The 57,671-nt window shown below is 61.2% G+C and carries 42 protein-coding genes (1 of these 42 running past the window's edge); 20 read left to right on the forward strand and 22 right to left on the reverse strand.

The window, feature by feature from the left end; all coding sequences use genetic code 11:
- The 5 genes from ACT8X9_RS00560 to ACT8X9_RS00580 form a co-directional block, all read right to left on the reverse strand.
- The coding region (locus tag ACT8X9_RS00560) for a hypothetical protein (RefSeq protein WP_444267770.1) at positions 1-790 on the reverse strand (790 nt) is incomplete at its 3' end.
- Between the two features lie 4 nt (positions 791-794).
- Complete coding sequence (locus tag ACT8X9_RS00565; RefSeq protein ID WP_444267771.1) at positions 795-2,087, reverse strand: restriction endonuclease subunit S; 1,293 nt, start codon at positions 2,085-2,087, stop codon at positions 795-797.
- A 2-nt stretch (positions 2,088-2,089) separates the two neighbouring features.
- Entirely contained in the window at positions 2,090-3,847 is a 1,758-nt protein-coding gene (locus tag ACT8X9_RS00570; RefSeq protein ID WP_112090143.1) for a type I restriction-modification system subunit M, read from the reverse strand.
- Between the two features lie 188 nt (positions 3,848-4,035).
- A complete protein-coding gene (gene rlmD / locus ACT8X9_RS00575; protein WP_444267772.1) occupies positions 4,036-5,685 on the reverse strand; it encodes a 23S rRNA (uracil(1939)-C(5))-methyltransferase RlmD in 1,650 nt (549 codons plus the stop codon).
- 14 nt (positions 5,686-5,699) lie between these two features.
- Positions 5,700-6,563: an AraC family transcriptional regulator gene (locus ACT8X9_RS00580; RefSeq protein WP_249234479.1), complete on the reverse strand. Its 864-nt coding sequence runs from the start codon at positions 6,561-6,563 to the stop codon at positions 5,700-5,702.
- Positions 6,564-6,765: 202 nt separating this feature from the next.
- Between ACT8X9_RS00580 and ACT8X9_RS00585 the strand changes: the two genes are divergently transcribed.
- Complete coding sequence (locus ACT8X9_RS00585; protein ID WP_444267773.1) at positions 6,766-8,058, forward strand: galactokinase; 1,293 nt, start codon at positions 6,766-6,768, stop codon at positions 8,056-8,058.
- A 70-nt stretch (positions 8,059-8,128) separates the two neighbouring features.
- On the opposite strand, the gene ACT8X9_RS00590 is transcribed toward ACT8X9_RS00585, so the two are convergent.
- The 8 genes from ACT8X9_RS00590 to ACT8X9_RS00625 all read right to left on the reverse strand — a co-directional run bounded on the left by ACT8X9_RS00590 (position 8,129) and on the right by ACT8X9_RS00625 (position 18,604).
- Positions 8,129-8,458, reverse strand: coding sequence for a hypothetical protein (locus tag ACT8X9_RS00590; RefSeq protein ID WP_412589746.1), 330 nt, complete (start codon positions 8,456-8,458; stop codon positions 8,129-8,131).
- 44 nt (positions 8,459-8,502) lie between these two features.
- The gene (locus ACT8X9_RS00595) at positions 8,503-8,958 is read right to left on the reverse strand and encodes a hypothetical protein (RefSeq protein ID WP_249234482.1); all 456 of its coding nucleotides are present in this window, start codon (positions 8,956-8,958) and stop codon (positions 8,503-8,505) included.
- A 323-nt stretch (positions 8,959-9,281) separates the two neighbouring features.
- The gene (malQ, locus tag ACT8X9_RS00600; RefSeq protein ID WP_444267774.1) at positions 9,282-10,757 is read right to left on the reverse strand and encodes a 4-alpha-glucanotransferase; all 1,476 of its coding nucleotides are present in this window, start codon (positions 10,755-10,757) and stop codon (positions 9,282-9,284) included.
- 18 nt (positions 10,758-10,775) lie between these two features.
- The gene (locus tag ACT8X9_RS00605) at positions 10,776-11,618 is read right to left on the reverse strand and encodes a carbohydrate ABC transporter permease (protein ID WP_249234484.1); all 843 of its coding nucleotides are present in this window, start codon (positions 11,616-11,618) and stop codon (positions 10,776-10,778) included.
- A complete protein-coding gene (locus tag ACT8X9_RS00610) occupies positions 11,618-12,469 on the reverse strand; it encodes a carbohydrate ABC transporter permease (RefSeq protein ID WP_444267775.1) in 852 nt (283 codons plus the stop codon). Before ACT8X9_RS00610 ends, ACT8X9_RS00605 begins: the two co-directional genes overlap by 1 nt.
- 83 nt (positions 12,470-12,552) lie before the next feature.
- Positions 12,553-13,890, reverse strand: a complete 1,338-nt coding sequence (locus ACT8X9_RS00615) for an ABC transporter substrate-binding protein (protein WP_444267776.1) — start codon at positions 13,888-13,890, stop codon at positions 12,553-12,555.
- A 67-nt stretch (positions 13,891-13,957) separates the two neighbouring features.
- The gene (locus ACT8X9_RS00620; RefSeq protein ID WP_249234486.1) at positions 13,958-14,965 is read right to left on the reverse strand and encodes a LacI family DNA-binding transcriptional regulator; all 1,008 of its coding nucleotides are present in this window, start codon (positions 14,963-14,965) and stop codon (positions 13,958-13,960) included.
- 399 nt (positions 14,966-15,364) lie between these two features.
- Entirely contained in the window at positions 15,365-18,604 is a 3,240-nt protein-coding gene (locus tag ACT8X9_RS00625; RefSeq protein ID WP_444267777.1) for an ABC transporter ATP-binding protein/permease, read from the reverse strand.
- Positions 18,605-19,027: 423 nt separating this feature from the next.
- Here ACT8X9_RS00625 and ACT8X9_RS00630 point away from each other — a divergent pair, with 423 nt between their 5' ends.
- The 5 genes from ACT8X9_RS00630 to ACT8X9_RS00650 all read left to right on the forward strand — a co-directional run bounded on the left by ACT8X9_RS00630 (position 19,028) and on the right by ACT8X9_RS00650 (position 25,502).
- The gene (locus ACT8X9_RS00630; protein ID WP_444267778.1) at positions 19,028-19,345 is read left to right on the forward strand and encodes a hypothetical protein; all 318 of its coding nucleotides are present in this window, start codon (positions 19,028-19,030) and stop codon (positions 19,343-19,345) included.
- Positions 19,335-20,069 carry a hypothetical protein gene (locus tag ACT8X9_RS00635; RefSeq protein WP_227620064.1) on the forward strand — a complete coding sequence of 245 codons (735 nt, stop codon included), beginning with the start codon at positions 19,335-19,337 and terminating at the stop codon, positions 20,067-20,069. The genes ACT8X9_RS00630 and ACT8X9_RS00635 overlap by 11 nt, the downstream gene beginning before the upstream one ends.
- A gap of 79 nt (positions 20,070-20,148) precedes the next feature.
- Positions 20,149-20,886: a sensor histidine kinase gene (locus ACT8X9_RS00640; protein WP_444267779.1), complete on the forward strand. Its 738-nt coding sequence runs from the start codon at positions 20,149-20,151 to the stop codon at positions 20,884-20,886.
- Positions 20,887-21,243: 357 nt separating this feature from the next.
- Positions 21,244-24,171 (forward strand): acyl-CoA dehydratase activase, encoded by a 2,928-nt coding sequence (locus ACT8X9_RS00645; protein ID WP_444267780.1) that lies wholly within the window; start codon positions 21,244-21,246, stop codon positions 24,169-24,171.
- 17 nt (positions 24,172-24,188) lie between these two features.
- Positions 24,189-25,502: a 2-hydroxyglutaryl-CoA dehydratase gene (locus ACT8X9_RS00650; protein ID WP_444267781.1), complete on the forward strand. Its 1,314-nt coding sequence runs from the start codon at positions 24,189-24,191 to the stop codon at positions 25,500-25,502.
- Positions 25,503-25,582: 80 nt separating this feature from the next.
- On the opposite strand, the gene ACT8X9_RS00655 is transcribed toward ACT8X9_RS00650, so the two are convergent.
- Both ACT8X9_RS00655 and ACT8X9_RS00660 read right to left on the reverse strand, forming a co-directional pair.
- A complete protein-coding gene (locus ACT8X9_RS00655; RefSeq protein ID WP_444267782.1) occupies positions 25,583-27,073 on the reverse strand; it encodes a DUF1846 domain-containing protein in 1,491 nt (496 codons plus the stop codon).
- Positions 27,074-27,186: 113 nt separating this feature from the next.
- Positions 27,187-27,900, reverse strand: a complete 714-nt coding sequence (locus tag ACT8X9_RS00660; RefSeq protein WP_444267783.1) for a YoaK family protein — start codon at positions 27,898-27,900, stop codon at positions 27,187-27,189.
- Positions 27,901-28,222: 322 nt separating this feature from the next.
- On the opposite strand from ACT8X9_RS00660, the gene ACT8X9_RS00665 reads away from it, so the two are divergent.
- Positions 28,223-29,050, forward strand: a complete 828-nt coding sequence (locus ACT8X9_RS00665) for a TrmH family RNA methyltransferase (RefSeq protein WP_444267784.1) — start codon at positions 28,223-28,225, stop codon at positions 29,048-29,050.
- A 71-nt stretch (positions 29,051-29,121) separates the two neighbouring features.
- On the opposite strand, the gene ACT8X9_RS00670 is transcribed toward ACT8X9_RS00665, so the two are convergent.
- The 4 genes from ACT8X9_RS00670 to htpG all read right to left on the reverse strand — a co-directional run bounded on the left by ACT8X9_RS00670 (position 29,122) and on the right by htpG (position 35,078).
- A complete protein-coding gene (locus ACT8X9_RS00670) occupies positions 29,122-29,889 on the reverse strand; it encodes a copper homeostasis protein CutC (RefSeq protein WP_412589765.1) in 768 nt (255 codons plus the stop codon).
- A gap of 65 nt (positions 29,890-29,954) precedes the next feature.
- Entirely contained in the window at positions 29,955-31,454 is a 1,500-nt protein-coding gene (gene galT, locus ACT8X9_RS00675; RefSeq protein WP_444267785.1) for a UDP-glucose--hexose-1-phosphate uridylyltransferase, read from the reverse strand.
- Positions 31,451-32,737, reverse strand: a complete 1,287-nt coding sequence (locus ACT8X9_RS00680; RefSeq protein ID WP_444267786.1) for a galactokinase — start codon at positions 32,735-32,737, stop codon at positions 31,451-31,453. Before ACT8X9_RS00680 ends, galT begins: the two co-directional genes overlap by 4 nt.
- A gap of 412 nt (positions 32,738-33,149) precedes the next feature.
- Positions 33,150-35,078, reverse strand: a complete 1,929-nt coding sequence (gene htpG, locus ACT8X9_RS00685) for a molecular chaperone HtpG (protein ID WP_444267787.1) — start codon at positions 35,076-35,078, stop codon at positions 33,150-33,152.
- Positions 35,079-35,317: 239 nt separating this feature from the next.
- Here htpG and ACT8X9_RS00690 point away from each other — a divergent pair, with 239 nt between their 5' ends.
- The 3 genes from ACT8X9_RS00690 to ACT8X9_RS00700 all read left to right on the forward strand — a co-directional run bounded on the left by ACT8X9_RS00690 (position 35,318) and on the right by ACT8X9_RS00700 (position 37,307).
- Entirely contained in the window at positions 35,318-36,097 is a 780-nt protein-coding gene (locus ACT8X9_RS00690) for an alpha/beta hydrolase (RefSeq protein WP_444267788.1), read from the forward strand.
- 101 nt (positions 36,098-36,198) lie between these two features.
- Positions 36,199-36,624, forward strand: coding sequence for a hypothetical protein (locus ACT8X9_RS00695; RefSeq protein WP_249234497.1), 426 nt, complete (start codon positions 36,199-36,201; stop codon positions 36,622-36,624).
- Positions 36,625-36,791: 167 nt separating this feature from the next.
- Positions 36,792-37,307, forward strand: coding sequence for an HD domain-containing protein (locus tag ACT8X9_RS00700; RefSeq protein ID WP_227620052.1), 516 nt, complete (start codon positions 36,792-36,794; stop codon positions 37,305-37,307).
- Between the two features lie 56 nt (positions 37,308-37,363).
- Here the strand turns inward: ACT8X9_RS00700 and ACT8X9_RS00705 are convergent, their stop codons facing one another.
- Positions 37,364-37,882, reverse strand: a complete 519-nt coding sequence (locus ACT8X9_RS00705; RefSeq protein WP_227620051.1) for a GNAT family N-acetyltransferase — start codon at positions 37,880-37,882, stop codon at positions 37,364-37,366.
- 100 nt (positions 37,883-37,982) lie between these two features.
- On the reverse strand, positions 37,983-38,780 hold the full coding sequence (locus tag ACT8X9_RS00710) for a histidinol-phosphatase (protein WP_444267789.1): 798 nt from the start codon (positions 38,778-38,780) through the stop codon (positions 37,983-37,985).
- A 149-nt stretch (positions 38,781-38,929) separates the two neighbouring features.
- Between ACT8X9_RS00710 and ACT8X9_RS00715 the strand changes: the two genes are divergently transcribed.
- From ACT8X9_RS00715 to ACT8X9_RS00730, 4 genes are all read left to right on the forward strand, one after another.
- The gene (locus ACT8X9_RS00715) at positions 38,930-39,988 is read left to right on the forward strand and encodes an alpha/beta hydrolase (RefSeq protein ID WP_444267790.1); all 1,059 of its coding nucleotides are present in this window, start codon (positions 38,930-38,932) and stop codon (positions 39,986-39,988) included.
- An 18-nt stretch (positions 39,989-40,006) separates the two neighbouring features.
- Positions 40,007-41,491 (forward strand): transglutaminase-like domain-containing protein, encoded by a 1,485-nt coding sequence (locus tag ACT8X9_RS00720; protein ID WP_444267791.1) that lies wholly within the window; start codon positions 40,007-40,009, stop codon positions 41,489-41,491.
- Complete coding sequence (gene rmuC / locus ACT8X9_RS00725; protein ID WP_444267792.1) at positions 41,492-42,844, forward strand: DNA recombination protein RmuC; 1,353 nt, start codon at positions 41,492-41,494, stop codon at positions 42,842-42,844.
- 298 nt (positions 42,845-43,142) lie between these two features.
- A complete protein-coding gene (locus ACT8X9_RS00730) occupies positions 43,143-44,324 on the forward strand; it encodes an FprA family A-type flavoprotein (protein WP_444267793.1) in 1,182 nt (393 codons plus the stop codon).
- Between the two features lie 364 nt (positions 44,325-44,688).
- On the opposite strand, the gene ACT8X9_RS00735 is transcribed toward ACT8X9_RS00730, so the two are convergent.
- Positions 44,689-45,882, reverse strand: a complete 1,194-nt coding sequence (locus ACT8X9_RS00735; protein ID WP_444267794.1) for an MFS transporter — start codon at positions 45,880-45,882, stop codon at positions 44,689-44,691.
- Between the two features lie 865 nt (positions 45,883-46,747).
- Here ACT8X9_RS00735 and pheS point away from each other — a divergent pair.
- The 6 genes from pheS to rpoB all read left to right on the forward strand — a co-directional run.
- The gene (gene pheS / locus ACT8X9_RS00740) at positions 46,748-47,770 is read left to right on the forward strand and encodes a phenylalanine--tRNA ligase subunit alpha (protein WP_444267795.1); all 1,023 of its coding nucleotides are present in this window, start codon (positions 46,748-46,750) and stop codon (positions 47,768-47,770) included.
- 18 nt (positions 47,771-47,788) lie between these two features.
- Positions 47,789-50,200: a phenylalanine--tRNA ligase subunit beta gene (gene pheT / locus ACT8X9_RS00745; RefSeq protein WP_444267796.1), complete on the forward strand. Its 2,412-nt coding sequence runs from the start codon at positions 47,789-47,791 to the stop codon at positions 50,198-50,200.
- Between the two features lie 108 nt (positions 50,201-50,308).
- Positions 50,309-50,929, forward strand: coding sequence for an IMPACT family protein (locus ACT8X9_RS00750; RefSeq protein ID WP_227620042.1), 621 nt, complete (start codon positions 50,309-50,311; stop codon positions 50,927-50,929).
- A 298-nt stretch (positions 50,930-51,227) separates the two neighbouring features.
- Positions 51,228-53,006: a DNA primase gene (dnaG, locus tag ACT8X9_RS00755; RefSeq protein ID WP_444267797.1), complete on the forward strand. Its 1,779-nt coding sequence runs from the start codon at positions 51,228-51,230 to the stop codon at positions 53,004-53,006.
- A 36-nt stretch (positions 53,007-53,042) separates the two neighbouring features.
- A complete protein-coding gene (gene rpoD / locus ACT8X9_RS00760; RefSeq protein ID WP_444267798.1) occupies positions 53,043-54,122 on the forward strand; it encodes an RNA polymerase sigma factor RpoD in 1,080 nt (359 codons plus the stop codon).
- 389 nt (positions 54,123-54,511) lie between these two features.
- Positions 54,512-57,671 carry the 5' portion of a DNA-directed RNA polymerase subunit beta gene (gene rpoB, locus ACT8X9_RS00765; protein ID WP_227620039.1) on the forward strand. 668 nt of this gene lie beyond the right edge of the window, so only the first 3,160 of its 3,828 coding nucleotides appear in the window; the start codon lies at positions 54,512-54,514; its stop codon lies beyond the right edge, outside the window.

Below are 57,671 nucleotides of genomic sequence, written 5' to 3' on the forward strand. Positions count from 1 at the left end.
TACCTAGGTCATCATAACAAATTGAATCTACAGGTCGCTTTTGAGATGGAGCAAAATTATTCCGAATGATAACTTGTTCATCATTATAAAAATCTTCAATTGGCCCATCTGGAGTATCTAGCATATAACGCTTTTGAAGATTGATTGAATTAAATTCGACATTATCTCTATAAGACATGAATTTGACGAGAGAACGAGCAGTTTCGATGTTTTTGAAAACATCTTCCAGCGAAAGAGGTTTTTCAAAAATGAAACGCATATAGGCGGTGTTTTGACTGGCTGTAAGTTCTTTCGGATTTACATTATGAGCAGTATACCAACCGATGTCTACTTCAATATTTCCGTAGGGTGTGCCTATTGAATCGCTTAGCATATAGTCATCATCTTTGACGGTATAGCCTCCAGGAATATAAGTTACTGAAATGTTGCGATAGGAAAATAAATTATTTAATACTCCACCGCGAAATTCGATACTATCAAAGGAGTCCCAATTACAATCAGTTCGATTAGAACATTGAACGAGATATGCGGATGTTTGCAGCTCAAAAACTGATGTGAGTGAAGAAGTATTAGTATCGCCGACAAAAATAGCGATACTTTGTCCATCATGTGTCAATCCGTGAATAAACTGATTGTCAGTCTTTAGAGAAAAGGTATCTTGTGGATAGTAAGTATCTTCTCGTTTGATAAAATTGTTCATGATATAAAAGTTGAAATCATTACAATAAAATGAAGCAGAGCCGTTTTCACAATCTAGGATTCCGCTTCTTGGAGATTCACTATCTTTCATAAGTTTACACCTCCCGTTTCCCCGTTACAACCTCATAAATCAAACTTTTCTTATAGCTTTCCAGTTCTTTTACCAGCTGCTCTTTCTTTGCAATCAACCCGTCAATCTCAACGCACTTGGCGTCAAGATAGTCGGCGATTTCTTTTTGTTCTGCGCAAGATGGAACGGCAACAATAATATCCGAAACGGCACTAATGCTTGTATGTGTTAACGCTGAACCAATTTTTGTTAAAGTAAATTGTGTCTTGCCAACATCAGAATTCAAAGAGTAGCAGATGAAACGAGAATCACAGCTAATCGAAGGGGTGGCAATAACCATGGAAACTACATTTGCACCATCAAATTCTGCCGGAACAACGCAGGAAGTACCAATGCTTCCATCACGAACTATTAGAATGTCATCTGTATGGACTTGTGATTTTGAAAGAATACGATTGCTGGATTCATTGATATAGACCATGTTATCTGAAGAGATAAGGTATTCTTTTACGTTTATGCCGCGTAAAAATGGAACAGTTCCGTTTTCGTCAAAATATTCAGAAGGACGTATAACGACACCAACATTGATACGCGAAGAAATCGACTTGATTTTTTGAATAACCCACTCTTTCGGAATCTCCCCAATCCACTCAACCCCGCTATCCTTCATCTCACGCTCACCACGTATGCCTTTGGTAACAGCCTGCGTAATAACAGTCTGCTTGAGCTTTTTGTATTCCTCAATGCTGGAGCGAATTTTAGAAAGCATGATGTCAATATGGGAACATTTTGAATCCAAATATGCGGAGATTTTATTCTGTTCTTTTTCGCTGGGCAATAACAGCGGTTGATTTTTGAACTCTTTGTAGCCCAATGTTTTGCGAATGCCGGCACCCATGTTATGAAAAGCCATTTTGGTTTCATAACCTTTGAAAAGGTAAGTTGCATACTGAGGGGAAATCTTTTTTCTATCTGGAAAAATTGCAAGATAGGCTGAAGTTATTACGCCCTTCTCCTTAACCAAAGCAACACGCAGAGACTTGAAATCATAGTTGAGGTTCAAGCCGTTAATCATAACAGTATCGGGCAAGACGACAGTGTAATTGGTAATGGTATCTGCGACGTAATCATCCATGCTTGCATTGAAATTGGTTTTACTAATAATATTACCGGATTTGAACTGCAAGGCGTTTTGCTCTTGACCATCAGTGTTCTTTGTCCTGACTTCATCAAAACATGAGCGAACAGGAACGATTTCCCACTCCTCCGGAATCTCCCCAATCCATTCAATGCCGCTGTCTTTCATTTTCCGTGCCATGGTCAGCCCTCCTTATGGAACAGCTCTGCCAGCCCGGCGGAGATATCCTGTTCCAGTGCGGTGATGCGTGCCACGATATCCTCCACGGCTTCCGGTGCCTGATACTCGTAGAAATAGCGGGTCATGGGGATCTCGTAGCCCACCTTGGTCTTGCTGTGGTCGATCCATGCGTCGGGGGCGTAGGGCAGAACTTCCCGGGCAAAGTAGGCGTCAATATCCTGCACCAGCGGCACGTTTTCGGTGTCCCGCAGGCTGGTGTCCGGCACGGGTTTGCCGCGTTTCAGGATGACGTTGCCCGCCTCGTCCCGCTGGGGACGCTCCACCACGATCTTGTTGTAGCCGAACTCCACACTCTCGAACACCTTGCTCTCGCAGTAGATGCCGTTTTTGTCGCCGTACACCTTGCCGTTGGCAAACTCGCCGTAGGCGGTGACGATCAGCTCCCGGCAGGCATCGGTGATGTCGTTGCGCTTGGTGCCGATGCTCTTGCGGCGTGGCTCAAAGCAGTGGCTGGCGTCAATAAGCTGCACCTTGCCCGCACGGTGGGCGGGCTTATCCTTGCTGAGCACCCAGATGTAGGTGGAGATGCCGGTATTCATGAACATATCGGTGGAAAGCTGGATGATGCAGTCCAGCCAGTCGTTTTCCAGAATATACTGCCGGATGTTGCTGGGCCCGCTGCCGGCGTCGCCGCTGAACAGGGGAGAGCCGTTCTGGATAATGGCCATCTTGCCTTTGTTTGCCAGCTTGGCAAGGCCGTTCAGCACAAAAAGCTGCTGACCATCGCTGATCTTGGGCAGACCGGGCGCAAAACGCCCCATCTCGCCCCGGGCTGCTTCGGCTTCCACCGCCTTCTGCTCCCGCTTCCAGTCAATGCCGAAGGGCGGGTTGGAGATGATGTATTGGAAGGTGAACCCGGGGAACTGATCTTCCGACAGAGTATCACCGAACCGCATATTGTTGGGGTCGCCGCCCCGGATCATCATGTCCGCCTTGGCGATGGCAAAGGTGGAGGGGTTGAACTCCTGCCCGAAGCAGGTCACCTCAATGTCGCTGTTCAGCTCGTGGATGCGCTCCTCCATGCAGCTCAGCATCTGGCTGGTTCCCATGGCCATATCGTAAACGGTCATGCTGCTGGTATCGAGATCGGCTTCAGACAGCAGCAGGTCGGTCATCAGGTAGATGATATCCCGGCTGGTGAAGTGGGCTCCGGCTTCCTCGCCAAAGCTCTCGGAGAACCGCCGCACCAGGTCCTCGAAGATGTAGCCGCAATCCACGGCGCTGATCTTGTCCGGGCCAAGATAGCCCTTCTCAGAGCCGAACTCCTTGATAACGAGGTAGAGGGTGTTGCTTTCCACCATCCGCTTGATGATGTTGTCAAAGTCGAACTTTGCCAGCACATCCTGTGCGTTGGCAGAGAAACCGGACAGGTAATCCCGGAAGTTGGACTCAATGTTGTCCGGGTCTGCCAGCAGGGTCTCGAAGGTGAACCGGCTGGTGTTATAGAACTGGTAACCGGAGGCCTTCTGCAAAAAGCCGTCGATGACCTGCAGCTTTTTCACCTTCTCGTAGGTGTCCAGCACTGCCTGATGGGTGGGCAGCAGGCAGTCGTGGAATCGCTTCACCACGGTCATGGGCAGAATGACCAGACCGTACTCGTGGGGCTTGAACGGCCCCCGCAGCATATCAGCCACGTTCCAGATCATGGCGGCTTTTTCGGCAATGTTGGCACCTACGGCGGTGATCTTATCGTTTGGCATACGTTGCTCCTTGTTTTTGTGATAGGTGGACATCCTGATTTTACAACAATGGGTGTCCTATAAATCGGATAGCAGGATGCTTTTCCTGAAAAATGATTCTTACATCTATTGTACCACGATAAAAGTGGAAACACCATATTCCGGCAAAAGAAAATGCCCGTCTGAAAATCAGACGGACATACTGTAAATCAAATCATCTGAAAATGCCGCAGAGCCTCCACAATCGCATCCTCTTTCTCCTTCGGACACTGAGGCTGCTTCACATTTTCGGACTTCGCCTTGTGGTGGTTCTCTCGTACCTCCAGACCGCATTTCTGCTTAACCTGCGAGATATACAGGGAAGATACCTTCAGCCCAGTTTGTTCCAACACGCGGGCTTTGATTTCAGGATAGGTCGCACCCTTCTGCAATCCTGAAGTGTCCATGCCCTCCAAGGAGAACTCTACACGGACTTTTTTGGAGTCGATCTCACCCTTGGAAAGTGCAACTACACATTCCACATGCTTCGTTCGCGGAAACAGATCCACGGGCTGCACCTTCTCGGCGCGATACCCATGCTGTCCGAGCCACGCGGCGTCGCGGGCGGCGGTGGAGGGGTTGCAGCTGACGTAGACCACCCGGCGGGGGGACATCTGGACGACGGCGGAAAGGGTCGTCTCATCGCAGCCCTTGCGGGGCGGGTCGAGTATAATGACGTCAGGCCGCAGGCCCTCGGCGGCGAGGCGGGCAGCGGCCTCGCCGGCATCGGCACAGAAGAAGCGGCTCTTGGCGGCGACGGCATCGCCCATCCGGGCGGCATTGGCCTTGGCACTGTCGATGGCCTCGGGAATGATCTCCACGCCGATCAGCTCACGGCAGTGGCCGGCCATCGAGAGGCCGATGGTGCCCATGCCGCAGTAGAGGTCGAGCAGGACATCGTCCGGCTCAAGCTGGGCGTATTCGGCGGCGACGCCGTAGAGGCGCTCGGCAGCCAGCGTGTTGACCTGATAGAAGGAGAGGGGGCCGAGGCGGACGGGCACGCCGCAGAGGGTGTCCTCGATGCAGCCCGGGCCATAGAGGGTCACGCTCTCCTCACCGAGGATGACATTAGTCTTTTTGGCGTTGACATTGATGAGGATGGTGGCAATATCGCGGAACTTTTCCCGGAGCAGAGCTACCAACTCATCGCTGTGGGGGAGCTTCGGGCGGGTGCAGACGAGGCAGACCATGATCTGGCCGCTGTGTGCGCCCCGGCGCAGGAAGATGTGCCGCACGAGGCCCTTGCCGCGCTCTTCGTCATAGGGCTGGATGCCGTGGGCAGCGAAGAAGGCGCAGAGAGTGTTGCCGATGTCGTTCAGGACGCCGGGCTGCAGCTTGCAGTCGGGGCAGGGGACGATGCGGTGGGTGTGCCCGGCGTAAAAACCGATGCAGGGTGCGCCGTCCTTATCGCGGCCCACCGGGAACTGGACTTTGTTGCGGTAGCGGTCTACCTCAGGGGAGGGGAGGGCGTCCAGCACAGGCACATCCAGCCCGCCGATGCGGCGGAAGGCGTCGGCGACGCTCTCCTGCTTGGCACGCAGTTCGGCAGCATAATCCAGATGCCGCAGGCTGCAGCCGCCGCAGGGGCCGGCTACCGCGCAGTCCACCGGGATGCGGTCCGGCGAAGGGGTGAGCAGCTTGTCCAGAATGCCGAAGGCGTACCGGCCGCAGTCCTTGACGATGCGCACCTGCGCCTCGTCGCCGGGGGCAGTGCCCGGGACAAAGACGGCCTCGCCCTCCGACGAGTGGGCCACGCCGCTGCCATCGTTGGAAAGACGCTCGATGCGCAGGGTGAGAAGCTGATTTTTTTGTAAGGGCATGGATGAATTTCTCCTTATGTCTCGTCAGGGGCGGGCTGGACGTCTGCGTCAGCCTGCGAGGTCATATACTTGCTGGGCGGCACACCCTTGGCGCGCTTGAACACCCGCGAAAAATAGAACTGGTCGAGGAAGCCCACGGACGCCGCCACCTCGGCGATGGACAGGGTGCCGCCCCGCAGCAGCTTGCAGGCCTCGTTGACCCGGTATTCGGTCAGGTAATCAATGGGGCTTTTGCCCACGTTGAGCATGAACACCCGGTAGAGGTGGCTGCGGGAGACGCCGACGCTCTTGGCGACGTCGTCGATGGAGATGTCGTGGGAGTAGTTGAACTGGATGTACTTGATGGCGTTCAGGACGTACTGGCTGGAGGAAGAGGTGCTGTGGGGGCGGCTCTCGCTGGTCTCCCGCATCAGGGCGGAGATGAACAGGTAGAGGTAGCCCACCATTGCGGCCTCATCCTGCGGCTGCAATCCGCGAGAGGAGTAGATGCTGCTCAGGGCAGCCCGCATCCCCTCAAGGTCCTGCGTATGGTGGACGGGGGCAGTGTCCGTAAAGGGCAGCTGCGCGGCCAGCTTATGGGCGCAGGCTCCGTTGAAGCCGACCCAGCTGTACTCCCAGGGCTGGGTCTCGTCGGCCGTATAGCGGATGAGCTGGCTGGGGCGAGCGAAGAACAGATCGCCCGGCGTCACCTCGTAGGTGCGCCCGCCGACCTCGAATACCCCCTTGCCGGAGACGACCAGATGGATGAGGTAGTGGTCCCGGATGCCGGGTCCCCATGTCTGCCCCGGAGCGCAGCGCTCCAGACCGCAGTTGAAGATAGACAGCTCGATGTTGTTGGTGTAATTCTGTTTGAAGGACTGTTTATAGACGTCTGCCATTGCGGTTCCCTCCTGCCTGTTGGCTCTATAGCCAAAGTATACCACATTTGCCCCTGCAAATTCAACAAAAGTACATCTTATTCTTTGGGCTGGACACCAAAAATTACTTTTTTTGCGGGTTGAAATTGCAAAATGGCACCGGATGCATTACAATAGCGGTAACAAACCGAACATCTCAGAGAGCGCAGGGGAGGGGTTCTGGATGGCAACCAGCAGACAGCTCAGAGACGAGATCGCAGCGGGAAAGCGGGACGCCGCGCTGGCCGCGCTCTACGGCGGTAGCAAGAGCGTGCTTGACCGTCAGCGCAGCCGCTACTGCGCGGCACTCGACCAGTTCGAACTTTACTATGGGCCGGGGCGGCAGGTGCAGGTCTATTCTGCCCCTGGGCGCACCGAGCTGGGCGGCAACCACACCGACCACCAGCACGGCTACGGCCTTGCGGGCGCTGTCACCCTTGACCTCGTGGCGGTGGCGTCCCGGAACGAGGACGGCTTCATCCGGGTCAAATCCCGGGGCTTCAACAAACTGGACGTCATCGACCTGACCGAGGCCGAGCCGCAGCAGGGCGAAAGCACCCACTCGGCAAGCCTCATCCGGGGCATCGCCGATGGCCTCCGCACCAAGGGGTTCGGCATCGGCGGCTTCGATGCCTACACAGCCAGCGATGTGCTCCGCGGCTCGGGGCTTTCCAGCTCGGCGGCCTTTGAGATGGGGATGGCGGTCATCCTCAACACGGAGTATGGCTGCGGCCTTGATGCCCCGGCGCTGGCCCGGATCTGCCAGTTTGCGGAGAATGCCTATTTCGGAAAGCCCAGCGGCCTGCTGGACCAGCTGACCAGCGCCGTGGGCGGTGTGCTCTTTGCCGATTTTGCCGACCCGGCTGCGCCGAAGATCGAGAAAATCCACGCCGACGGTGTCCTGCCGGAGGGGATGACCCTCTGCGTCACCGACACCCGGGCCAGCCACAGTGAGCTGACCGGCGAGTTCGCGGCCATCCGGAAGGAGATGGAGGCAGTGGCGGCCTGTCTGGGCGGAAAGGTGCTGGGCGAGGTCAGCGAGGCCCGCTTCTGGCAGGAGCTGCCCCGGCTGCGGGCGTGCTGCGGCGACCGCGCCGTGCTGCGGGCCATCCACTATTTTGAGGAGAACGCCCGAACCCTTGCCCAAAGAGAAGCGCTCACGGCGGGGGACTTCGCCGCCTTTGTCCGGCTGGTGGAGGCGAGCGGCCACTCCTCCTTTGAACTCTGTCAGAACGTCTACTGCGCCGCCTCGCCCCAATATCAGGGCCTGTCGGCGGCGCTGGCTCTCAGCCAGAGCATCCTCGCAGGGAGCGGGGGCGCATGGCGGATGCAGGGCGGCGGCTTTGCCGGGACGATACAGGCCTTTGTGCCGGATGCACTGGTGGAGCGCTACTGTGCCGCAATGGAATCCATCTTCGGCCCGGGCTGCTGCTATCTGCTCTGTCTGCGGGAGCAGGGGGCGATGCAGGTCCTGTGAACACAAAGAAAATGCCCTGCGGCATGGTGGAGACCCACCGCCGCAGGGCATCGTTTCGTTTGGGGAAAGCTCACAGGCGCTGGGCTTTCATGTCCTCGTGCAGAGCGTGCATATCATTTCTGTAGTTCTCGATGTCCGTCGCTGCCTTGCTGGGGCCGCCGAACAGGAAGGTGTGGACGTTTTCTGCCACGTGGAATCCGGCTTTGACCACATTGAACAGCAGCATCGGGATGAACGAAATGGAAAGGGACAGCAGCCCGCCTCTAAAGAAGAAATCATTGAGGCGGAGGTGGTCCGTAAATGAGTCCCAAGCGTCGCGGAAGGCTCCGCCGCCGCCCAGAAGCTCCTTTTCTTCTTCCGTCACAACAGCATAGGAAGAAGGCATCTGGATACGTTTCATACAACGACTCCTTTCTATCGCTCCATCGGGTCAGGCAGAAGCGCTTATGCAGCCGCCAGAACGCCGGCCTGTGCCGCCGCGCGGTTGGCCTTGGTCTGCTCGTAAGCGTTCTTCAGCTCGATGTAGAGGGACTTTGCCGTGTTATAGATCTGGATGCCCTTGAGGACGCCGTACCAGCCTGCGAGACCGCCGACGACCACGGTGCCGACCTTACCGGCCTTGCTCTGGCCGTCCCAGTAATAGGAGACGGACTGGGACAGGGTCAGGCCGTCCTCGTGCATCAGAAGCAGGCCGCCCACGGCCGCCGTAAGGGCAGCCTTGCCCATCAGCTGGGCGAAGTTGACCGTGAAGTTCACAGCGGCAGTGAGAAGGTTCTCGGGGTGAAATTCGATGAGGTAAGAACCGATCTGAAGGGCACCGCCGTCGATGTAGGTCATCTCGTCGGCAGAGATGACGGCATAAGCAGCCGGCATCATCGGACTCTGATATGTAAGTTCCATAGGGGGAATGCTCCTTTCACACATACGCTCCGCCGGAGACGGAGACTAAACTATTTGGATTATAGCATAACTGCCGAAAAACAACAAGAGAGCGCAGAAACAGAATCGGAACGGGATTTGGGACACCAAAGCATAAAAATCAAGTGAAACAGACGGAAAAACGCTAAAATATAAAGAAGATGCCCCGGTAAAGGCTCCGAAAAAATGTTGTGTTAAAATTTCGCTGAAAACACAGAAAACAGCAGCGCCCCATCTGCGTTCCGGTAAGGGAGCGGCAGGCGGGGCGCTGCTGCTATCAGGATGAAGCGGAGAATGGGGAAAGCTCAGAGTTCCTCGCCCGGTACGCGGTGGTACAGCGCGGTCAGCGCGGCGATGTGGGCACTGAGGGCTGGGGTGAGCGGCTGGGTGAGCCGCCACTGCCAGTTCGCACCCTGCGTACTGGGGGTATTGATGCGGGCCTCGGCGTCCAGATGGAGCCAGTCGGCCAGCGGGATGATGGCCATATCCGACACGCAGGAGAGGCAGGCGCAGATCATGGCTTCGGTGAGGTCTTCCGGTGTACAGCGCAGGTAACGGCAGGCGTAGGCCACGTCCTCGGGGCTGGCGCTCTGACGCCAGCCCTCGGTGGTCACGTTGTCGTGGGTGCCGGTGTAGACCACGCTGTTGCGGGGGTAGGTGTAGGGCAGATAGTTGCCCGGCTCGCGGCTGTCGAAGGCGAACTGCATGATCTTCATGCCCGGGTAGCCGCTGGCGGCCAGCATGGTCTTGACCTCGGGGGTAAGGTAGCCGAGGTCCTCGGCGATGATGCCGCCTTCGCCCAGCGCCTTGTGCATGGCGTCGATGAAGGCCCGGTCAGGCCCCTTCTCCCAGTGGCCGCCCGCAGCGGTCTTATTCCCGGCGGGGATGGAATAATAGCTCTCGAAGCCCCGGAAATGGTCGATGCGGACGACATCGTAGATGGAGGTGGCGTGCTTGATACGCCGTTTCCACCAGCGGAAGTCCTCGGCCTCATGGCGGGGCCAGTCGTAGAGCGGGTTGCCCCAGAGCTGGCCGTCGGCGGCAAAGGCGTCGGGCGGGCACCCGGCCACATTGGTCAGATGGACGGCTCCATCGGTCTGGAACAATTCCGGACGTGTCCAGAGGTCGCTGGAGTCCGGGCTGACGTAGATGGGGATGTCGCCCACCAGCTGGATGCCGTGGCCGTTGGCGTAGGCCTTGAGGGCATTCCACTGGGTGTAGAAGAAGAACTGCACGGCCTTGTGGTAGTTCACCTCAGCGGCCAGCCGCGCCTTGGCGGCGGCGAGAGCCGCAGGCTCCCGGGTGCGCAGGTCATCGGGCCAGTCGGAAAGTCCGGCCTGCTGCTGCTCGGCCTTGACGGCCATGAAGAGGGCATAGTCCTCAAGCCAGTCGCTCTGGGCCTCGCAGAAGGCCTTGTAGGCCGGAGTGGGGGCCGCCAGCAGACGCTTCGCCGCCTTGCGAAGGACGACGGGCCGCTGCTGGTAGAGCGCGCCATAATCGATGCGCTCTGCGGGCTGAGGGGAGGGAAGCTCGTCCTCCGTCAGCAGACCATCTGCTGCCAGCAGCCGGTAATCAATGAAGTAGGGGTTGCCTGCAAAGGCAGAGAAGCTCTGGTAGGGGCTGTCCCCGTAGCCTGTGGGGCCGATGGGTAAGATCTGCCAGTAGGTCTGCTTTGCAGCCGCAAGGAAATCGACAAAGGCGAAGGCTTCGCCTCCCAGCGTGCCGATGCCGTAAGGCCCCGGCAGGCTGAAGACGGGCATCAGAATGCCGCTCGCACGCATGGATGAAACCTCCTTGTCTTAGCCCTTGACTGCACCTGCCACGACACCCTCGATGATGTACTTCTGGCAGGTCATGTAAAGGATGATGATGGGGATGATGGCGATGATGATGCAGGCCATCATGGGAGCCAGCTCCACGCGGCCATAGCCGCCGCGGAAGTACTGGATGGCCATGGGGATGGTGCGGTACTTCTTGATGTCCAGCACCAGCGTGGGCAGCAGGTAGTCGTTCCAGACCCACATCGTCTCAAGGATGGCGGTGGAGATCATGGTGGGCTTGAGGATGGGGAAGACGACCTTGAAGAAGATCTGGATGGGGTTGCAGCCGTCGATCATGGCGGCTTCCTCGATCTCCATGGGGACGCTCTTCATGAAGCCGGTGAACATGAAGACGGCCAGACCGGCACCGAAGCCCAGATAGATGATGCAGATGTTCCACGGGGTGTTCAGATTGAGGGTATCAGCGGTCTTGGAAAGGGTGAACATGACCATCTGGAAGGGGACGACCATCGAGAAGACGATGAGCAGGTTCATGAACTTGCTGAGCTTGTTGTTCACGCGGGTGAGATACCAGCCGGTCATGGAGCAGCACAGCAGGATGAGGGCCACGCTGGACACGGTGATGACGAGGCTGTAGCCGAGGCTGGACAGGAAGCCCATCTTGGTGACGCCGTAGATGTAGTTGGACAGGCCTGCGAAGGTCTCCGCAGTGGGCAGCTTAAAGACCGTGGAGGTGGTGAAGGTGCCCTCCTTCTTCAGGCTGTTCAGCAGGATAAGGACGATGGGGTAGATCCAGAGCAGGCACAGCAGGCTCATGATGACGGTGAGGACGTTGTCCCACATTTTTTTCTCTTTCGGCATTACTGCTGCACCTCCTTGGAGCGGGTAAATTTAAGCTGGATGAGCGAGATGACCACGACGACGAGGAAGAATACCACGGCCTTTGCCTGACCGATGCCCTTCCACTGAGCGCCGGAGCGGCCGTAGAAGGTGTTGTAGATGTTCAGGGCCAGCATCTCACTGGCGTTTGCAGGCTCACCGGCGGTCAGAGCCACGTTCTGGTCGAAGAGCTTGAAGCTGTTGGTCAGGGTAAGGAAGGTGCAGATGGTGACGCTGGGCATGACCATCGGGATCTTGATCTTGAAGAGGATCTCACGGTCGTTGGCACCGTCGATCTTGGCTGCCTCGATGAGGTCGCCGGGGACGCTCTGCAGGCCCGCGACGTAGATGATCATCATGTAGCCGATCTGCTGCCAGCACATCAGGATGACCAGACCCACGAAGCCCGCCTTGGCGTCCAGCGCCAGCAGGGGCTTCTGGAGGTTGGCCAGCACGCCGTTCAGCAGGATCTGCCAGATGTAGCCCAGCAGGATGCCGCCGATGAGGTTCGGCATGAAGTAGACGGTGCGGAAGAGGTTGGTGCCCCGGATGCCCCGGGTGAGCACCAGTGCGATGGCGAATGCGCAGACGTTGATGAGGACGGTGGACACCACGGTGAACGCCGCCGTGAAGCCGAAGGCGTGAAGGAAGGTGGAGTCCGAGAAGACGCTGAAGTAGTTCTGCAAGCCCACGAAGGTGGTCTTGCTGACGGTGGTAAACCGCTGGAAGGACAGGTAGACGCCCCAGATGAAGGGCCAGATGAAGCCGATGATGAACGCCAGCAGGGTGGGCAGGACGAACACCGGCCAGTATTTGCTGATGGCCTTTTGCATGATATACCTCCCGAAAAAGAAGGGGGCGGGCGAACCGATCGCCCGCCCCCGTTAGTCAAACTGTTGCGGAAGAAAGAGAGTGCTTAGCCGTTGGCCAGCTTGTACTCCTTGGCCCAGCCATCCACGAAGGCAGTGACGACAGCATTCCAGTCGCCGGTGCCTGCGGCGTAAGCGGTCAAAGCGGAGCCGACGCCATTCTTCCACTCCTCGGAAGGCATGGTGGAGAAGCACCAGTCCACACTGGTCTTGCCGTCGGCCACATACTGGTTTGCAATGGTGATCAGGGGGTTGGTGGAGTCCTTAGCCTTCTTGAAGGGGATGACGAAGCCCATCTTGTCAGCCATCGCGCTGGTGCCGGCCTCAGAGGTGACACACCAGTACAGGAAGTCCAGAGTGGCCTGAATATCTTCCTCAGAAGAGGTGTTGTTGACACACCAGAAGTTCTCGGAACCGGTGCACAGGCCCTGGTTCTCCTCGCCCTCAACGCCGATGTAGATGGGCAGCATACCGAGGTTGTCGTCGCCCAGATCCTTCACGTCATTGTAAGCCCAGGTGCCGTTCTGATAGAAGACGGCCTTCTTGCCCACGAACTCAGCAACAGCGTCGTTGCCGGTCTTGGAAGCCAGCAGCTTGGGGTCGCAGGTGGAGTCGGTGATGTACAGATCCCAGATCTGCTTGTAGTTGTCGAGGTAGGTGCCCTTGATGGCGTCGGTGGAGCCGATGCCGTCAGCCTTGTACTCGTAGTAGATGGGCAGGTTTGCCAGATGGGTCTTGAAGCGCCAGTCGGAAGAGCCATCCATACCGGCGGAGGTGAATGCACCATCGACGCCCAGCTCAGCCTTGCGGGCCTGAATGTCGTCGGCGACCTTCTTCAGGTCAGCGAAGCCCTTGATGTCGTCCTGCGTGTAACCGGCGGCAGTCAGCAGCTCCTTGTTGTAGATGATGCCGTAGGTCTCGATGACGTAGGCGATGCTGGTGACGGCGTCGCCGTCCTTCAGGGCGAAGGAGTCGCTGGTCAGCTCACCGTACAGCTGGCTGCCGGACAGGTCGTAGCAGTAATCCTTCCAGTTTGCCAGACCCACAGGGCCGTTGACCTGGAACAGGGTAGGAGCTTCGCTCTTCTCCATCTCGCTCATCAGGGTGGTCTCGTACTGGCCGGAAGCTGCGGTCACGACGGTGACAGGCACGCCGGTCTCCTTGGTGTACTCAGCGGCCAGATCCTGCCAATCCTGATCCTGCTCCGGCTTGAAGTTCAGGTAGTAGACCTTACCGGAAGCAGTGGGAGCGGCAGAGGCGGCGGTGGAACTGGCCGTGGAGCCAGCAGTGCTGCTAGAAGAGCCGCCGCAGGCAGCCAGACCCAGAGCAGCGGCAGAAACGCCAGCGGCCTTCAGGAAGTTACGACGAGAGATCATCTTTTTCATAATTGTTCTCCTTCTTCATCATGTGATATATACATTCCGCCCCGCGGCGGAAATGAGACGAAATAACTCAGATGGCCCGGACGCTCTCGCCGAATTGAAGTTCAGGCTGGAGCGTGATCTTCTGGGCCGGGGCACCATGCTCGATCTGCCGCATCAGCAGCTCGACGCTCTGGAGGGCGATCTGCTCGCTGGGCTGGACGATGGTGGTCATCACCGGCACGCAGTAGCGGGACATCGTGATGCCGTCGAAGCCGATGACCGAGACATCTTCCGGTACCCGAAGCCCGGCGCTTACCAGCGCCCGGATGGCACCGAAAGCGATGACGTCGCTCATGGCGAACAGGGCAGTGAACTCGGCCCGGCGGGCCAGCAGACTGTTCATGGCGTGATAGGCGGACTCAAAATCGTAGTTTGACAGGCCATAGAGCCGGTCGTCGAAGGCCAGCCCGGCGTCCTCCATCGCCTCCTGTGCGCCGAGGCGGCGCATCCGGCTGGGGTAGCTGGTGGCCGGGCCACCCAGCACGGCGATCTTCCGGTGTCCCTGTGCGAGGAGGTGGGAGACGGCCGTGCGGGCCGCAGCCCGGTCGTCCACTCCCACCATCGAGAGGTTCGGGAAGTCCAGCTCGTCGGACACCAGCGTGGCCAGCACCGAGGGCACCGTGATGTTCGAGAAGCCCTGCCGGAAGTTCGCCACACTGCCGCCGAGGAAGATCATCCCCTTCGGCTTGATCTCCCGGAGGATCTTTTCGGCGGCGTCGATCTCGTTGGCGTTCTCGTCCAGATAGGAGACGATGCCGTTGTACCCGTAGAGGGTCGCGGCCCGCTGCAGCTGGACAAGAAAGTCGGAAAAGAAGAGGTTCCGGGTGCCCTTGACCACGAAGACGAGGCTGCGGGACTGCTGGATCTTCAGCTGACGGGCGTTGGTGTTGGGCACGAAGCCCGACTCCCGCATCACCTGAAGCACCTTCTCCTTCGTTTCGGGCCGCACATCGGGCCGGTCGTTGATGACCCGGGAAATGGTGCTCACCGAGCAGCCGCTCAACCGTGCGATGTCTTTGATGGTTAGATTCGGCATTCCGGGAGACCCCTCTCTTTTTGTCGAAAACGGTTTTTTCTCTGAAACTGTATGGGAACGATGTCGGGAACGGTTTCAGTGACTATAGTATGGCACATTTTGTGGAATAAATCAATAACTCTGAAACACTTTTGGCAGAAGTGCATAATGAATCAACCCTCTTTTGTGCAGGTTGATCTGCCCACAAAGCAAAATGGAAACGAATTTCCGGTAATTCCCGAAAACTACCGGAAACTACCGGCACGACCGTACCTTTTTGTAACTTTTAAGACCAAAAAATACGTTCTCATGTGGGATGGATACAAGCTAACGGATGTGCACAGAGGGAAAACAGGCAAAAAATCCCGGTATCCCTGCCGCCGGAGCGGAAAGGATACCGGGAATGGGATCTGGGGAGATTTACTCGGAGCGCAGGGCCTTGACGGGGTTGCTCTTGGCTGCGCCGCGGGCCGGGATGATGCCGGCCAGAATGGTCAGCAGGGTGGCCAGCGCCACGAGGAAGAGGGCCGCGTCCACGGGCAGGGCGGCCACGAGGGTCGAGGTGCCCGAGACTTTCTGGATGATGATATTGCCGGGGATGAGGAGGATCTCGCTGAGGACGATGCCCATGATGCCCGAGCAGAGGCCGATGATGAAGGTCTCTGCGTTGAACACCTCGGAGATGTTCCGCTTGGAGGCACCGATGGCCCGGAGGATGCCGATCTCCTTCCGGCGCTCAAGGACGCTGATATAGGTGATGACACCGATCATGATGGAGGAGACGGCCAGCGAGATGGAGACGAAGGCCACCATCATGCTGCTGATCATGTTCACGATCTCGGTCACGCTGGTCATCAGGGTGCCCACGAGGTCGGTGTACTGCACCACTTTTTCATCCTCGCCCTTCGCGGACATCCCTGCGTTGTAGGCGTCCAGCTTTTCCAGAATGACCGCCTTGCTGGCGAAGTCTTTCGGGTAGATCTTGATCTGGCTGGGGGTGTCCTCATCTGCATAGCCGAAGGCCGTCAGGTTGGCTTCGTAGGTGGCCGAGGAGGAGCGGAGGGTGGAGCGCATCAGCTCCGTCAGCTCGGAGGTGGTCATGTTGAGCTGGATGGCTTTCTGGAAGGCCGACGAGTCGATCTTGATGGCACCCTCCATCTGGCTGCTCAGCTTGCCGATGTTCTGCTGGATGGCCGTCTTGAGCTGGGTCTGGATCTGATCCTGGAAGGTGGCGATGCCCTTCTGGAGGGCATCGTCGAGCTGCTCTTTCAGCACAGCGGTGATCTGGTCGGAGTAGGTGTCCATCACGGTCCGGATGGTGGCCTGCAGCGCCTCCGAAAGCTGGCCCTGCAGCTTGTCCGGGTCTACCAGTTCCTTCATGGATTCGGCCAGCAGCTTCTGGAACCGCTCGGTCTTGAGGTAGGCAGAGAAGCTCCAATTCTTGAAGTTGAGGATGCCGTTGCCGATGATATATTTTTTGTAGTCCTTGAAGATCTTCTGCACGAGGTCCTGCAGCGCCTCCGGCGAGACGGAGAGGTCAAGCCCGGAGAGGGCTTCGCTGAGGTCGATGTCGGGCAGCTCGTCGATGTTGAGGGAGAAGTCGGAGAAGTCCAGCAGGCTGCTCAGGTCGAAGCTGCCGCTGCTGAGGTCGAAAGCCCCGTTCAGGTCGAAATCGAGGGCAGCGGCGTCGAACTGGAACGCATCCTTCAGTGCATTGGTGTCGATGGAGAAGAGGCTTGCGAGGTCGAAGTCGCGGATGCTCTCGGCCTTGCCAAAGCTCTCGCCGGTGAGGACGTTGGTGGTGGGGTCGGCCATCTGCTGCTTCACGATGTCGCTGTCGGCGGCGTCCTCCATGACCTTCTCGGTGAGGGAGGCGGGGTAGGCGATGCCGGAGGTGAGCATAGAGGCCGAGGCGGTGTAGTCCGGCTGGACGATGCCCACGATGGTGATGTCCTCGCCGTTTTCCACCAGCTGCTGCATATACTCCTTGTCGTCGGCCTTGCTCTTCCAGACCTTGTAGGTTTCATCGTAGACGTAGGTGTCGGCGCTGTTCACCAGCTTGAACTTGAGGCCCAGCAGCTCGTCGTAGCTGTAGGTGCGAAAATCGCTGGGCACATCGACGCTCTGGTTCTGGGCAAACTGCTGGATCATCTTGTCCAGCTCGGCAGAATCCCGCAGGCCCATGGAGTAGAGGGCGTAATCGGTGACGGTGCCGTATTTGCTCAGGACCATGACGCACTCGGTGGGCTTTTCGGGCCAGCGCCCGGCCTTGACCTCATACTGCGAGCGGTAGAGATCGCTGTTGGCGGGCAGCTGGTAAAAGACGCTGGTGTTGCTGCCCACGCTGTTCATGAGGCTGCTGGTGACGGAGGTGGAGCTGGAGCCGGAATTGCCCAGACCCAGCATCGAGAGGGTGGAGTCCGGGTTGACCTGATGCACGCTGCCGTCGGCGTCCTGCCGGTAGATCTGGGGCTGGGCACTGTAGGAATACTCGATGGAGGTGGCGTCCTCCGCGATGGTGGACTCGTCGCTCTCGAGGTACTTCTTCAGGGAGGTGAGGTCGTTGGAGGTCAGGCCCGATACCATCTTGGTGATGAGCTGGCGCACCGAGACCATTCCCTCTACGCCGCCGGAGGTGTCCTTTTTGCCGTCCTCATCGGTGGGCAGGCCGGTGGCGGTGGTGCCGTCGCTGCTGCCCGAGGACAGAAAGCTCGTGATGTCCACGCCGCTGCTCAGGATCTGGAGCGGGTATTCGCTCAGGGTGGAGCGCTCCATGTCGGCGATGTAGGCGTTGACGCCGGCGGACAGGGAGATGATGAGGGCGATGCCGATGATGCCGATGCTGCCCGCAAAGGCGGTGAGGAGGGTGCGGGCCTTTTTGGTGCGCAGGTTGTTGAAGCTCAGGGCCAGCGAGGTGAGCAGGGACATGGAGGAGCGGCCCATGTTTTTGTGGATGGGCGGGGCAAGCTTGGTGTCGTCCGGCTCGAAGGGGCGGGTGTCGTCGGTGATGAGGCCGTCCCGCAGGCGGACGATGCGGTTGGCGTACTGCTCGGCCAGCTCGGGGTTGTGGGTGACCATGACCACGAGACGGTCTTTGGCGACGTCCTTCAGCAGCTCCATGACCTGAATGCTGGTCTCACTGTCCAGTGCGCCGGTCGGTTCGTCGGCCAGCAGGATGTCGGGGTTGTTGACAAGGGCGCGGGCGATGGCCACGCGCTGCATCTGCCCGCCTGACATCTCGGTGGGGCGCTTGTGGAGCTGGTCGCCCAGACCCACCTGCCGCAGCGCTTCGGCAGCACGGCGGCGGCGCTCGGCCCCCGACACGCCCGAGATGGTCAGGGCCAGCTCGACGTTGGCGAGGACGGTCTGGTGGGGGATGAGGTTGTAGCTCTGGAACACGAAGCCGACGGTGTGGTTGCGGTAGGAGTCCCAGTCCCGGTCAGTGTAGCGGCGGGTGGAGATGCCGTTGATGATAAGTTCGCCGCTGTCGTAGCGGTCAAGGCCGCCGATGATGTTGAGCAGGGTGGTCTTGCCCGAGCCGCTGGGGCCGAGGATGGCGACAAATTCACTGTCGCGGAGGTTGAGGCTGACCCCGTTGAGCGCTGCCTGTGTCAGATCGCCGGTGGTGTATTTCTTTTCGATGTTGATAAGCTGAAGCATTGGCCTGCCTTTCCGGCAGCAGGACGGGGAGCGTCTGCGGCCTATTCCGCCCGGCGTCTATGGACGGAGCGGGAAAACATAGTATCTGTATGATTTTATCAGAATAATGTGAACAAAGTATGTCGTAGCGGGTGCCAAGTTCTGTGATTTCTGCCGAAGGATGGAAATGCGCTGCGCCCGGAGCAGAAAAGCGTTGAAATGCGGAAAATGAGCCGGAAATCTCTTGATTTTTGGCCTTGTGGATGGTATCCTTGGTATAGCGTTGAATTTTAAACTTGAATTTCGTCAGGGTTCGACGAAATATGACGCAAAGTAAAAGTTGAATCTGCTTTTTGCCCTTTCTACAATATTATATTAGGAGAATGTGTAAAAATTTGTCCGGCGGAAGAATAGGCCGGACAGACGGGGCAAGGAGGAAGCAGAATGGAACAAAATGTCCCATTGGTCAGAAGATTTTCGGAGCTGGAGCCATATCAGGAGGCATATACTCTCGTCTGCTCTCTGGAGCCGACAGGGGTGGGCTGCTGGCTGAGCGTGAGCCGGACGATGGCAAGGGACGGCTCGGCGGACGCCGCCCGTGCATGGGTCCCGGCCCCACAGGAAGAATGTGCGCGGCTGCTGCGATTTTTATACGAGAATTCCGTCCAGCCGGAGCTGTGGCGGGATGCCATTTCCAACTGGTATCCACAGACAGCGGCGGCAGAAGTCCTGCGGGAAGGGGGCGCGTCGTGTGAGCTTTGAGGAACAACAGGAAGCTGTCTGGCGCGTCGCTCTGGCCAGCTATGACCCGCGGGAGATGCGGGTCTGGATGCGCTATCTTGAGGAGTGCAACCCGGCCATCCGCTGCACCGGCTACCGAACCAGCCAGACGCTGCTGCGTCGGCTCGAGCAGGGCGATGTGGATGTTCTTGTGCTGGGCGGCAGGCTCGAGGATGTGGACAGCATCCAGTTCCTGCCCCGGCTGCGGGGTCTGGCCCGCAAGCCTCTGGTGCTTCTGCGGGACGACGGACGGAATGAGAAGGCCGCCGTGGAGAGCCTGAGTCAGGAGGATGCATGTTACCTCATCCGTCAGGCCACACTGGAGGATATGCTGCGGGAGCTGCGTGCCCCGGCCCACAGCCCGGCGGAGAGTCTGGAAAAGCGCTGCGAGCGCATCTACCGCAGCTGGGGTCTGAACACCAGCGACGCCAACAAGCGCTACCTGACCGGTGCCGTCCGGGTGATGATGGCTTCCGACCACCGTCTGGCCATCCGTAAGGAGATCCTCGGGGCGGTGGCGCAGGAGCATCACCTGACCATCGCGGCGGTGGACAGTGCGCTCCGGCGGCTGCTGGATACGCTGGACGCGACCGGCACGCAGGCATGGCTGGATTTTCGGAAAGAGTATGGCCTGGAGCGCAAGCGGGTGACCATCGGCCGCCTGATCTATGCGCTGGAAAGTAAACTGAGTCAGCAGGAAGGCTGACCACACGACGCGGAGGTAGAGCAGAATGCGCAGGCGAAACGATGGAGCAGGCAGCTCCCCCCAAGGGGAGTTTGAGGATGTGTGCTTTCATGCCCTCGGCATCATCGACCAGAACCGGGAATATCTTCAGATGCATCTGCTGGCGTCGGCCGACCTGCCCACCCGGCAGGCGCTTTCGGACATCCAGATAGAGTCTGCCCGGGTGAGCCGCACCGTACACAACGCCATGCTGCTCTATCGGCTGGAAAATGGAGAGCCATGCGAACTGCAGCCCTTCGATGTGAGCGAGCTGCTGGAAAAGGCAGAACGGATGGCCCCGGACATCGAGAAGTCCTTGGAGATCCAGCTCATGACCGAGCGGGAGGGCGTCGGCGTCGGGCACTGCGTCGTCATGGGCGCACCCGACGAGGCAGAGCAGCTGCTGCTCCACCTCATCTCCAACGCCCTGTGCGCCTGCGACCCGGGCGGAAGGGTCTGGGTGAGCCTGAAGCAGAGAAAGACCGGTGCTGTGCTCCGGGTGGAGGATGACGGCTGCGGCCTGATGGAAGAAGACCCCATCGAGAACAACCGGCGCTTCCTCAGCGGCGCAAAGCTGGGCCTGCGTATTTGCAGGCTCATCTGCCGCCGCGCCGGCTGGAAGCTGACCCTGACCGCCCGCCCCGGCGGCGGCACCCGGGCGCAGGTGGCGTTCCCGCTGGCCTCCGGCGAGGCCATCCCGCCGGAGCTGGTGCTGCACTCCGGTGAGGGAGAAGCCATCCGGGCGGCGCGATTCGCCAGCCGGGCAGCGCAGGAGATCCTCCTGCTGCGGAGATACTGAACGAAAAAAGGCATCTGTACTGCTGCCGGTAGGGCAGAGGACAGATGCCTTTTGCGTTGTGCAGGAGAGTGGGAGGGGAGCGCTGCAAAATTGACGGACGGTAAAGAATCTTAGCAGAAACGGCGAAAAATCCCCAGAAAAGTTTGCAGATTTAACAAAATGTTTAACTTTAGAAGAAGAATTTACTGTTTTTAAGGTGTAAAATAATCCCGAATGATTGATTGTCGGACAGATTTGGACTATAATATCTGTGTATGCGGGTCAAGTATTTGATTCGTTAGCAAACAACTTCTGCCCGGGCAGGAACGCTTTGCGCGCAGAGGGAGAGTGCATTGTCCTTCAGGAGGAAAAACAACTGTGAGAGTAGGTCTTGACATCGGCAGCACTACCATCAAGTGCGTGGTGCTGGATGAAAACGATACCCTTTTATATTCGACATACGAGCGCCACTACAGCCATATTCTGGAGAAGGCGCAGGAGCTGCTGCGCCGCATCGACGCAGAGCAGCTGCACGGCCAGAAAGCGCTGCTCAGCATTTCCGGCTCGGCAGGCATGGGTCTGGCCGACAGCTGCGGCGTGCCCTTCGTGCAGGAGGTGTTCTCCACCCGCGTGGCGGTCAAAAAGTTCGTCCCGGCGACGGACTGCGTCATCGAGCTGGGCGGTGAGGATGCGAAGATCCTGTTCCTGACCAACGGCACCGAAGTCCGGATGAACGGCAGCTGTGCCGGCGGTACGGGTGCTTTTATCGACCAGATGGCGACCCTGCTCAAGATGAGCGCAGATGAGATGAACAAGGCGGCGGAACAGGCCACCCGTACATACACCATCGCCTCCCGCTGCGGCGTCTTTGCCAAGAGCGACGTGCAGCCCCTCATCAATCAGGGCGCGAGGACCGAGGATGTCGCCGCCAGCATCTACAAGGCCGTGGTCAACCAGACCATCGCCGGTCTGGCACAGGGCCGCCCCATTCAGGGCAACATCCTCTATCTGGGCGGGCCGCTGACCTTCAGCACCGTGCTGCGCAAGAGCTTCGATGAGGCACTGGGCGTCACCGGCACCTGCCCCGAGCATAGCCTGCTCTATGTCGCGCTGGGCGCTGCCCTCTACGCCGACAAGGAGTTCGTCCTGTCGGACGTGGCCGCCGCGCTGGACGAGTACGCCGCTACGGCCACCTATGCCAGCGAGCCGCCGCTGTTCGCCAGCAAGGAGGAGTATGAGGCTTTCCACGCCCGCCATATGTCCCACAGCGTGCCCCGGGTGGCATTCAGCGCCCAGTGCGGCCCGGTGCATATCGGCATCGACTCCGGCTCAACGACCGTCAAGCTGGTGGTCGTGGACGAGCAGAGTCAGATCCTCTACACCAACTATCAGCCCAACCTCGGCAACCCGCTGCCCCTCATCCGGGAGCAGCTGCTGAAGCTCTATAAAGAGCACCCCGGCCTCAAGGTGGCCAGCGTGACCACCACCGGCTACGGCGAAGAGCTGGTGAAAAACGCATTCCGCTGCGACTTCGGCCTCGTGGAGACGGTGGCCCACTTCACGGCGGCGAAATACTTCATGCCGGACGTGGATTTCATCATCGACATCGGCGGTCAGGACATGAAGTGCTTCAAGATCGAGGACGGTGCCATCAGCAACATCTTCCTGAACGAGGCGTGCTCCTCCGGCTGCGGCAGCTTTTTGCAGACCTTTGCGCAGGCGCTGGGCTACGACGTCAAGGAGTTTGCGGCCCTCGGCCTTTTTGCTGACCGTCCTGTGGATCTCGGCAGCCGCTGCACCGTGTTCATGAACAGCTCGGTCAAGCAGGCCCAGAAGGATGGCGCATCCATCGAGAACATCTCGGCGGGCCTGTCCATCAGCGTCGTCAAGAATGCGCTGTATAAGGTCATCCGCGCCTCCAGCCCCGAGGAGCTGGGCCGGAAGATCGTCGTGCAGGGCGGCACCTTCTACAACGAAGCCGTCCTCCGCGCCTTCGAGAAGGAGATGGGCGTCGAGGTCATCCGCCCCGACATCGCCGGCCTGATGGGCGCTTACGGCGCGGCCCTCTTCGGCCTGCGCCAGTGCCGCAAGAACGGCCAGACCACCTCTGCCATGATGAGCGAGGAGGAGCTGGAACGCTTCGACCAGAAGGTGGTCAGCGTCAAGTGCGGCGGCTGCGGCAACCACTGCCAGCTCACCGTCAACACCTTCGCCGACGGCCGCAAGTTCATCTCCGGCAACCGCTGCGATAAGCCCGTCACCGGCAAGAGCGAGGACAACAGCCTCAACCTCTACGCCTACAAGCAGCAGCTTCTGGCAGGCTATAAGCCTGTGCCCGGTAAGCGCGGCTCCATCGGCATCCCGCTCTGCCTGAATATGTACGAGCTGCTGCCCTTCTGGCACGCTTTCTGGACAAAGCTGGGCTTTGCCGTCCACACCAGCCCGGTGTCCAGCCGCGGCCTCTATCTGGCCGGTCAGGCCACCATCCCCAGTGACACCGCCTGTTTCCCGGCCAAGCTCAGCCACGGCCACATCAAGGCCCTGACCCAGATGCATCTGGATGCCATCTTCTACCCCTGCCTGACCTACAACATCGACGAGGGGCTGGGCGACAACCACTACAACTGCCCCGTCGTGGCCTACTACCCCGAGGTGCTGGCCGGAAACTGCCCCGAGCTGGAGGGCCAGAAGTTCATCTACGACTACGTCGGCATCCACCGTCCGAAGGACTTCGTCCATAAGATGGCGAAGGAGATCCTGCCCAAGTATTTCGGCGGCATCTCCGAGAAGGAGGTGCAGGAGGCTGCCAATGCCGCCTACGCCGAGTACGAGGCCCATATGGCACAGATCCGGGTCAAGGGCAGCGAGATCATCGACGAAGCCCGCCGTCAGGGCAGGCGCATCATCGTGCTGGCCGGGCGTCCCTACCATGTGGACCCGGAGGTCAACCACGGCATCGACCACCTCATCACCCGCCACGGCGCGGCGGTCGTCACCGAGGACAGCATCTCCAACCGGGTGGAGAAGTTCCCCACCAGCGTGCTGAACCAGTGGACCTACCACAGCCGCCTCTATGCCGCCGCCAAGTACTGCACCACCCAGAAGGATATGGATCTTGTGCAGCTGGTGTCCTTCGGCTGCGGCGTGGACGCCATCACCACCGATGAGACCCGCGAGATCTTACAGGAGGGCGGCAAGCTCTACACCCAGCTCAAGATCGATGAGATCACCAATCTGGGCGCGGTCAATATCCGCCTGCGCAGCCTGTTCGCCGCGCTGGACGAGCGGGACGAAGATAAGAAGTAACCTCATAGGAGGAACCTATGGAATACAATTACCCTAAATTCACCCCGGAGATGAAGAAGACCCACACCATCCTCATCCCCAACATGGCCATTACCCAGTTCCGTCTGCTGGGATACGCCCTGCGCTACGACGGCTACAAGTGCGAGATACTGGGCAACTGCGGCAGCGCTGTGGCGCAGCTGGGCCTGAAATACGTCCACAACGACACCTGCTATCCGGCGCTGCTGGTCATCGGCCAGTTCCTCGATGCGCTGAACAGCGGCAAATATGACCTCGAGCATACGGCCCTGCTCATCACCCAGACGGGCGGCGGCTGCCGTGCCTCCAACTACATCCATCTGCTCCGCAAGGCGCTGGTCAAGGCAGGCCACCCCAATATCCCGGTGGCCAGCCTCAACTTCTCGGGCCTCGAGAAGGACAGCGGCTTCCAGATGACCCTGCCGCTGGCCCGCCGTGCCATCGCCAGCGTCTTCTACGGCGATATGCTCTGCGCCCTCCGCAATCAGGTGGCCCCCTACGAGAACGAGAAGGGCGCTGCCGACAGGATGGTAGACCTCTGGGTGGAGCGTCTGGGCCGGGTGCTGCTGGCGGGCAAGGGCTTCACCTCCCGTGAAATGAAGCACACCTTCCCCCTCATCGCCAAGGACTTCGCCTCCATCCCCGTTACCCGCGTGCCGAAGGTCAAGGTGGGCGTCGTGGGCGAGATCTACGTCAAGTACAGCCCGCTGGGCAACAACGATTTGCAGAAGTTCCTCGAAAGTCAGGACTGCGAGGTCAACTTCCCGGGCCTGATGGGCTTTGTGCAGTACTGCATCTTCAACATGGGCGAGGATCACGTCCTCTACGGCGGCAAGCTGGCCATGAAGATGGGCACCGACCAGCTGCTCAACTGGCTGGACAGCGTGGAGCGCTCCATGCTCAAAGCGGAATCGGAGGCCGGATTCTACGCCCCCGGACCCTTCAAGGAGCTGGTGGAAAAGCCCGAGGGGGTCATCTCTCTGGGCGCGAAGATGGGCGAGGGCTGGCTGCTGACCGCCGAGATGATCGAGCTGGTGCAGGGCGGCTACGGCAATATCGTCTGCGCCCAGCCCTTCGGCTGCCTGCCGAACCACATCGTGGGCAAGGGCATGGTGAATAAGATCCGCGCCCTGTACCCCAGCGCCAACATCACCCCCATCGACTACGACCCCAGCGCCACCAAGGTCAATCAGGAGAACCGCATCAAGCTGATGCTGGCGGTGGCAAAGGAGCGTCTGACCGCCCCCGCTGCGCCGAAGCCCCTGACGGCTGAGGAGATCGCGGGCGGTGCGCCCAGCCTCTCCCACGTCTAAAAAGCGTCCCGAGCAAAAGAAAGAGCCGCTCTGTACTGCGAAAAACAGTACAAAGCGGCTTTTGTCATGCGCAGAGGCGCTTACAGCTTGTGGTACTTGCGGTCCTCCTGCTCATAGGCAGGCTCGCAGGTGAGGTACATCCCCAGACGCTTGAGGGTGTCGGTGTCCACGCTGGACAGGATGACGGTGGAGTGCATATCGCAGCCCTTGAGCTTGGAGAGCTGCTGCAGCGCGATGGCGGCAGTCTCATTCTCGGCGGCAGAGCTGGACAGCGCGATGAGGATCTCATCGGTGTGCAGGCGGGGGTTGCGGCTGCCGAGGTAGTTGGTCTTGAGGGTCTGGATCGGCTCGATGGCACGGGCGGAGACGAGGTCGATCTCCTGATCGATGCCGGCCAGCTTCTTGAGGGCGTTCAGGAGGGCAGAGGAGGCCGCGCCCAGCAGGGGGCCGGTCTTGCCGGTGACGACGGTGCCGTCCGGCAGCTCGATGGCGGCGGCGGGCGCGCCGTCGGTGCGCTCCGCCACGGCATGGGCCTGCTTTTCCACCGGGCGCTCGCCGACGGCCAGACCGGCCTGATTCAGCAGCAGCTCCAGCTTGAACAGCTCGCCGTCCACGTTCTTGCCGGTCTTCTGGTCGCAGAGGGCCTTGAAGTAGCGGCGGATGATCTCGTTGCGGGATGCCTCGCGGCAGACCTCGTCGTCCACGATGCAGTTGCCTGCCATGTTCACGCCCATGTCGGTGGGGGACTTGTAGGGGCTTTTGCCTGCGATCAGCTCGAACATCGCATTGACCACCGGGAAGATCTCGATGTCGCGGTTGTAGTTGACGGTGGTGACGCCGTAGGCCTCCAGATGGAAGGGGTCGATCATGTTCACGTCGTTCAGGTCGGCGGTAGCGGCCTCATAGGCGAGGTTGACCGGGTGCTTGAGGGGCAGGTTCCAGATGGGGAAGGTCTCGAACTTGGCGTAGCCCGCCTTGATGCCCCGCTTGTGCTCATGGTAGAGCTGGGACAGGCAGGTGGCCATCTTACCGCTGCCGGGGCCGGGGGCTGTGATGACGACGAGGGGGCGCTGAGTCTCGATGTAGTCGTTCTTGCCGTAGCCCTCGTCGCTGACGATGCGGGCCACATCGTTGGGGTAGCCCGGGATCTTGTAGTGGCGGAAGGTGCGCACGCCCGCGCTGTTCAGCTTGTGCTCAAAGGCTTCGACTTCGGGGGCGGCGGTGTACATGGTCACGCAGACGCTGCCCACGAACAGGCCCATGCCCTGAAAAGCGTCGATGAGGCGGAGGACGTCGAGGTCGTAGGTGATGCCGTAGTCGCCGCGCACCTTGCTGCTGATGATGTCCTGTGCGCTGATGACGATGACGATCTCGGCCTGCTCCTTGAGCTGCAGCAGCATCTGCAGCTTGGAGTCCGGCTCAAAGCCCGGCAGCACGCGGGAGGCGTGGTAGTCGTCGAACAGCTTGCCGCCAAACTCGAGGTAGAGCTTGTTGTCGAACTGTGCGATGCGCTCCCGGATGTGCTGGGACTGCATCTGAAGATATTTCGCGTTGTCAAAGCCTATTTTCATGGAATGCTCCTCTTCCTGTTTTTACAACTTCAACTCCGGCACCCCGGTGGTGCGGCAGGCCGGAGAGTCACACAAACACTTTATAGTATAGCATACGAGGGGCCCCGGCGCAATTATTTTTTGTGGGCTTCCATCTGTTCCAGCTGCTCCAGCTCCTCGATGTCCTCCTTGAGGAACATGAGGCAGAAGCTCACGCCCAGCAGCAGGCAGGACAGCCAGATGGCCCGGCCTGCCATGGGGAGCAGGGCCACGCTGCCGATGCCTGCACCCAGCGCGAACAGGAAGATGATGGCAAAGTAGTGCACCGCCTTGCCGAAGGCCTTGGCGTTGCCGCCCACCAGCCACGCACAGAGAGAGTCCATGCCGCTGCGCAGGTTGCCGATGCACATGGTGCTGGCGAAGGCGTAGCCGTTCACCTTGCGGAAGGCCTGCACCTGCATCGCGCAGGAGAAGGAGACGATGGAATTGGCCAGCAGGTTCAGCTCCTGCGGCAGAAAGCCCACGACGAAGAGCAGCAGGATCTCGAACAGCACCACCAGCTGACGCCAGTGGAGCCACTGCATCTCCCTCAGCTTGAGGCGGATGAACTCGGCGGCGAAGATGCCCAGCGCGAAGGCGCACAGGGGGATCAGATACCGCAGGGCCTCGCCCCACTCGCCCGCAAAGGCATGGACCGACATCAGCACGATGTTGCCGGTCTGGGCGTTGGCAAAGACCTTGCCGCGGAAGAGATAAGTATAAACGTCCTGCAGACCGCCCGAGACGGAGAGAAAAAGGGCGGTGATGAAGGCTTCGGACATCTGTCCGTGATGTTTGAGAGATGGCATAAAAGCTTCCTCCTTATATCCAGAATAACTCCATGCCATACTATAACGCAAAATTGGCGTTTTGTCAAAAACTGTGGGATATTTTTTATCAATAATGACGATTCCGGGCGGGTATCGCAGGATGCACGATGCTTTGCAATGCGGCGCAGACTGTGGTATAATATCGCTAACGCGATATTATAGTTTTATGCGCAGCGCCTCGCCGCTTGCTCCTGCGGAGCTGCGTGGCAACCGGCTTTGAATGCGCAATTATACCATTTCACTGCGTTCATGGTATAATACACAGAAAACAGCATTTGCAGGAGAAGGAGGGGCTGTCTGTATGCCCAACATCATCGAGATCACGGATTTCCACGCGCCGGAGCTGGACCCCTATGCCCGGCTGACCCAGAACCAGCTGCGCAATCGCCTCGAACCGGAGAAAGGCATCTTCATCGCCGAAAGCCCGAAGGTCATCGACCGGGCGCTGGACGCAGGCTATGAGCCGGTGTCCCTGCTGATGGAGCGCCGACAGATCACCGGCCCGGCGGCGGGCATCCTGAGCCGCTGCGGCGATGCGCCGGTGTACACCGCCGATCGGGAGCTGCTGGCGGCGCTGACCGGCTTTGAGCTGACCCGGGGCGTGCTCTGCGCATTCCGCCGTCCCGCGCCCCGCCCGGTGGAAGAGCTGTGCCGGGACGCCCGCCGGGTGGCGGTGCTGGAGGGCATCGTGGACTCCACCAATGTGGGGGCGATCTTTCGCTCGGCGGCGGCGCTGAACATGGACGCCGTCCTCATCAATCCCTCCTGCTGCGACCCGCTCTGCCGCCGCGCTGTCCGGGTCAGCATGGGCACGGTGTTTCAGGTGCCTTGGGGGCAGCTGGGCGACAGCCCGGCAGACTGGCCGGAGAAGGGGATGGACGTCCTCCACGCCCTCGGCTTCAAGACGGCGGCGATGGCCCTCAGCGACCGCTCGGTGAGCATCGACGACGAGCAGCTGGCCAGAGAGCCGAAGCTTGCCATCGTGCTGGGTACCGAGGGCGACGGTCTGGCCGCCAGCACCATCGCGTCCTGCGACTATACCGTGAAGATCCCCATGTCCCACGGCGTCGATTCACTGAACGTCGCCGCCGCCAGCGCCGTGGCGTTCTGGCAGCTTGGCCGGCAGTAAAAACAAAACAGCAAGACCGGGCCGCTGCACAGCTTTTTGTGCAGCGGCCCGGTCTTATGCGTTATATCCCGTTACAGGCTGTCCAGAGCGCTGCGGGCCCGGCGGATGACCCCGGCATCGGTCTGCCAGAGCGCAAACTCCGAAAAGCCCGGCAGGCCCATGGGCACCCCCTCCCGGCGGAAGGTCATCCGGCTGTCCAGCACCCGCTTGCCTGAGAGATGGAAGGCCCGGGCCCCGGTGGCGGCGGCAAGGGCGGGCAGGTTCTCGGGGGTCACACCGGCCCCCACAAGGATCTCCAGCTCCGGCCCGGCGGCCTCTACCAGCCGCTTCAGCAGAGCTGCTCCCTCCGGGGCGCTGGGAGCCTGGCCGCTGGTAAGGATGGTGGAAAGGCCCAGAGCCCGGGCAGCCTCCAGTGCGGCAAAGGGGTCCCGGCAGACGTCAAAGGCCCGGTGGAGGGTGCAGGCCACCGGGCGGCCTGCTCTTTGGGCCGCCGCCCGGGCGGCGGCATAGATGGGCTGCAGGGCCTCCACATCCACATCTCCCTCCGGGGTCAGCACCCCGGTAACGATGCCGTCGGCCCCGGCCTCCACCAGCCGGGCGGCAGACTGGGCCATCTGGGCCAGCTCCCAGCGGTCGTAGCAGAAATCCCCAAAGCGGGGCCGCAGCAGGGCCCGCACCGGCAGGCCGGTCTCGGCTTTTACCTGCTGCAGCAGGGCCAGGCTGGGGGTGGTGCCGCCGATGACCAGATCGGCGCAGAGCTCCAGCCGGTGGGCACCGCCCTGCATGGCCGCAAGGGCGCTGGCGGTGCTGTCCACGCAAACTTCCAGAGTGTAGGGCATGGTAGTATCCTCCATGGATCATCAGCAAGACCCGCCGGCAGGAGCCGGCGGGTCGGAAGGGCAAATTATTTTACGCTTTCCAGGAAACGGACAAAAGCGGCACGGCCAGCCTCGTCCATCTTGTAGACGCCGGCGTCCTCGAGCACCTGCTCGAAGACGTGGCCGACCTCGTCCTGTACGATGCTGTGGACGTTTTCGGCGTTCAGCTCCGGGTGACGGGCGAGGATGTCCATCGCCCACTCGGCGTGCTTCTGGATGCTCTCGCCGTACTCGGCGGCGGGAGTGCGGGCCGCGAGAGCGGTCTCCACATCAGCCATCTCTGCCTTCAGGCGGCTGGGCAGGACGGCGAGACCCATGACCTCGATGAGGCCGATGTTTTCTTTTTTGATATGGTGGAGCTTTGCGTGGGGGTGATAAACGCCCAGCGGATGCTCCGGCGTGGTGATGTTGTTGCGCAGCACCAGATCGAGCTGGAACCGGCCATCCCGCATCCGGGCGATGGGGGTAATGGTGTTGTGCGGCTCGCCGTCGGTCTCGGCGTAGACAAAGCAGCTCTCGTCGGTGTAGCCCCGCCATGCGGTCAGGATCTTGTCGGCCAGCTCCACGAGGCGCTCGTCATCGGCGCAGGTCAGTCGGATGCAGCTCATGGGCCAGTGGACGATGCCAGCCTCCACGTCCTCAAAGCCGGGGAAGACCCATGCCTTCTCGATGGGGGCTTTGGCCATGGCGAACTCGTAGTGGCCTCCCTGAAAGTGGTCATGGCTCAGGATGCTGCCGCCCACGATGGGCAGGTCGGCATTGCTGCCCACGAAGTAGTGGGGGAAGAGGGCCACGAAGTCCAGCAGCTTGCGGAAGGTGGCACGCTCGATCTTCATGGGGGTGTGCTGGCTGTTGAAGACGATGCAGTGCTCATTGTAGTAGACATAGGGGCTGTACTGGAAATTCCACGCGCTGTCGTTGATGGTCAGCGGGATGATGCGGTGGTTCTCGCGGGCGGGATGGTTCAGCCGGCCGGCATAGCCCTCGTTCTCCACGCAGAGCTGGCACTTGGGGTAGGCGCTCTGGGGGGCGAGCTTTGCCGCCGCGATGGCCTTGGGGTCCTTTTCGGGCTTCGAGAGGTTGATGGTGATGTCAAGGTCGCCGTAAGGGGTCTTGGTGACCCACTTGAGGTCCCGCTTGATGCGGTAGCGGCGGATGTAGTCGGTGTCCTGACTGAACTGGTAGAACCAGTCGGTGGCGGCCTGCGGGCCGTCCGTCTCATACCGCTCCTCAAAGTTGGCCCGCACGATGCTGGGGCGGGGAGTCAGCACGCCCATGAGCTTGGTGTCGAAGAGGTCGCGGGCCGTGGGGCTGTCGTCGCAGACGCCCCGGGCCACGGCATCGTCCACCAGTGCCTTCAGGATGCTCTCGAGGTCGGCGTAGCAGACCTCACCCTCCGGCTCGGTGAAGCTGTCGAGCTGCATGGTCATGAGGAGCTGGTTGCGGATGTAGATCTCGTCGTCGGGCAGGATAAGCCCGGTGTCCAGACCATAGTTGACGAGCTGCTGGATGGCGGTGGAGATCACAGGACAGCGCCTCCTTCCGGACGGATGGAGAGGACGTGGCAGCGGCCCTCGCCGAGGATGGCTTCCATGCCGGCCTTGAACTCGGCCAGCATCTCGACGGGCACAAAGGCCTGCACCGTACCGGCGAAGCCGCCGCCGTGGACGCGGACTGCACCCTTGCCGCCCAGCAGATGCTTTGCGGCGGCGATGGTGACGCCCACCTCCTGATGCTCCTTGTAGCCTGCGGGGATGACGTTCTGCAGGTACTCCCAGCTGCTGCGGCCCGACTCGTTCACGAGGCGGAGGAAGGTGTCGAAGTCGTCGTCGCGGAGAGCAGCCACCTGCTTTGCCACCCGGTCGTTGTCGGCGTAGATATGGAAGGCGCGGAGGACGGCCCGGTCGCCGCACTGTCTGCGGCATTCGGGCAGCTTTGCGAGGAAGGTCTCGAAGGGTACATCCCGCAGCACCTCGCCGCCGCAGACAGCAGCCACGGCGCGGCACTCGGCGGGGATGGCGGCGTACTCATCGGTCAGGTCGGCGTGGTCTGCGCCGGAGTCGAGGATGCAGAGGGCAAGGCCCGCCTTAGAGAAGTCTACGGCCACCGGCTCGACGACCGGCTTGGCGGGGCTGGCAAAGTCGATGGTGATGATGTTGCCCACGCTGGAGGCCATCTGGTCCATCAGGCCGCAGGGCTTGCCGAAGTAGACGTTCTCGGCCCACTGGCCGATCTGGGCGATGACGATGGGGGAGACCTTCTCGGCCATGAAGCAGTCGTTCAGGATGACGCCGATGAGGACCTCGAAGGCGGCAGAAGAGGAGACGCCGCTGCCCTTGGGCACGTTGGAGGAGATGTAGACATCCAGACCGGTGAGCGTTGCGCCCCGCTGGGCGAAGGCGGCGCACTCGCCGCGCAGCAGGGAGGCGGTGGTGTTCTCCTCCTCCTTGCGGGCCTCGAGGTCGTCGAGGTCGATGATGCACAGGTCGTAGCCCTCGCTCTGGACCCGGAGCTGGCCCTTGTCGTTGGGGGCGGCGGCAGCGATCATGTCGATGTTCACGCTGCCGGCCAGCACACGGCCATGCTGGTGGTCGGTGTGGTTGCCGCCGATCTCGGTGCGGCCGGGGGCGCTGTAAAGACCGGCCTCGGCGTGGGGGCCGAAGGTCTTTTCCAGACCGTCCAGCACGGCGGCGTAGCGGGCGGCCTCGGAGGCCGTCTCGACGGGTGCGCAGCAATACAGGGAGGCGAGGCGCGCGGCGTGGGTGCCGCCGGACAGCTCCTGCTTCCATACGGGAATGGACTTCATCATGGAATCTTCCTCCTGACAGATACGTTTTACTTTCTGGGTAGTGCGGGAACCACCCGCTTCTATCCCTATAGTAAAGGATTTGCCCCCAAAAAACCATGTCTTATTGTTGCATCTGAATGAAAAGTTGCAAAAAAGCCCTGCTGGGCCTGTCTGACAGGGGAACGGAGCGAAGCTCCGGGATAAAATGCAACTGAGACAAAAGTTTTTTCAAAACAGAAAAAGCATTGTGTAACTGCACAAAAACCTCTGCCCGCTGTGCCCCGACGGAGGCGGAGGGAAGATATGGAGAAAAAATAAAGGCCGCGTTCCGTCGGCAGGGCGGAATGCGGCACTTCGGTGAAAGGATAGTAAGGGAAGAGAGTATGATGTCGGGCGGAGAGCAAGGGAGCAAAGCCCTCCGGCCGGAAACGCATTACTGCATCAGGCTGCACACGGCCTCGGCATAGGCGGCGGGGTCATCCACGGGCAGGCCCTCGATGAGCTGTGCCTGTGCGTAGAGCAGGGCGCTGTACTTCTTGAGCTTGTCGGTGTCGCCGGCCTCCTGTGCGGCTTTCAGCACAGCAAAGACGGGGTGGTTGACGTTCAGCTCCAGAACTTTGTCGCTCTTGACGCCCTCGCTGCCGGGCTGCTTGGAGAGGACCTTCTCCATCTCGATGGACAGCGGGCCGTCGGCAGACAGGCAGACGGGGTGATCTTTCAGGCGGGTGGAGACCTTGACCTCCTTGACCTTGCCGTCCAGAGCGTCCTTCATGGCGTCGAACAGGGCCTTGTTGGCGGTGTTGGCCTCCTCGGCGGCCTTCTTCTCGTCCTCGGTCTCGAGGCCGAGGTCGCCGCTGTTGACATTCTTGAACTCCACGGTGCCGTCCTTGCCCTCGGCATCCTTGCGGGGATAGGTGCGCATGATCTGCAGGCAGAACTCGTCCACATCCTCGGTCAGCAGCAGGACATCATAGCCCTTGTCCATGACCAGCTCGGCGGCGGGCAGCTTGGCCAGACGGTCGGTGGAGTCGCCTGCGGCAAAGTAGATGTACTTCTGCTCGGCGGGCATCTTCTCGACGTACTCCTGCAGCGTGACCATCTTCTGCTCCTTGGCAGACCAGAACAGCAGCAGGTCGCGCAGAAGCTCGGCGTGCGTCCCGTAGTCGGAGTAAGCGCCGAACTTCAGCTGACGGCCAAACTCCTTCCAGAAGCTCTCGTACTTCTCGCGGTCGTTGGCCAGCATGGCGTGCAGCTCGTTCTTGATCTTCTTTTCCAGCGCGTTGTGGATGAGCTTGAGCTGGCTGTCCTTCTGCAGCATCTCGCGGCTGATGTTCAGGCTCAGGTCCTGACTGTCCACGATGCCCTTGACGAAACTGAAGTAGTCGGGCAGCAGGTCGCCGCACTTCTCCATGATGAGGACGCCGGAGGCGTAGAGGGCCAGACCCTTCTCGTAGTCCTTGGTGTAGAAGTCGTAGGGGCGGTGGCTGGGCACGAAGAGCAGGGCGTTGTAGTTCGCGGTGCCCTCGGTGCGGCTGACGATGACCCGGGCGGGATCGGCGTAGTCGTTGAACTTATCCTTATAGAAGCTGGCGTACTCCTCGTCGGTGACTTCACTCTTCTGCTTCTTCCAGATGGGTACCATGCTGTTCAGGGTCTCCAGCTCGGTGTAAGTCTCCCACTCGGGCTTGTAGTCCTCGGGCTTGGGGTCGGGTTCGGGCTTCTGACGGCTCTTCTCCCGCTCCATCTGGATGGGGTAGCGGACATAGTCGCTGTACTTCTTGACGATGGCCACGATGCCATACTCGTCGAGGAAGTTGTCGTAGTGGTCGGTCTCGGTGTCGGGCTTGATGTGGAGGATGATGTCGGTGCCCGCCGTCTCCTTCTGGGCAGGCTCCAGCTCATAGCCGTCCGCACCGCTGGACTCCCACTGCCATGCCTCGTCGGAGCCGTAGGCCTTGGAGATGACCGTCACCTTGTCGGCCACCATGAAGGCGGAGTAGAAGCCGACGCCGAACTGGCCGATGATGTCGATGTTCTCGTCCTTGTTGTCCTTCTTGAAGTCGAGGGAGCCGGAGTGGGCGATGGTGCCGAGGTTCTGCTCCAGCTCCTCCTTCGTCATGCCGATGCCGTTATCGGAGATGGTAAGGGTGCGGCTGTCCTTGTCGCGGGTGAGCAGGATGCGGAAATCGCCTTTGTTCATGCCGACGGAGGGGTCGGTCAGGCTCTTATAATACAGCTTGTCGATGGCGTCCGAAGCATTGGAAATCAGCTCCCGCAGGAAGATCTCCTTGTTGGTGTAGATGGAGTTGATCATCATGTCCATCAGCTTTTTGCTTTCGGCCTGAAATTCTTTTTTCGCCATAATACAAAACCTCTTTTTATCAGATTCAATGCCAGCACCCGGAGCGGTTGACTGCTCACGGGGACTTAGCACTCATAACTTTCGAGTGCTAATATACACCGGCGGGAGATAAAAATCAAGGGCTTTCATAAAAAGTTCAAAAAACTTTCCCGGTGGGGCGGCGTTTGGCTTTACTTTGCCCTGCCGAAGCCGTATAATGGGCCGGAGTAATCTGTATAAAAGAGGAGGAAAACGGAACGATGCAGCAGATACAGCTGGAACTTGAGGGCGGCGGGACGCTGACCGTCTGCCTGCGGGCGTCGCTGGACGCCATGCCCACGGTGAAGCAGCGGCCTCTGGTGCTGGTGGTGCCCGGCGGAGGATACAGCCACGTCAGCCCCCGGGAGGGCGACCCGGTGGCCCTGCAGTTCGCGGCGGCGGGCTATCACACCGCCGTGCTGACCTACAGCGTGGGGGAAGGGGCGCGGGACTACCGGCCTCTCCGCCAGCTCAGCGAGGCGCTGGGGCTGCTGCGGCAGCACGCGGAGGAATGGCATATCCTGCCGGATAAAATAGCGGTCTGCGGCTTCTCGGCGGGCGGGCATCTGGCCCTGTCCGGCGCAGTGCTGGACATCCCGGGCGAGACGGCGCAGCAGCGGCCCGACGCGGTCATTCTGGGCTACCCGGTCATCACGGCGGGGGAGTATGCCCACCGGGGCAGCTTCGTCCAGCTGGCGGGCAGCGAGGACGCCGCCGCACAGAGAGCCTTCGGCTTGGAGGATAAGATCACCCCCGACACACCGCCGGTCTTCGTCTGGCATACGATGGAGGACAGGACCGTCCCGGTGGAGAACACGCTGCTGCTGCTCTCGGCTCTGCGGCGGGCGGGCGTGGCCTGCGAGGCGCATCTCTTTGAGCAGGGGGTCCACGGCACCAGCATCAGCACCGCCGAGGTGGACGCCGCCGACCGGCACCGCGCCCGCTGGGTGACGCTCTGCCTCGAGTGGCTGGGGCGGACGTTCGGGTTCGACCTGCGGTGAATTGGACATTCCTACAAAAAATTCATAATTTTATGGTTGACCTGCCCAAGATTTAAGGGTATACTGGTCAGCGGAAACAAACGAGGAAGAAGGAAACGTACATGGAAAAGAAGATCTCGGTCAAAGACCTGCTGATGCAGGCATTCCTGACGGGCTGGGAGCTGTCCGACAAGAGCATCTCGCAGGACGAGTACCTCCAGAGCGCCATTCAGGTCATCGAAGTGCTGCAGGTGGAGCCGGAAAATATCTACGCCGAAGAGGGCCTCGGCCTGACCGACGGCGACGAGGTGGACCATCTGGACGACCTGCTCCGCGCCGACGGCCAGTGGCTCTATTACGGCGTGGAGGCGGAGAATTTCTTCCTCATCCAGTGGTATCCGGATGAGGCCTCTGCCAAGGCCAAGCTGGCGCAGCTCGAGGAGCTGGGCGACGGCAAGCAGTACCTCGTGGACCTGAACCTCCGGCGCTCGAACCCCACCGAGGCCGAGAACTTCGGAAATTCGAACCCGGTGCAGCTTCGCTCTTGATTGGTTCAACCTCTCCGTCATTGCTTCGCAATGCCACCTCCCCTATCGAGGGGAGGCTTTGGCATAGCGCAAAGTTTCGCCTCTTCGCCAGAGGCTCCCCTCGGTAGGGGAGCTGTCGAGCGATAGCGAGACTGAGAGGTTTATTTGTTATGAAAGGGAACTTTTCAATGCAGCTTTCTGATCTGGAGCGCCAGCGCCTTGCCGCCATTCTGATGCGATACGACCAGCACCCCGAGGTGCAGCGGATGCGGGAGTTTATCCAGCACGGCGATGTGACCACCTACCAGCACTGCAAGAACGTGGTGCTGGTGAGCTTCTGGCTCAACCGCCGCTTCCATCTGGGTGCGGACGAGACATCGCTGGCCGTGGGGGCCTTCCTCCACGACTTCTATCTCTACGACTGGCACAAGCGCAGCTCCTTCCACGGCCTGCGCCGTCTGTTCGAGATGCACGGCTTCGCTCACCCCGGCTCTGCCTGCGTCAACGCGGAGCGCTGCTTCGCCATCACCAAGAAGGAGCAGAACATCATCTCGAGCCATATGTGGCCCCTGACCTTCCGCCATGTGCCCACCTGCCGGGAGGCCATCATCGTCTGTCTGGCCGACAAATACTGCGCCGTGCTGGAGAGTATGTTCCAGCGTACCCGCGTGGCCGATGCCGACGCAGGGGAGAATGAGTGGTAAAGGGCTTGTTCCATACAAAAAAGAGCTGCTGTGCGTCATATACAGCAGCTCTTTTCTTATAATTTCTTATATCCCGCAGGCTCATCGGCTCTGGCGCGGCGCTCCATCAGGTAGGTGTCCAGCCAGCGGCCATGACAGTCCCGGGCGATCCGCTCCCGCCGCCCCACGACCCGGAACCCGCACTTGGTGTGGAGGCCGAGGCTGGCGGTGTTGTCCTGCAAGACTGTGGAGTGGAGCGTCCAGTAGCCCTCCTGCTCCGACGCCTCGCAGAGGGCCGTCAGCAGCCGGGAGCCGAGGCCCCGGCCCCGGAACTTCTCGCCGACGTAGATGCTCACCTCGGCCACGCCCCGGTAGCACCAGCGGGGGTCGATGCGGCGCAGCGCGGCCCAGCCCGCCAGCTCGCCGCCGTCCAGAATGACGAGGCGGCATTCCTTGATGTGGAAGGCGTCCCACGCCGTGTAGGGCGGGCAGGTGGTCTGGAAGGTGGCGTGCTCGGTGGCGATGCCCTCCAAGTAGATCTCGGACACAGCGGCCCAGTCCTCCGGCGTCATCGGCCGGACAGTGATATTGCTCATGATACTTTCCCCGGCAGAGCGCCCCAATGCGCCCTGCACCATTCCTCTTATCCCAGTTTATCCCAGTATAGCAGATGCGGCCCGTCTGTGCAATGACTTCTCACTCCAGCCCCGGCAGGGTGTCCAGCACCGGGATGCCAAGCCCCTGCAGAAAGGCCCTCTTCTCCTCGATGAGAGGAACGACGTCCAGCTCCGAGGGGGCGTGGGCGTCGCAGCCCACGATGGCCCTGACCGGATACTCCGCCGCGATGCGCCAGAACTCGTCCCGGGTGTAGCCCAGCGAGCCGTCGGGGCGGCGCTGGAGCGTCAGGCCCGCCATGTTGTACTCGAGGGGGATGTCCAGCCGCGCCGCTGCGGCACAGACCTCCCGGCAGGCCTTCTCGGCCTCGGCGTCGAAGGCCGTCATCCGGTTCAAAAAGAGGTCGGGGTGGGCCAGATACCGGTACAGCCCCGTTTCCAGCGCCCGCTCCACCTGCTCGGCGTACCGTCTGCCGTGGGCCGGGGAGGCGCTGCCGCCGAAGCGCCGGGCCTTGGCGTCCTGCTCGTCGGTGGTGTCGTAGTGACAGCCGAGGATGAGGTACTCGATGCCCAGCCGCTCGGTCTCCTCCTTCAGCCAGCCCAGATAGGCCGGGAAATACTCGGCCTCGAGGCCGATGTGGAGATGGAGCCGGTCGGCGTACTTCTCCCGCAGGCTTCGCAGCGTCAGGACATAGTCGTCCAGCTGGGCGGGCAGCATCCGGATATGGCTGACGAAGCCGGGCGTGGCGTAGGCCCATGGGGTGTGGTCGGAAAAGCCCAGCACCTTATAGCCGCAGCGCAGGGCCGTGAGGATGTACTCCTCCTCGGTGCCCTCGGCGTGGCCGCAGCGGGTGGTGTGGGTGTGGTAATTGGTCAGCATGGAAAAAAGCCCCTCCCGGGCAGAAATCTTTTTGACAATCATCACGGTTGTGATACAATAGAGAAAATACCCGTTCGGGGCAGAAACTATTATAGACCTCTTTGCCGCAAAATGCAATTCGGCTGCTCCGAAAAAAAGGAGACAAGAAGATGGATTGGAAACGACTCACTGCCTCTGCGCTGATGCTCGGCCTCCTCGCTCTCCCGGCCTCTGCGGCCAGCATCACGCCCCAGACCACCATGAAAGAGATCCGCGACGACCCCGATATCCGGGCCAGCGGCCTCTACACCTATACCTATGTATGGGAGCGGGACTGCGAAAAGCTCTCCACCAGCCGGGACCATGAGACGCTGGCCGAGGTGGTGGACGACACATCGGCGGAGGCCTGCGCGGCGGGGCTGAACTATCTGGCGCAGGCGTACCACGACGGGGTGCAGGTGACTTACCCGCTCTATTCGGAGGAGGAGATCGCCGCCATGCCCTCCCGTGCCAACGCGGAGCTGTATTACTGCCCCGCAGAGCAGCCGGGGGCAAAGTTCGCCATCGTGCTGTCGGGCAACTCGCTCTACTACAGCGGCGAGCTGCGGGGCGGCGTGTCCACGGCGTGGGAGCTGCACCAGCAGGGGTACGCCGTCTTCTCCCTGCGCTACCGCATCGGCCTCGAGGCCGGGGACGACGCCCCGATGGAAGACCTTGCCCGGGCCATCCGCCTCGTGCTGGCGAACGCAGACACCTTCGGCGTCTCCACCGAGGATTACGCCCTGCTGGGCTACTCCTCCGGCGGGCAGATCGCGGGCGTCTTCGGCAATGAGGAAAAGGGCTGGGGCCGCTACGGCGTCCCGAAGCCCGGCGCACTGCTGCTGGCCTACCCCATCAACAACTTTCTGGAGGCAAAGCCCGCCTACCATCTCCTGATGGACACCGACCGGCTGGAAAGGCGCTACTACTCCTACACGGTCTCGAAGCTGGTGACGCCGGACTACCCGCCCACCTTCCTGTGGTATGGCCGGAACGACAAGATGCTCATGGCCTTCGTCTACCCGCTGCAGGGGCCGGCCCTTGCCAAGGCCCTGCGGGACAACGGCGTGCCCAACCGGGTGCAGGTCTACGACGACGCCAAGCACGGCGTCGGCATCGGCGTGGGCACCGACGCGGAGGGCTGGGTGGCCGACGCCGCCGCATTCTGGAAGAGCGTTTCGGAAGAATAAAGAAAAGAGGGAAAGGATATGTACGATTTGAATGAATGCATCCGCAGCCTGAACGTGGGCCTGCCCGACGACATCGCCCGGCTGAAGGCAGCCGGATACTACAAGGAGGCCATCGCCCGCATCGACCGGCTGCTGGCCGAGGACTGGACCAAGACCCAGAACAGCCCCGCCACCAACGGCAGCGCTGCGCCGGAGGGATACGTCCCGCCCGAGAACCCCACGCCCCACGGCGTGGACGCCCTGCGGGAGGCGCTGACCGCCCAGAAGGAGATCATGCGCCGTCTGCCCGGGGAATACTGCTGGACGGAGGCCGAGGCCATCGCCCGGATGCAGGAGCGGGTGAAGGGGTTCACGGCGGAGGAGTTCCGCGCCCTCGACTGGGAGGGCCGGATGGACTGGCGGTTCGTGGAGGGAGAAAAGCGGTATCAGGAGCGGTTCGCCGAGACCCTGCTGGCCACCCACGCCGACCTCGCCGCCCGGAAAAAGACCCCGGACGCCCCCAACAATAAGAACGAGGAGCGTCACCGCCTCTGCGAAAAGATGATGCAGGAGGGGAGCGCCAGCGCCGACATCACCCTCCGCACCAGCATCCGGATGTCGGATGAGGCCTTCGCCGCCGCGCTGGAAAAGGCGAGAGCCGAGGGCCGGGACACCGTCCATGTCCGGGCGTGGCTGGCCCTGCCTGCCGCCTGCCCGTCCCAGAGCCATATCACGCTGGACGCCTTCACCGAGACGCCCAGCCATATCGCCGCCGAGGACGCGCCCCAGCGCACCGTGTACTGGGAGGCCGACCTTGCCGAGAACCGCACCTTCGGCGCAGAGTACAGCTACCGCGAAACGGCGGTCTACGCCGACCCGCTCTCCTTCACGCCCGACCCGGAGCAGCCGGACTTCTACACCGGCGAGGAAGCGCCCCACATCGTCTTTACGCCCTATCTGCGGGCACTGGCGGCCCAGCTCACCGAGGGCGTCACCAGCCCGGCGGAGAAGGCGAAGCGCATCTACGATTACGTCACCCTGAACGTCCGGTATCACTTCCAGCCCTCCTATTTCGTCCATGAGTCCATTGCCGAGAACTGCGCCCGCAGCCGCCGGGGCGACTGCGGCATCATGGCCCTCACCTTCATCACCCTCTGCCGCATCGCGGGCATCCCGGCCCGCTGGGAGAGCGGCCTTGCGGTGGCCCCGGGGGATGCAGGCTGCCACGACTGGGCACGGTTCTACATCGCGCCCAAGGGCTGGATGTACGCCGACTGCTCCTATGGTTCCTCCATGGCGCGCCGGGGCGATGAGATGCTCCGCCGCCACTATTTCGGCAGTCTGGACACGGGCCGGATGGTGGCCAACAGCGCCTTCGAGGCCCCCTTCGACCCGCCGATGACGGGCTTCCGCAGCGACCCCTACGACAACCAGAGCGGGGAGATGGAGGCCGACGGCGTGGGCCTTGCCGGGGAGGAAAGGGTCACCACCAAAGAAGTTTTGAGATTTGAGGAAGTAAAGTAAATGGAATATCTTGCGTTCGTGTACACCCTGCTGCTCGTCGCCATCTGCCTGATGATGGCGGTGCTGTTGGCTCGCACCAGCCGCCTGCTGAAGGAGCCGAAGGACGACGAGGCCCTGAAGAGCTGGCTGGAGCAGCAGCTTGCCGCACAGGCCAAGGACTTCAGCGCCCGGCAGGACGCCGTGGCCCAGCAGAACTACGCCGCCATCCGCAGCGTCAGCGAGACGCTCCAGACCGCCGTGCAGGGGATGAGCACCACGCTGGGGCAGGGGCAGGACAGCCAGCAGCGCATCCTTGAACAGCGGCTGCGCAGCCTCGAGCAGGCCAACACCCAGCAGATGGAGCAGCTGCGTCAGGCCGTCACCCAGAGCATGGCGACGCTTCAGGCCGAGAACGCCCGCAAGCTGGATGAGATCCGCCACACGGTGGACGAGCAGCTTCAGGACGCCTTGCAGAAGCGGGTCACCGAGAGCTTCAAGGCCGTCAACCAGCAGCTCGAGCAGGTGTACAAGGGTCTGGGCGAGATGCAGTCCCTCGCCGCCGATGTGGGCGGCCTGAAGCAGGTGCTCTCGGGCGTCAAGACCCGCGGCATCCTCGGCGAGATCCAGCTGGGGGCCATCCTCGAAGAAATTCTGGCCCCCGAGCAGTACGACACCAACGTCGCTACCATCCCGGGCAGCACCCAGCGGGTGGAATACGCCATCAAGATGCCGGGCGCGGACGGCGGCAGCGTCTGGCTCCCCATCGACTCCAAGTTCCCCGGCGACACCTACGGCCACCTGCAGGACGCCTACGCCTCCGGCGACGCACAGGCCGTGGAGAACGCCCGCCACGCGCTGGAAATGGTTATCCGCAGCGAGGCAAAGGACATCCGGGAAAAGTACGTCGAGCCGCCCTATACCACGGCCTTCGGCATCCTGTTCCTGCCCTTTGAGGGCCTGTATGCCGAGGTGGTGAACGCCGGGCTGCTGGAGGTCTTGCAGCGGGATTATCAGATCAACGTGGCAGGCCCCAGCACCATGGCGGCCCTGCTGAACAGCTTACAGATGGGCTTCAAGACCCTCGCCATCCAGAAGCGCTCGGGCGAGGTGTGGCAGCTGCTGGGCGCGGTGAAGACCGAGTTCGACAAGTTCGGGCAGGGCCTCACCAAGATGCAGCAGCGCCTGCGCCAGACCGACGAGGAGCTGGACAAGCTCATCGGCGTCCGCAGCCGCGCCATCAGCCGGAAGCTGCGCAGCGTCCAGAGCCTCGACGAGGCCAGCGCCAGCGCCCTCCTCGAGATCGACGACATGAACGAGCTGCCGGGTGCGCTCTCCGAGACCCGCGCATTATCTGACCAAGTGACTGATTCTTGACGATGATGCGATCAAAAACTCACTTGGCCATGGTGGCCAAATGGGCATGGCTGGCCAACTGACTCACTTGGCCAATGGGGATCACTTGGCCAAACTGACCAAGTGGAAAAAAATAACGTAGATATATTATTAAATTGTCACTTGGTCTTATATTCCACAGGAGTAGAGCCTCGGCCTGCCGTCCGGCCTGATAAATAGTTGACGAAGGGGGCAGGCTGTGCTATACTAAGAAAGATTCTTGAAAAATACTGCCGACTGCGGTATGTCATACACAAAACAGCAGAGAGGAAATGTGCTTATGAGCGTAAAGAATATCAGCAGCGCCATCCTTGGCGTGGGTGTGGACGATACCACCATTGACCTGTTCGAGAGCCAGTACCCGGTGCCCACCGGCGTCAGCTACAACTCCTATATCATCCGGGACGAGAAGACCGCCATCCTCGACACGGTGGACGCGCGTGCCACCGACGAGTGGATGGCAAACGTCACCGAGGCGCTGGCAGGGGAGAAGCCCGCCTACCTCGTCGTCCACCACATGGAGCCGGACCACGGCGCAAATGTGGCCCGCCTCGCCGCCCTCTACCCCGAGATGCAGGTGGTGGGCAACGCCAAGACCTTCCAGTATATGGAGCAGTTCTTCGGCCCGGAGGCCATCGCCAAGGAGCGCCGCGTCGTCGTGAAGGACGGCGAGAGCCTCTCGCTGGGTGCACACACCCTCACCTTCGTCTTTGCGCCGATGGTCCACTGGCCCGAGGTCATGGTGAGCTATGAGTCCACCGAGAAGGTCCTCTTCTCCGCCGACGGCTTCGGCCGCTTCGGCGCTGTGGCAAAGTTCGACGAGAAGGCCGACTGGGCCAGCGAGGCCCGCCGCTACTACCTGAACATCGTGGGCAAGTACGGCCCGCAGGTGCAGGCCCTGCTGAAAAAGGCCGCTGCGCTGGACATCGCCACCATCTGCCCGCTGCACGGCCCTGTCCTCACCGGCGACCTCAGCAAATACCTGAACTACTACGATATGTGGTCCAGCTACAGGGCCGAGGAGCCGGAGAAGATCCTGGTAGCCAGCGCCTCCATCCACGGCCACACCCGCGCCGCCGCCCACACTCTGGCCGACAAGCTCCGGGCCAAGGGGGCGAAGGTGGTGGAGATCGACCTGACCCGGGTCGATGTCTCCTACGCCGTCACGGAGGCCTTCCGCTGCGGCAAGACCGTGCTGGCCTGCGCCACCTACGACGGCTTCCTCTTCCCGCCGATGGAGAACCTGCTGACCCACCTCAAGACCAAGGCCTTCCAGAGCCGCACCATCGCCCTGATGGAGAACGGCACTTGGGCGCCCATGGCCACAAAGCTCATGCGCGCCGAGCTGGAGGGCATGAAGAACATCACGGTCTGTGACACCGTCGTCACCCTCCGCTCTGCCTCCAACCCCGCCGCCGAGGCGCAGATGGATGCGCTGGCGGAGGAGCTGCTGGCGAAGTAAGTAAAAGATTGCGAACATGAGAAAATCCCCCACATTTGTGGGGGATTTTCTTGTTTTCCGTCGGCGTTTATGATACACTGGTGCTGCCGCTGGAAAGCGGCGGGGCACTGTACATACGGCAGGCGGTTTGGTCTCTCACTTCCGAAAGGAGGTGAGAAGATGCCGATTACTTTGACGTTCCATGTCTTTGGACTTACGTTCACGATTCGGATCAAAAAGTAAAACCGCCACCTCTGCCAAGGTGACGGTTTTCAAAAAGCCAAATCCTTAGAAAGAGGCCAAACCGTTTGTCACAGTGCCTTTTCTATGGATATTATAGCGCATTGCCGGGCGGCTGTCAAGGAACCCGGCAGTGCGTTTTTGATCAAGAGGCGCGCGGCTTTCTGCCAAGCGCCGCCGCGCCGCTCAGGGCCACGAGGACGCCCAGCACGGCAAGGCCCGCACCGGCCTGCCCGAAGGCGTCGCCCACCGCGCCCACGAGGGGGCTGGCGGGTATCATGAGCAGGCTGTAGACCATGCTGTCCACGCTGGTGAGGGTGGCCCGCTGGTCGCTGGGGATGACGTCATTGAGCTTCTGGTCCTCGTGCAGGAGGTAGGCGTCGATGACGCCCTGCACCAGCATACAGCCGAAGATGCAGCCCAGCACCGGGGCGGCACCCACCAGCGCACAGCCCCCGCCGCAGAGCAGGGCGCAGACGGCGTAAAACCGGCGCAGGCTTTTCGGATGGAGCCGCCGGGCCGCTTCAACGCCCAGCATGGAGGCAAGCCCACCCAGCAGCATCGGCACGAACAGCAGAGCTGTGGGCCAGCCCTGTTCCACGAGCCGCTGCTGAACGAACATCTTGGTCAGGTAGCTGGGGATGCAGAGGACAGCGGCGGAGACGATGAGCTTCGCCGCCAGCGGGGTGGTGCGAAGAGCGGTGATGCTGTCCCGCACCAGCTGTGCCAGCTGGCCGGGCAGGTCGCGGAAGGTCTGCTTCTCCCGGCGGGCCTGCGTCTCGGTGACGATGGGCTCGGTCATCAGGGCGGTGGCGGCAGCGGCAGTGCCTTCAAAGGCGGCGCTCAGCAGGTAGAAACCGGAAAAGCGGAGAAATCGTTCCAGCGTGCTGGCGAGGGACCCCACAGCCGTGGCCAGCATGGAGAGCTGGGAGCAGTTGGCGGAGACCCGGAGGTAGTCGTCCGTTTTGCCGCACTGCTTGAGGCTGTCGTAAGTCAGGGCCGAGGTGGTGCCGGAGAACATGGCGTTGGCCAGTGCGCTCAGCGCCATTGCAAGGCAGATGAAAAACAGGTCGGGCGCAAAGGCCATCAGAAGATTGGAGAGCACCATGCAGCCCCCGCCGAACACGAGTGTCTTCTTGCGGCCCAGCAGGTCGGCCGCCATGCCGCTCGGCACCTCGAAGGTGAGGCTGACCATGTGGAACACGCTCTCGGCAACGCCGATCTCCCACAGCGAGAAGCCCCGCGCGGCCAGCAGCGCCACCCACACGGCGTCGGTGATGCGCAGGCCGGAGAAGAAGTTGTTTGTATAGATGCAGGCAAGCTGCTTTTTCAAGTTCATGGGGAACACCCTTTCTATGTATTGTGGATAGAAATGTGTACCCTTTGTAGGTTTTCCTTCGTACAACCTCTCAGTCTCGCTGACGCTCGCCAGCTCCCCCAGTAGGGGAGCCTCTGGCGAAGAGGGCGGGCTTCCGGATAAAGACGAAACTTTCCGGAATGCCAAAGCCTCCCCTCGATAGGGGAGGTGGCACGGCAAAGCCGTGACGGAGAGGTTTAATCAGGGCAAAACAAAAGCGCCCCATAGCAAAGCTGCGGGGCGCATAAATCATGCTCCACGCTCTGCTGAAAGGGATAAAAGGGTACACTTCGAGCCGGAAAAGCTTAGGGGTTTCCTTTTTTGAAGAAAACGCAGCCGTTCCAACCCATTGCAGGTGTACCCTCCTTTCCGTAAAGCGTTAGACCCAGCATACCATAATAACGGCTGAAAAGCAAGAAAAACGCGGATATTCCTCGAAATCTGCCTGCGCCGCTTGCAAACCGGCCCGAAATGTGGTAAGATGATTCATGGTTATTTGATGACCACGACCTGAATACTCCAAACGCAGCGACGGAGAGAGTAGGCGGGCGCACCGCAGCAAAGAGAGAAGCTTCACCGGCTGAGAGGGCTTCCGTGCGGGCGCTGGCTGAAGTTCGCTCCCGAGCGGCCGGCCTGAACCTTGCAGTAGGGCCGGACGGTGCGCCCCGTTACGGCGTTTTGAGCGCCGCACGGCTCCCGAGTGGGCCGGGCGGAAACCGGGTGGTACCGCGGAGCTGTAAATTTTTGAAGCTTCGTCCCTTTTGCCGGGCCTTACGAGAGGCCCCGGCAGGGGACGGAGCTTTTTTGCTGTCCGCTGAACAACACGAATGAGAAGGAGAGAACATCCATGCAAGCAATGATCGACGAGCTGGCAAAGCAGGCGGAAGAGAGCCTCGGTCAGGTCTCTTCCAAGGAGACGCTGGCAACTTTCTGGCAGGAATATCTGAGCAAGAACGGCAAGATCCCCGCCCTGATGAAGAATCTGCGCTCGGTCGCCCCCGAGGAGCGTCCGGCCATGGGCAAGATCATCAACGAACTGAAGGCCAAGGTGCAGGCGGAGTATGACGCCGCCGCCGAGCAGGTCAAGCAGGCCGAGCTTGCCGCCCGCAACGCCGCCGAGACGGTGGACATCACCCTGCCCGCCAAGACCCGCGCCGTGGGCGGTCTGCACCCGCTGACCCTCGTGACCAACCAGATCATCGACGTCTTCTCGGGCATGGGCTTTGCGGTGGCAGACGCCCCCGAGATCGAGGACGACGACCACAACTTCACCCGTCTGAACGTCCCGAAGGACCACCCCGCCCGTGATATGCAGGACACCTTCTACCTGTCCGACGAGTTCCTGCTCCGCACCCAGACCTCCGGCGGCCAGATCCGCACCATGGACAGCCAGAAGCCGCCCATCAAGGTGCTCATCCCGGGCCGCGTCTTCCGCTCCGACTCCGACGCCACCCACAGCCCCATGTTCCATCAGATGGAGGGTCTGGTGGTGGATAAGGGCATCACGCTGGGCGACCTGCAGGGCGCGCTGAACACCTTCGTGCAGAAGCTGTTCGGTGCCGACACCCGCACCCGCCTGCGCCCCTCCTACTTCCCCTTCACTGAGCCGAGCGTCGAGGTGGACGTGAGCTGCTTCGAGTGCCACGGCAAGGGCTGCCCCCTGTGCAAGCACACCGGCTGGATCGAGGTGCTGGGCGGCGGCGTCGTCAACCGCAAGGTGCTGGAGAACTGCAGCATCGACCCGGACGTGTACTCGGGCTTTGCCTTCGGCATCGGCATCGAGCGCATCGCCATGCTGAAGTATGGCATCAACAACATCGGCCTGATGTTTGAGAACAACCTGCAGTTCCTCAAGCAGTTCCACGAATAAGAGGGGAGAGAGCAAACAATGAAAGTACCTTTCAGTTGGTTAAAAGAACTCGTCGATATTGACGTTACCGCACAGGAGCTTGAAGAGAAGCTCTTCTCCTGCGGCTTTGAGGTCGAGGAGCTGATCCCGCTGGACGCCGGCATCAGCAAGGTGGTCGTCGGTAAGATCGTGGAGATGGAGCCTCAGGAGGGCACCCATCTGACCAAGTGCGTCGTGGACTGCGGCAGCTACGGCCACGACATCCGCATCAGCACCGGCGCTTCGAACATGAAGCTGGGCGACTGTGTGCCCGCCGCGCTGGACGGCTCCACCCTGCCCGGCGGCATCAAGATCAAAGCCCGCAAGATGCAGGGCGTCGAGTCCAACGGAATGCTCTGCTCCGGCGAGGAGCTGGGCCTGAACGACGACCTGTTCCCGGGCTCTGAGGTCTACGGCCTGCTCATCCTGCCCGAGGACTCCGTCCCCGGCACCGACATCGCCCCCGTGGTGGGTCTGGACGACTACATCTTCGACATCTCCATCACCGCCAACCGCCCCGATTGCCAGTCGGTGCTGGGCATCGCCCGCGAGGTGGCCGCCATCCTCGGCAAGCCCCTGCACATGCCGGCCATGGACTATAAGGCCGTCTGCGACGCCGACGCGCCGGTGAGCGTGAAGGTGGAGGCCCCCGACCTCTGCCCCCGCTACATGGCACACTACGTCCGCAACATCCGGATGGGCGAGTCTCCCCGCTGGATGAAGCGCCATCTGGCCCTCTGCGGCCTGCGCTCCATCAGCAACGTGGTGGACATCACCAACCACACCCTGCTGGAGATGGGCCAGCCCATGCACGCCTTCGACCTGAATAAGGTGGCGGGCCGCAGCATCACCGTCCGCCGCGCTGCGGAGGGCGAGAAGATCACCACCCTCGACGAGAAGGAGTTCACCCTGAACCCCAACAATCTGGTCATCTGCGACGCCGAGAAGCCGGTGGCGCTGGCCGGCATCATGGGCGGCGCAAACTCCGGCATGGACGACGCCACCACCAGCCTGCTCTTCGAGTGCGCGACCTTCGCCCGCGACTCGGTCCGCAAGACCAGCCGCGCTCTGGGCCAGAACAGCGACTCCTCCGCCCGCTACGAGAAGGGCGTGGACCGTCACTCCCCCGAGATGGGCCTTGCCCGCGCTCTGCACCTCATTCAGGAGCTGGACTGCGGCGACATCACCACGCTGGAATACGACCTGACCGATGGCCGCCCGCTGGAGCGCAGGCACATCGTCACCACCCCGGCCAAGATCTGCGGCGTGCTTGGCATCACCGTGCCCGATCAGACCATGATCGACATCCTCGAGCGCCTCGAGTTCACCGTGGATGTGCAGGCCGACGGCAGCTGGGACGTCTCGGCACCGCTCTACCGCGAGGACGTGGAGAGCTTCCCCGATCTGGCCGAGGAGGTCATCCGCGAGTACGGCTATGACCACATCGTGCCCACCTTCCTGAACACTGCCTCCGTCACCAACGGCGGCCTGACCTACGACCAGAAGCAGCAGCTCAAGACCAAGCGGCTGCTGGCGGCACAGGGCTTCTATGAGGCCTCCACGCTGGCCTTCTACTCCAACGCCGAGTTCGATATGCTCCATATCCCGGCGGACGACGAGGCCCGCAAGGCCATCCGCATCCTGAACCCCATCAGCGAGAATCTGTCCGTCATGCGCACCCTGCTGGCCCCCTCCATGCTGAACGTCATCGTGGACAACCTGAAGAAGGGCAACGCCGAGGGCCGTTTGTTTGAGATGGCACCGGTCTACCTCGCCAAGGAGCTGCCCATTCAGGAGCACCCCCACGAGCGTCAGACCCTCTGCCTCGGCGCGTTCGGCCCGGCGGAGGACTTCTTCACCGTCAAGGGCGCTCTGGAGGCGCTGGCCGCAGGCTTCGACCTGACCTTCACCTACCAGCGGGAGACCACCAGCTGGCTCCACCCCGGCATCAGCGCCGCCGTCTACTGCAACGGCAAGCGTCTGGGCGTCTTTGGCAAGCTGGCCAACGAGATCAACGCTGAACTGGAGATCGCCAAGGAGCAGAAGGACAGCCAGAACATCTATCTGGGCGAGCTGGACTACGAGGCCCTGATGTCCTGCGTCGAGGGTGAGCTGCGCTACAAGCCCCTCAGCCCCTACGCCGCCGTCAAGCGCGATCTGGCTCTGGTCTGCGACGAGGCTGTGGCCTGCGGCGACATCGAGGAGGCCATCAAAAAGGCCAGCCCCCTCATCACCGAGGTCAAGCTGTTCGATATTTACCGCGGCGCGAACCTCGGCGAGGGCAAGAAGAGCATGGCCTTCTCCCTGACCCTGTCCGACCCCGCTGCCGAAGTCTCCGCCGAGCAGGTGGAGCGCACCGTCAAGAAGGTGCTGGGCAACCTGAAGTTCAAGCTGGGCATCGAGATCCGCTGAACCTGACATGAGAAATGAGTCCGTCTGTGCCGCCGGCACAGGCGGGCTTTTTCTTTGGGGCGATTTATGCTATACTTATCTCATTGATGAAAAGCAGGAGGAACCAGCGTGGAGGATTACCGCACCATCCGGGGCACGGCCATCGGAGAATACGAAGAGAAGAAGAGCCGCTTCATCGCGCAGCTCTCCTTTGCAGACAGCGAGGAAAAGGCCGTGGCCTTTCTGGAACAGGTGCGTGCGGCCAACCGCACCGCCCGCCACAACGTCTATGCCTACCGTCTGCGGGAGGGCAGCCGGGAGCGCTACTCCGACGACGGCGAACCGGCCAAGACGGCGGGGACGCCTGCGCTGGAGGTCTTGCAGCACAGCGGCCTGACCGACCTCATCGTGGTCGTCACCCGGTACTTCGGCGGTGTGCTGCTGGGCACGGGGGGCCTCGTCCGGGCCTACACCACGGCCACCGCCCGGGCGCTGGAAGCCGCCGAGGTGGTCACAGTGCGCAGCGTGGTGGCGCTGGAGGTGACGGTGGACTACGGGCTTTATGAGCGGGCCGACCTCCTCATCCGGGCGGCAGGGGGCAAGCTGGCCGAGCCGGAGTTCACCGACCGGGTCACCCTCCGCTGGCAGATGCCGGAACACACCGAGGGGCCGCTGCTCACCCAGCTGCAGGAGCTGACACGGGGCACGGCCAATGTCACCGTGAGTGCGCCGTTTTATGCGGCGTTCTGAGAGGGCATGCCGCTGCCAAAGAACGAAAAACAGCAGCAACTGGCGAAAGAGACTGAAATACCAAAAATTCCCAGCAAACCCATCGAAACATTTTTTGAACGAAGAGTCATGGATTTTCCCCCTTCGACAGCGCAAATCGGTTACAATAGCCGCAGACGCGGCACTGGGATCGGCCGCGCACGGAGAGGAGGGAGGACGAGAGAAAAAGAAGCGGCAGATCTGCCGTCCGCACCTTCGAGGACGTCTTTGTGCCCCGCAGGCGGCACGTTTTGGAGAAAAAGGAGCGCCGAACATCGTTATGATCCCACACGAATATATTGAAGAGCTGACCCGCCGCACCGACATCGTGGAGCTGGTGGGCAATTATGTCCAGCTCAAGCGGAAGGGCCGGCTCTACGGCGGGCTGTGCCCCTTCCACAGCGAGAAGACCCCCTCGTTCTACGTCTACCCGGACACCCAGAGCTTCTACTGCTTTGGCTGCGGCGCGGGCGGCGACGCGGTGAGCTTTACCAAGAGGATCAACAGCATCGACTACATCGAGGCCGTCAAGCTGCTGGCCCAGCGGGCCGGGATGCCCGAACCCACCGAGGACGACAAAACGGGCCGTCTGCGCAGCCGCATCCTGACCATGAACAAGGACGCGGCCCGCTTCTTCCACGCCTGCCTCAACTCCACGGTGGAGGAGGCCCGGCAGGCCCGGGCCTACTGGCGGCGGCGCGGCCTCGACGACAAGACCATCAACCGTTTCGGGCTGGGCTATGCCCCCGACGACGGGCAGGCGCTCTACCAGTACCTCCGGGATAAGGGATACAACCAGCAGGAGCTGGACGCCAGCGGCCTGTTCAAGCGCAGCCAGTCGGGCCGCATCTACTGCCTGTTCTGGCGGCGGGTCATGACCCCCATCTTCGACCTGCGGGGCAACATCATCGCCTTCGGCGGCCGGGTGCTGGACGACTCCAAGCCCAAATACGTCAACAGCCCCGAAACGCTGGTCTACCACAAGTCGGATACGGTGTTTGCGCTCCAGATCGCCAAGCGGAGCGCCTCCCGCCGGTATGTCCTCTGTGAGGGCTACATGGACGTCATCTCCATGCATCAGGCGGGCATTGACACCGCCGTCTGCGCCTGCGGCACGGCCCTGACGCCCGATCAGGTCAAGCTCATCAGCCAGTACGCCGAGGAGGTCATCCTCAGCTACGACTCCGATGAGGCGGGCCAGAAGGCCACCCTCCGCTCGCTGGAGCTGTTCCGCAACAGCCCGGTGCGGGTGGGCGTCTTACAGATCCCGGGGGCGAAGGACCCGGACGAGTACATCAAGAAATACGGTGCCGACCGCTTCAAGGCCCTGCTGGACGGCGTGGGCAACGCGCTGGACTTCCGGATGAAGCGGCTGCGGGACCAGTACGACCTCAAGCAGGACGCCCAGCGCCTCGAGTACGTCAAGGAGGCCGTGGAGATGCTGGCCCAGCGCTCCAACCCCACCGAGCAGGAGGTCTACGCAGGCCGTCTGGCCGAGGAGACCAACATCTCCAAGACCGCCATCATGGCCCAGCTGGCCGACGCCGTGAAAAGGGCCGGCAGCAAGCGCCGCTGGGAGCGGAGCCGCGCCCGTCTGCGGGAGGGCGAGATGGACCAGATCAAGGTGCCCTACGGCGCAGGCCGGGGCGCACTGGGGATGGCCAGCGCCGAACAGCGGCTTCTGGCCGCCATGCTGCGGGAGCCGGGCTACATCGACAAGGTGAGCGCCCGACTCAGGCCGGAGCAGTTTTTGCAGCCCCAGCAGAAGGAGCTGTACGAGGCCATGCTCCGCTGCAGGGAGCAGGGGGTGGACGTGAGCCTCGCCACCCTGCGGGCCTTCGTCAGCGAGGAGGCCTTGAATGAATTGAGCCGTCTTGCGGCACAATACAGCGATGTGAACTGTACGCCGGAGGACATCCAGCTCTATCTGGAACGCATCGCCCGGGGCACCCCCGTGGCCAGCCGCGCCGCCAGTATGTCAACCAACGATATTGAACAGTATCTCCAGTCGATGCGGGAACAAAAGCAGGGAACTGCTGACGCAGAAGATTCGGTCTGATCTCTCCACCGGCTGGGGCCGGAAGGAGAAGAGCAGATGCAGAAAATGTCACAGACGGAAGAAATGGCAAAACTGCTGGCGGGACGCGCCCGCCGCCATGTCCTGACGCCCGAGCAGGTGAGCCGTGCGATGGAGGAACAGGACTTCGACCCGGCAGGGCTGGACGAGCTGTATGCCGCACTGGAGATGCGGGGCGTGCAGGTGGCTGAGGAGGAGACGGAGCTGCCGCTTCTGGACGAAGAGCAGATCGGCAGACTCGAGGATGAGCTTTCTGCCGAGGGGGTGGCGCTGGACGACCCGGTAAAGACCTATCTGAAGGAGATCGGCCGGGTGCCCCTGCTGGCCGCGGAGGAGGAGGCTGCCCTCGCCCGTGCCGCGCAGGCCGGGGACGAGGACGCCCGCCGCCGTCTCAGCGAAGCGAACCTCCGCCTCGTGGTCTCGGTGGCAAAGCGGTACGCCGGGCGGGGCCTGCCCTTCCTCGACCTCATTCAGGAGGGAAACCTCGGCCTGATGAAGGCAGCGGAAAAGTTCGAGCCGGACCGGGGCTTCAAGTTTTCCACCTACGCCACATGGTGGATCCGGCAGTCCATCACCCGGGCCATCGCCGATCAGGGCCGCACCATCCGCATCCCGGTGCATCTGGTGGAGAGCATCAACCGGGTGAAGAAGACGGCGGGGGAGCTGCTGCGCCGCACAGGCCGGGAGCCGACCGTCGAGGAGATCGCCGCCCAGCTGGACATGGAGGCGGCCCGGGTGCGGGAGCTGCTGCAGCTGTCGCAGGACCCCATCAGCCTCGAAACGCCGGTGGGGGAGGAGGAAGACGCCCACCTTGAGGACTTCATCCGGGACGATGAGGCGGGCATCCCCGCCGACGAGGCCGGGCGGCAGCTGCTCCGCCGGGAGCTGATGACGGTGCTCAAGAGCCTCACGCCCCGGGAGGAGCGGGTCATCGCCCTTCGCTTCGGCCTTGAGGATGGCCGCGCCCGGACGCTGGAAGAGCTGGGCCGGGAGTTCAACGTCACCCGCGAGCGGGTGCGCCAGATCGAAGCCAAGGCCCTGCGCAAGCTGCGCCACCCCAGCCGGGCCAAGCGCCTGCGGGATTATCTGGACGAGTAGGGCAGGATGCAAGAGCAAATGGTGACAAAATGCACAAGGGTGTTTTTGTCTGGAACGTAAAAAACAAAAAAATCAACCCCAAAATCGCGCAAAGCGTACACGCACCCGGGCGTCCCATAAAAGAGGGCGCTCGGGAATTTTTTTGCCTCAAAACGGAAAAATGGCTTGACAACAGGGGTTTCAGGGTGTATACTGTATTAGTATCACATAATGGCCTAGTGCGCCAAAAAGGGAGTTTGTGCAGTGCGAGCCGGACGGGTCTCACCGAAAAGTTTGTGCAAAACGCCGGACTTCTGCGCGCGGTGCAGGCCGAATTATGTGTGTCTGCTCAAATTCGACCTGCATTTTGCAACATCCGTAGAGTATAAAAGTAAGGAGTGGTTGATTTTATGATGAAAGTCAAGCCCGTCAAGCTCGGCAAGACCGAGCGCATGAGCTTCTCCCACATCGACGAAGTCATCAGTATGCCGAACCTCATTGAGGTCCAGAAGAACTCGTACCAGTGGTTTCTGGACGAGGGCCTGAAAGAGGTCTTCCACGACATCGGCACCATTGAGGACTATACCGGCAATCTGGCACTGAGCTTTGTGGACTTCCGCCTCGACAAGGAGCCGAAGTACAGCATCAAAGAGTGCAAAGAGCGCGACGTGACCTATGCAGCGCCCCTGCGCGTCACCGCCCGTCTGCTGAACAAGGAGACCGGCGAGGTGAAGGATCAGGAGATCTTCATGGGCGACTTCCCCCTGATGACCGACGCAGGCACCTTTGTCATCAACGGTGCAGAGCGCGCCATCGTCAGCCAGCTGGTCCGTTCTCCCGGCGTATTCTACGGTGATGCCAAGGATAAGGTGGGCAACGACCTGTACAGCGCCACCATGAACCCCAACCGCGGCGCATGGCTGGAGTACGAGACCGACGCTTCCAACGTGTTCTATGTCCGCATCGACAAGAACCGCAAGCTGCCCGTCACCGTCCTCTGCCGTGCACTGGGCCTGTCCTCCAACGAGGACATCCTGAACTACTTCGGCGAGGATGAGCGCATCCTTGCCACGCTGGAGAAGGACACCACCAAGAACACCGAGGAGGGCCTGCTGGAAGTCTACCGCAAGCTGCGCCCCGGTGAGCCTCCCACGGTGGAGTCCGCCACCAGCCAGATCAATATGCTCTTCTTCGACCCCCGCCGCTACGATCTGTCCCGGTTCGGTCGTTATAAGATGAACAAGAAGCTGTCTCTGGCACGCCGCATCATGAACCACGTCGCCGCCGAGAACGTCGTCGCTCCTCTGACCGGCGAACTGCTCATCGAGAAGGATGCCAAGATCACCCGTCAGATGGCGGAGGCCGCGGATGCAGCCGGCGTCAACATCGTCGTGCTGAACGTCGAGGGCAAGAAGGTCAAGGTCATCACCAACGGCTGTGTGGATGCACAGGGCTTCTTCTCCTTCGACGTCAAGGAATGCGGCATCAACGAGCGCTGCTCCTTCGAGGAGATCAAGAAGATCCTCGACACCACCTCCGATGTGGAGGAGCAGAAGGAGATGCTGCGCCGCAACCACGACCAGCTCATCGGCCGCACCGTCACCGTGACCGACATCCTCTCCTCCATCAACTACCTGAACGGTCTGGGCCACGGCATCGGCACCACCGATGACATCGACCATCTGGGCAACCGCCGCATCCGCAGCGTCGGTGAGCTGCTGCAGAACCAGTTCCGCATCGGCTTCTCCCGCATGGAGCGCGTCATCCGTGAGCGGATGACCCTCCAGAGCCAGGACCAGAGCGTCATCACCCCGCAGGCCCTCATCAACATTCGTCCTGTGGTGGCCGCCATCAAGGAGTTCTTCGGCTCCTCTCCGCTGTCCCAGTTCATGGACCAGAACAACCCTCTGGCTGAGCTGACCCACAAGCGCCGTCTGTCTGCTCTGGGCCCCGGCGGTCTGAGCCGTGACCGCGCAGGCTTCGAAGTCCGCGACGTCCACTACAGCCACTATGGCCGTATGTGCCCCATCGAGACTCCTGAAGGCCCCAACATCGGTCTGATCTCCTATCTGGCATCCTACGCCAAGATCAACGAGTATGGCTTCGTCGAGGCTCCCTACCGCAAGGTCAAAAAGACCTACGACGAGAACGGCAATCTCATCGACCAGGTCGTCACCGACGAGGTCGAGTATATGACCGCTGACGTTGAGGACGAGTACGTCGTGGCACAGGCCAATGAGCCGCTGGACGAGACCAAGCACTTCAAGCGTGCCCGCGTCTCCGCCCGCCGCCGCGACGACATCCTCGAGATCGACGCCGAGAAGGTCGATTATATGGACGTCTCGCCCCGAATGATGGTCTCTGTCGCTACCGCCTGCATCCCCTTCCTCGAGAACGATGACTGTAACCGTGCTCTGATGGGCTCCAACATGCAGCGTCAGGCCGTGCCTCTGATGGTCACGCAGCAGCCCATCGTTGCCACCGGCATGGAGTACAAGGCTGCGACCGACTCCGGCACCGCTGTTCTGGCCAAGGCCGACGGCATCGTCGAGAAGGTGGACGCAGACCACATTGAGGTGCGCAACGCACAGGGTGCAGTGGACAACTACGCTCTGATCAAGTTCGCCCGCTCCAACGCAGGTACCTGCATCAACCAGCGCCCCATCGTCGAGGTGGGTGAGACCGTCAAGGCCGGTCAGGTGCTGGCCGACGGCCCCGCAATGCGCAACGGCGAGATCTCTCTGGGCAAGAACGCTCTGATCGGCTTCATGACCTGGGAGGGCTACAACTACGAGGACGCCGTCCTGCTGAACGAGAAGATCGTCCGCGAGGACGTTTACACCTCGATCCACATCGAGGAATATGAGACCGAGTCCCGCGACACCAAGCTGGGACCCGAAGAGATCACCCGCGACATCCCCAACGTCTCGGAGGATGCCCTGAAGGATCTGGACGAGCGCGGCATCATCCGCATCGGCGCAGAGGTCAAGAGCGGCGACATTCTGGTCGGCAAAGTTACCCCGAAGGGCGAGACCGAGCTGACCGCTGAGGAGCGCCTGCTCCGCGCCATCTTCGGCGAGAAGGCCCGCGAGGTGCGTGACACCTCTCTGCGCGTGCCCCACGGCGAGTACGGCATCATCGTGGACGTCAAGGTCTTTACCCCGGAGAACAGCGACGAGCTGCAGCCCGGCGTGCGCGAGGTCGTCCGCTGCTACATCGCTCAGAAGCGCAAGATCAGCGTCGGCGATAAGATGGCAGGCCGCCACGGCAACAAGGGTGTCGTTTCCCGCATCCTGCCGCAGGAGGATATGCCCTACCTGCCCGACGGCACCCCGCTGGACATCGTGCTGAACCCGCTGGGCGTTCCTTCCCGTATGAACATCGGTCAGGTGCTGGAAGTCAACCTCGGCTACGCAGCCAAGGCCTGCGGCATCAAGGTCATGACCCCGGTCTTCGACTCCGCCCGCGAGGCTGACATCGGCGATACCTTCGATACCGCCCGCGAGATGTGGCACGGCGAGAACGCCCCCGCTTACCCCACCAAGCTGCCGAAGCTGATGGGCGAGAAGG

The sequence above is a fragment of the Faecalibacterium sp. genome (assembly GCF_052358865.1).
Taxonomy (GTDB): Bacteria; Bacillota; Clostridia; order Oscillospirales; family Ruminococcaceae; genus Faecalibacterium; species Faecalibacterium butyricigenerans.

Coding starts and splice junctions, on each gene's coding strand:
- ACT8X9_RS00565 (WP_444267771.1), bottom strand. CDS start 2,087: ATGGCACGGAAAATGAAAGACAGCGGCATTGAATGGATTGGGGAGATT.
- ACT8X9_RS00570 (WP_112090143.1), bottom strand. CDS start 3,847: ATGCCAAACGATAAGATCACCGCCGTAGGTGCCAACATTGCCGAAAAA.
- rlmD (WP_444267772.1), bottom strand. CDS start 5,685: ATGCCCTTACAAAAAAATCAGCTTCTCACCCTGCGCATCGAGCGTCTT.
- ACT8X9_RS00580 (WP_249234479.1), bottom strand. CDS start 6,563: ATGGCAGACGTCTATAAACAGTCCTTCAAACAGAATTACACCAACAAC.
- ACT8X9_RS00585 (WP_444267773.1), top strand. CDS start 6,766: ATGGCAACCAGCAGACAGCTCAGAGACGAGATCGCAGCGGGAAAGCGG.
- ACT8X9_RS00590 (WP_412589746.1), bottom strand. CDS start 8,458: ATGAAACGTATCCAGATGCCTTCTTCCTATGCTGTTGTGACGGAAGAA.
- ACT8X9_RS00595 (WP_249234482.1), bottom strand. CDS start 8,958: ATGGAACTTACATATCAGAGTCCGATGATGCCGGCTGCTTATGCCGTC.
- malQ (WP_444267774.1), bottom strand. CDS start 10,757: ATGCGTGCGAGCGGCATTCTGATGCCCGTCTTCAGCCTGCCGGGGCCT.
- ACT8X9_RS00605 (WP_249234484.1), bottom strand. CDS start 11,618: ATGCCGAAAGAGAAAAAAATGTGGGACAACGTCCTCACCGTCATCATG.
- ACT8X9_RS00610 (WP_444267775.1), bottom strand. CDS start 12,469: ATGCAAAAGGCCATCAGCAAATACTGGCCGGTGTTCGTCCTGCCCACC.
- ACT8X9_RS00615 (WP_444267776.1), bottom strand. CDS start 13,890: ATGAAAAAGATGATCTCTCGTCGTAACTTCCTGAAGGCCGCTGGCGTT.
- ACT8X9_RS00620 (WP_249234486.1), bottom strand. CDS start 14,965: ATGCCGAATCTAACCATCAAAGACATCGCACGGTTGAGCGGCTGCTCG.
- ACT8X9_RS00625 (WP_444267777.1), bottom strand. CDS start 18,604: ATGCTTCAGCTTATCAACATCGAAAAGAAATACACCACCGGCGATCTG.
- ACT8X9_RS00630 (WP_444267778.1), top strand. CDS start 19,028: ATGGAACAAAATGTCCCATTGGTCAGAAGATTTTCGGAGCTGGAGCCA.
- ACT8X9_RS00650 (WP_444267781.1), top strand. CDS start 24,189: ATGGAATACAATTACCCTAAATTCACCCCGGAGATGAAGAAGACCCAC.
- ACT8X9_RS00655 (WP_444267782.1), bottom strand. CDS start 27,073: ATGAAAATAGGCTTTGACAACGCGAAATATCTTCAGATGCAGTCCCAG.
- ACT8X9_RS00660 (WP_444267783.1), bottom strand. CDS start 27,900: ATGCCATCTCTCAAACATCACGGACAGATGTCCGAAGCCTTCATCACC.
- ACT8X9_RS00665 (WP_444267784.1), top strand. CDS start 28,223: ATGCCCAACATCATCGAGATCACGGATTTCCACGCGCCGGAGCTGGAC.
- ACT8X9_RS00670 (WP_412589765.1), bottom strand. CDS start 29,889: ATGCCCTACACTCTGGAAGTTTGCGTGGACAGCACCGCCAGCGCCCTT.
- ACT8X9_RS00680 (WP_444267786.1), bottom strand. CDS start 32,737: ATGATGAAGTCCATTCCCGTATGGAAGCAGGAGCTGTCCGGCGGCACC.
- htpG (WP_444267787.1), bottom strand. CDS start 35,078: ATGGCGAAAAAAGAATTTCAGGCCGAAAGCAAAAAGCTGATGGACATG.
- ACT8X9_RS00690 (WP_444267788.1), top strand. CDS start 35,318: ATGCAGCAGATACAGCTGGAACTTGAGGGCGGCGGGACGCTGACCGTC.
- ACT8X9_RS00695 (WP_249234497.1), top strand. CDS start 36,199: ATGGAAAAGAAGATCTCGGTCAAAGACCTGCTGATGCAGGCATTCCTG.
- ACT8X9_RS00700 (WP_227620052.1), top strand. CDS start 36,792: ATGCAGCTTTCTGATCTGGAGCGCCAGCGCCTTGCCGCCATTCTGATG.
- ACT8X9_RS00705 (WP_227620051.1), bottom strand. CDS start 37,882: ATGAGCAATATCACTGTCCGGCCGATGACGCCGGAGGACTGGGCCGCT.
- ACT8X9_RS00710 (WP_444267789.1), bottom strand. CDS start 38,780: ATGCTGACCAATTACCACACCCACACCACCCGCTGCGGCCACGCCGAG.
- ACT8X9_RS00715 (WP_444267790.1), top strand. CDS start 38,930: ATGGATTGGAAACGACTCACTGCCTCTGCGCTGATGCTCGGCCTCCTC.
- ACT8X9_RS00720 (WP_444267791.1), top strand. CDS start 40,007: ATGTACGATTTGAATGAATGCATCCGCAGCCTGAACGTGGGCCTGCCC.
- rmuC (WP_444267792.1), top strand. CDS start 41,492: ATGGAATATCTTGCGTTCGTGTACACCCTGCTGCTCGTCGCCATCTGC.
- ACT8X9_RS00730 (WP_444267793.1), top strand. CDS start 43,143: ATGAGCGTAAAGAATATCAGCAGCGCCATCCTTGGCGTGGGTGTGGAC.
- ACT8X9_RS00735 (WP_444267794.1), bottom strand. CDS start 45,882: ATGAACTTGAAAAAGCAGCTTGCCTGCATCTATACAAACAACTTCTTC.
- pheS (WP_444267795.1), top strand. CDS start 46,748: ATGCAAGCAATGATCGACGAGCTGGCAAAGCAGGCGGAAGAGAGCCTC.
- pheT (WP_444267796.1), top strand. CDS start 47,789: ATGAAAGTACCTTTCAGTTGGTTAAAAGAACTCGTCGATATTGACGTT.
- dnaG (WP_444267797.1), top strand. CDS start 51,228: ATGATCCCACACGAATATATTGAAGAGCTGACCCGCCGCACCGACATC.
- rpoD (WP_444267798.1), top strand. CDS start 53,043: ATGCAGAAAATGTCACAGACGGAAGAAATGGCAAAACTGCTGGCGGGA.